This is a genomic window from Rathayibacter sp. VKM Ac-2835, assembly GCF_013266705.1.
GTDB lineage: Bacteria > Actinomycetota > Actinomycetes > Actinomycetales > Microbacteriaceae > Rathayibacter.
The window spans coordinates 453,870-509,438 of record NZ_JABSNQ010000003.1 but is presented as its reverse complement, the minus strand read 5'-3'; the positions used below and the strand labels follow the sequence as shown (position 1 = coordinate 509,438).

The window sequence follows — 55,569 nt, the reverse complement described above, 5'->3', positions numbered from 1 at the left end:
GCTCGGCCAACCTCGACCAGTTCGCGACCGGCCTGGTCGGCACCCGCTCCCCGTACGGCGCGGTGCGGCACGCGGTCGACCCAGCGCGCATCTCGGGCGGCTCGTCCTCCGGGTCCGCGGTCGCGGTGGCGCTCGGCGGCGCGGACTTCGCGCTCGGGACGGACACCGCGGGCTCCGGCCGGGTGCCGGCCGCGTTCCACGGGCTGGTCGGGCTCAAGCCGACCAAGGGCTGGGTCAGCGCCGCCGGGGTGGTGCCGGCCTGCCGGAGCCTGGACGTGGTGACGGTGATGGCGGAGGATCCGGCGATCGCCCGGCGCGCCCTCGACGTGATGGCGGGGCCGGACGGTCGCGACCCGCTCAGCCGCAGCGGAGTCGCCGCTCCGTTCGCCTCGACCGCGCGAATCGGCGTCCCCCGGCCCGGGCAGCTCGGCGAGCTGGCGCCCAACTGGGCCGAGGCGTTCGACGCCGAGGTCGCCCGCTGGAGCGAGGCGGGGGCGACGCTGGTCGAGCTCGACATCGAGGTGTTCCTCGAGACCGCGCGGATGCTCTACGACGGCGCGTTCGTGGCCGAGCGCTACGCGGCGGTCGGCGAGTTCGTCGACGCGCATCCGGACGAGGTGGATCCGGTCGTCGGCGGCATCGTGTCGCGGTCGCGGGAGCTGCCGGCCTGGAGGCTCTTCCAGGACCAGGAGCGGCTCGACCGCGCGCGGGTCGCCTCCGACGCCGTGTTCGAGCGGATCGACGCGCTGCTGCTGCCGACGACGACCGAGCACCCGACGCTCGCGGCCGTCGAGGCCGACCCGATCGGCGTCAACTCGCGGCTCGGGCGCTTCACCAACTTCGCGAACCTGCTCGACCTGGCGGCCGTCGCCTACCCCGCGGGAGTCGTCGACGGGCTGCCGTTCGGCGTGCAGCTGATCGGGCCCGCCTTCTCCGACCACCAGCTCGCCGATCTCGTCTGGAGCCGTTCATGAGCACCGCCGCGAACACCGTTCTTCTCGCCGTCGCCGGCGCGCACCTGCGCGACCAGCCGCTGCACCACCAGCTCGCGGATCGCGACGCGGAGTTCGTCGAGGCGACGACGACGAGCGCCGACTACCGGCTGTTCGCGCTGGCGACCGTGCCGCCCAAGCCCGGCGTCGTGCGCGTCGCCGAGGGCGGCGCGGCGCTCGAGGTGGAGGTGTACCGGCTGACCGAGGCGGCGTTCGGCTCGTTCGTCGCGGCGCTCCCGCAGCCGATGGCCATCGGCTCGGTGTCGCTCGCCGACGGCTCGCTCGTCAGCGGCTTCCTCGTCGAGCCGATCGCCCTCGCCGGCGCGGACGACATCACCGCCTTCGGCGGCTGGCGCGCCCACCTCGCCCGCTGACCGGCGCCGGATCTCGATACGCCCTCTGCGAGGGCTACTCGATCAGCAGGAACGCGCGCATCGGCACGCAGCGGCTAGATCGTCGGGAGGAGGATCTCGCGGACGAGGGCGTCGAGGCGGGCGTCGGCGTCGAGGAACTGGCGGAGGGTGCGGCGGGTGGCGCCGAACGAGCCGAACTCGTCGACGGTCATGCCGTCCTCGAGGTAGGCGCGGCGGAACTCGGGGAGCTCCAGCAGCGCGGCGAGGATCTCGGCGGGGACCGGGACGTCGATCTGCGCCGGGTCGACCTCGATGCGGTTCTCGTGGATCAGCAGCTGCCACTCGAACGGCGGCGAGACGACGAGGTCGCCGCCCACCAGCTCCGACCACTGCAGGTGGTTGCGGAAGGCGGCCGAGAGGATGCGAGAGCGGTAGCCGCGCTCGCGGAAGATCCGGTACGCCTCCTTGAGCGCCGCGACGCCCGCCCAGTCGAGGTGGCCGGGCTGCACGAGGCGGCGGTCGGCCGCGACCGACGCCTTGATCCAGTCGTCGAGCCGCCCGCCCATGATGGTGACGACGGAGCCGAACTCGTGGTCCGGCAGCCCCTCGGCCGCGCGGCGGTCGAAGCCGCGCTCGATCGCCTCGGCGACGGCCACGGCCTGGGCGACCGTGAACGACACGGTCGCGTTGATGCTGACGCCGCGGTAGGTCGCCTCCTCGATCGCGCGGATGCCGATCGCGGTGGCGGGGATCTTCACGATGATGTTCTCGGCCAGCTCCGAGAAGTGCACGGCCTGGGCGACGAGCGCGTCGGCGTCGCGGTGCAGGCGCGGGTCGGTCTGCACCGAGAGCCGCCCGTCGCGCCCGCCGCTCGCGCGGAACGCGGGGAGCAGGAGCTCGGCCGCCTCGATCGACATCTGCTCGATGGCCAGCCAGCCGAGCTCGCTCTCGCCCGCGGTGGGGTGCTGCTCGGCGAGCGCCGCGATCCGCGGACCCCAGACGTCGAGGTGCTTCTCGATCGTGGTGAGCGCGATGACCGGGTTGCAGGTCGCGCCGACCGCGCCGAAGGCGATCGACCGGCCGAGCTCCTCGAGGTCCGCGGAGTCGTTCCAGAGGCTGGTCGCCGTCGCAGCGCCGGCCCGCAGCGGCTCGTACGGGGCGGTCGCCGCGTCGGCGGTCACGGTGTCGGCGGTGACGGTGGCGCTCATGGTCTTCTCCAGAGGATCGGGCGCGACGGCGCCGGTGGCGGATGTGCTCATCCTAGACGTTTTCTGTGCAAATGTCCTGACATTAGCCGGTCGCTCTCGGTCGTCGCGCTCAGCCGAGCAGCGGCTTCTGCGCCGCCCGCTGCTCCATGTACTCCGCGTACGCGCGCTGCGTGCTCGGCAGCTCCGACACCTCGGCGACGGGCACGTCCCACCAGCCCTCGCCGCTCGGCGCGTAGAGCAGCGGGTCGCTGTTGATGTGGATCAGCGTCGTGCGGTCCGACGCCTTCGCGGCGGCCATCGCGGCGCGCAGGTCCTCGATCGAGGACCCGCCCGGTGCCACCTCGATCACGTCGACGCCGTAGCTGCGCGCGTTCGCGGCGAGATCGAGCGGGATCTCGCGGTCGTCGAGCCCGCGGTACTTCGTGCCGTAGCGGCCGGAGCCGACCGTCTCGGAGAGGTGCCCGATCGAGGCGTAGCCGTGGTTCTGGATCAGCACCACGATGATCTTCAGCCCCTCGGCCACCGCGGTGACGAGCTCGGTGTGCAGCATCAGGTAGGAGCCGTCGCCGACCATCACGACGACGTCGCGGTCCGAGCCCGACGCCTCCGCCCCGCGCTTGACGCCCAGGCCGCCGGCGATCTCGTAGCCCATGCAGGAGAAGGCGTACTCGACGTGGTACCCGAGGCTGTCGCGCACCCGCCACAGCTTGTGCAGGTCGCCGGGCAGCGAGCCGGCCGCCTGCACGACGACGTCCTCGGGCGCGGTCGAGGACTGCACGGCGCCGATGATCTCGGCCTGGCCGGGCAGCGCGAGGCCGGAGGGGGCGAACGCGGCGTCGACCGTCGCGTCCCACTCCGCCTTCTCGCGGCGGATCCGCTCCGCGAGCTCCTCGGACACGTGGAACCGGCTCAGCTGCTCGCGGAGCGCCTCCAGCGCCTCGCGGGCGTCGGCGACGACGGGCAGCTGCGAGCCGTGCTTGTAGGCGTCGAAGGCGGCGATGTTGACGTTCACGAACACGACGTCCTCGTTCTGGAAGACGGTGCGGCTCGCGGTGGTGAAGTCGCTGTAGCGGGTGCCGATGCCGATGACGACGTCCGCGTCGGCCGCGAGGCGGTTCGCCGCGGTGGAGCCGGTGGCGCCGATGCCGCCGAGGTACTGCGGGTGGTCCCAGGCGAGGGCGCCGCCGCCGGCCTGGGTGGTGGCGACGGGGACGCCGGTGGCCTCGGCGAGCGCGCGCAGGGCCTCCTCCGCGCCGGAGTAGATCACGCCGCCGCCCGCGACGACGATCGGATTCCGCGCGCCGGCGATCGCGGCGACGGCGCGCTCGAGCGCACCGCGCTCCGGGACCGGGCGGCGCAGGTGCCACTCGCGCTCCTGGAGGAAGGCGACCGGGACGTCGAGCACCTCGGCCTGGACGTCCTCGGGCAGGGCGATGGTGACCGCGCCGGTCTCGGCCGGGTCGGTCAGCACGCGCAGCGCGGCGAGGGCGATCGAGTAGAGCTGCTCGGGTCGCTGCACGCGGTCGAAGAAGCGCGAGAGCGGCCGGAACGCGTCGTTCACGGTGATGCCGATGTCGTGCGGCAGCTCGAGCTGCTGCAGGACCGGATCGGCGACGCGGGTCGCGAAGGTGTCGCTCGGGAGCAGCAGCGCCGGGAGCCGGTTGGCGGTCGCGAGGGCGGCGCCGGTGAGCATGTTGGCCGCGCCCGGGCCGACGGAGGCGGCGCTGGCGTAGGTGCCGAGCCGGCGGTGCATCCGCGCGTAGCCGACGGCCTGGTGCACCATCGCCTGCTCGTTGCGCGCCTGGTGGTACGGCATCAGGGTCGGATCGAGGGCGTTCGACTGCGCGAGCGCCTGGCCGATGCCGGCGACGTTGCCGTGCCCGAAGATGCCGAACATCCCCGGGATCGTGCGCTCGCGGTGGTCGCCGTCCACGGTCCACTGCCGGGCGAGGAACTCGACGAGCGCCTGGCTCACGGTCATCCGCTGGGTCTTGTCGGCCATCAGTGCTGTCCTCCGGTGGTGCTGGTCGTGCTGTCGGTCGTGTCGGGTGTGTCGCTCGTGTACGGGAGTCGGGGGTCGATGTCCTGGTCGTCCCAGGTGCTGCGGATCCAGCCGTGCGCCGGGTGGTCGCTGATCAGCCAGGCGCGCTCCTCGCCCGGGCCCGCCATCACGTTGAGGTAGTAGAGGTCGTAGCCCGGCGCCGCGACGGCGGGGCCGTGATAGCCGAACGGGACGAGCGCGATGTCGCCGGTGCGCACGGTCGCGTCGATCGCGATCTCGCCGGCGGGCGAGGAGGAGGTGCTGAACATCCCGAACGGCTCGGCGCTCGCGGGCGCTGCGACCCCGCGGCTGACGGCGGTCTCGAAGTAGTAGATCTCCTCGAGCCGCGACTCGTGGCCGGGGACGTCCTCGTCGTGCTTGTGCGCGGGGTAGCTCGACCAGTTCTCGGCCGGAGTGATCACCTCGCAGACGATGAAGCGGTCGGCCTCGAGCGCGGCCGGGGTGCCGAAGTTGTGCACCTGCCGGCTGGAGCGGCCGGCGCCGCGGAGCTCGACGGGGACCTCGGCGCGCGGGACGTAGCGGCTCGGGTGCGCGGTCGCGGCGGGCGCCTCCGCGATCGCGACGCGGCCCTCCCCCGACACCGTCGCGGAGGACAGCGTCGAGAGGTAGAGCACGTCGCTCGGGCCGTCGAAGACCGAGGCCCGGCCCGCGAGGACGGTGGTCTCGGCCGGGCCGGTCGCCCCGTGGCGGACCGTGAAGGAGCCGGAGAGCGGGACGACGAGGCGCTCGACGCCCGCCGCGGGGAGCGCGAGCTCGTCGCCGGGGGCGAGGTCCGCGACGCGGAGGCCCGTGTGCCGCCAGCCGGGCAGGCCGGCGTCGACGACGGACTCCCAGCCGTCGCGGGCGAGCGCGCCCCTTGGGAACAGCCACTCGTTCTGCGTGGTCATCTCAGGCCTTCCGTGTCTCGGTGCGGGGGTGCTGGCGGGGCGGGTCTCGATACGCCGCTGCGCGGCTACTCGACCAGCATGAAAGGGCCCCATGCTGATCGAGTAGGACGCGGAGCGGCCGTATCGAGATCCACCCTCCCGGTGAAGGGCCTCAGTTCTGAGGGAAGCCCAGGTTGATGCCGCCGTGCGACGGGTCGAGCCAGCGCGACGTGATCGCCTTCTGCTGCGTGAAGAACCGCACGCCCTCCGCGCCGTGGGCCTTCGTGTCGCCGAAGAGCGAGGACTTCCAGCCGCCGAACGAGAACGTCGCCACCGGCACGGGGATCGGCACGTTGATGCCGATCATCCCGACCTCGACCTCGTTCTGGAAGCGCCGCGCGGCTCCGCCGTCGTTCGTGAAGATCGCCGTGCCGTTGCCGAAGGCGCCGTTGTTGATCAGCTCGACGCCCTCCTCGTAGGAGGCGACGCGGACGATCGAGAGCACCGGTCCGAAGATCTCCTCCGTGTAGGCGCGCGAGGTGGTCGGCACCTTGTCGAGCAGGGTGGGTCCCAGCCAGAAGCCGTTCTCGTCGCCGTCGACCTCGATCCCGCGGCCGTCGATGACGACCTCGGCGCCGTCCTGCTCGGCGATGCCGATGTAGGAGGCGACCTTGTCGCGGTGCGCCTCGGTCACCAGCGGGCCCATGTCGCAGCCGCGACGGCCGTCGCCGATGCGCAGCTGCGACGCGCGCTCCTGGATCTTGCCGATCAGCTCGTCCGCGACGGGCTCGACGGCGACGACGACCGAGATCGCCATGCAGCGCTCGCCGGCCGAGCCGAAGCCCGCGTTGATCGCCGAGTCGGCGACCAGGTCGAGGTCCGCATCCGGCAGCACCAGCATGTGGTTCTTCGCCCCGCCGAGGGCCTGCACGCGCTTGCCGTGCTTCGTCCCGGTCTCGTAGACGTACTGCGCGATCGGAGTCGAGCCCACGAACGAGATCGAGCGGACATCCGGCGAGGTCAGCAGCCCGTCGACGGCCTGCTTGTCGCCGTTCAGCACGGTGAAGACGCCGTCGGGCAGCCCGGCCTCCTTCCACAGCTTCGCCAGCCAGATCGCCGCGGTCGGGTCCTTCTCGGACGGCTTGAGGATCACGGTGTTGCCGGCCGCGATCGCGATCGGGAAGAACCACATCGGCACCATCGCGGGGAAGTTGAACGGCGAGATGATCCCGACCACGCCCAGCGGCTGCTTCGTCGAGTACACGTCGACGCCGGTCGAGACCTGCTCCGAGTACTCGCCCTTCAGGTGGTGCGCGAGGCCGGTCGCGAACTCCACGACCTCCTGGCCGCGGGTGATCTCGCCGAGTGCGTCGGAGATCACCTTGCCGTGCTCCGAGGTGATGATCTCGGCCAGCTCGCCCTTCTTCGCCTCCAGCAGCTCGCGGAAGGAGAAGAGGATCTGCTGCCGCTTGGCCAGCGAGAGGTCGCGCCAGGCCGGGAACGCGGCCTTGGCCGAGGCGATCGCCGCGGCGATCTCGGCCTCGTCGGCCAGCGCGACCTCCTTGGTCGCGACGCCCAAGGCGGGGTCGTAGACCGGTGCGGTGCGGCCCGAGGTCGACGGCGACTCGCGCCCGTCGATCCAGTGCGGGACGACGGCGAGCTGGTGCAGCGGGGTGGTTCCGATGGTCTCGGACATGGTTCCTGTCTCTGTTCGTGGGAGAGGGGGTTCGTGGGAGAGGGGCTTGTCGGGAAGGGAAGCGGTCAGCCGTGCACGAGCGCGGCGGCGGTGTCGACCGCTGCCGCGACGTCGCCGTCGGCCGGGTAGAGGAGGGTGCGCCCGACGACGAGGCCGCGGACGCCGGGCAGCGCGAGGGCAGCGCCCCACGCCGCGTAGGTCTCGTCGGGGCTCCCCGTCGGGTCGCCGCCGAGCAGCAGGGTCGGCAGCGTGGTGGCGGCCATCACCCGCTCCATCTCGCCGACGACGGGCAGCTTCATCCAGGTGTAGGCCGAGGACGAGCCGAGCCCGGAGGCGATCGCGATCGAGGTGATCACGGCGTCGGCGGAGAGGTCGTTGACGACGGCGCCGTCGACCCATTCGCTGAGGAACGGCTCGAGCATGATCGGCACCCGCGCGGCCGCCGCCGCGGTCACGGCCGCCGCGTTGGCCTCGAGCGTCGCGACCGAGCCGGCGTCGGCGAGGTTGATCCGCAGCAGCGTCTTCGCGAAGTCGAGGCCGTCGCGGACGATCCCGTCGATGTCGTAGCCGGTGAAGCGGTCGTCCATCTCGAAGGACGCGCCGCGCAGGCCGCCGCGGTTCATCGATCCGACGACGACCTTGTCGTCGAGCAGCCCGAGGAGGGCGAGGTCGTCGATGATGTCGGGCGTGCCGAGCACCCCGTCCACTCCCGGCCGCGAGAGCGCGGTCGCGAGGCGGTCGAGCAGGTCGTAGCGGTCGGCCATCGCCATGCCGTCGCGGCGCACGCCGAGCGCGCCGCGGGCGGGGTGGTCGGCGGCCACGAGCAGCAGCCGGCCGTTCCCGCCGAGCAGCGGACGGCGGCGGCGCCCGGCGAGCGCCCGTGCGACGGCGGCCGGGTCCTCGGCGCGGAGCCGGCGCAGCTCCGCGACATCGCGGTCAGAGAGTGACATCGGTGCGCTCCTCCAGGAAGGCCTCGACCTCGGCCGTGCTGGGCATCGCCGTCGAGCACTCGCGCCGTGAGGCGACGATCGCGCCGGCGACGTTCGCGAAGCGGAGGATGCGCTCGAGGTCCCAGCCCTCGACGAGGCCGTGGAGGAGCGCGCCGCCGAAGCTGTCCCCGGCGCCGAGGCCGTTGACGACCTGGACCGGGAAGGGTGCGACCTCGACCGTCTCGGAGCGGGTCTTCGCGAGCACGCCGCGCGGCCCCTGCTTGACGATCGCGAGCTCGACGCCCCGGTCGAGGAGCGCGTCGGCCGCGCGCGACGGGTCGGTCTCGCCGACGGCGACCTCGCACTCCTCGCGGTTGCCGACCGCGACGGTGACCCACTCGAGGGCCTTGGCGACCTCCTGCGACGCCCGCTCGGGCGACGGCCAGAACATCGGCCGGTAGTCGAGATCGAGCACGGTGAACGGCCGGCGGTCGCGCGCCTGCCAGGCGACGAAGTGCGCGGACCGGCTGGGCTCCTCCGTGAGCCCGGTGACGGTCGACCAGTAGACCTTCGCCCGGACGATCGCGTCGAGGTCGAGCGACTGCGCCGTGATCGCCAGGTCGGGCGCCTTGGGCTTGCGGTAGAAGTACAGCGGGAAGTCGTCCGGCGGGAAGATCTCGCAGAACGTGACCGGCGTGGCCAGGTCCGGCTCGGTGCCGACGAACTCGTCGGAGACGCCGAGCCGGACCAGCTCGCGCTTCACGTACCGGCCGAACGGGTCGTCGCCGGCCCGCGAGATCAGCGCGGCGGAGTGCCCGTGCCGGGCGGCGGCGATCGCGACGTTCGCGGCGCTCCCGCCGAGGTACTTGCCGAAGGTCTCGACGTCCTCGAGCCCGAGGCCGTCCTGCAGCGGGTAGATGTCGACCCCGACCCGGCCGATGGTCAGGACGTCGTAGGGCGCCGGCGCGTCCGTCACTCCGGCCTCGCGGCGGCCTCGTGCGCGAGCTCCGCGGTGACCGCGGAGTCCGGCATCGAGCGCTCGAGCTCGTGCGCGAGGGAGGCGAGCTCGGCGCCGCCGGCCATCAGGCTGGTCAGCTCGCCGAGGGTGATCTCGCTCTTCTCGAAGTTGCCGAGGCTGGTGCCGCGGTTGAGGAGCAGGAAGCGGTCGCCCACCGGGTAGGCGTGGTGCGGGTTGTGGGTGATGAAGACCACGCCGAGCCCGGCGTCGCGGGAGCGGGCGATGTACTTGAGCACCACGCCCGACTGCTTCACGCCCAGCGCCGCGGTCGGCTCGTCGAGGATCAGCACGCGGGCACCGAAGTAGACCGCGCGGGCGATGGCGACGCACTGGCGCTCGCCTCCGGAGAGGGTGCCGATCGGCTGGTCGACGTCGCGCAGGTCGATGCCCATGTTCGCCAGCTCGCTCTGCGTGATCTCCTTCATCCGCTTCACGTCCAGGCGGCGCAGCGGCCCGCGCCCCTTGGTGATCTCGGAGCCGAGGAAGAAGTTGCGCCAGACCGGCATCAGCGGCACGACGGCGAGGTCCTGGTAGACGGTCGCGATCCCCGCCTGCAGCGCGGCGCGCGGCGACGAGAAGGTGACCGGCGACCCGTCGAGGAGCAGCTCGCCCTCGGAGGGGGTGTGCGCGCCGGCGAGCATCTTGATGAACGTCGACTTGCCGGCGCCGTTGTCGCCGAGGACGCAGGTGACCTGGCCGGCGTTGACCGTGGTCGAGACTCCGGCGAGCGCGTTGACGGCGCCGTAGCTCTTGCCGATGTCGCGGACCTCGACGATCGTCGTGCCCACCGGGGTGCGGGGCGCGGCCGGCTGTCCGGTCGAGGGGCCGCTCGTCGTGTCGGCGCTCATCGTCCGCCTCCTGCTCGTGTCCGGACGAAGTTGTTCAGGAGCACCGCGGCGAGCAGCATGCCGCCGAGGACGGTGCGCAGCCAGTTGGTGTCCCACTGGGCGAAGGTGATGCCCTGGAAGACCATCCCGTAGATCAGCGCGCCGAGGGCGGCGCCGATCGCCGAGCCGTAGCCGCCGGTCATCAGGCAGCCGCCGACGACGGCGCAGATGATGTAGATGAACTCCTGGCCGACGCCGGTGTTCGCCTGCACCGTCGAGGTGCGGAAGAGCGAGATCATGCCGACGAGCCAGGCGGCACCGGCGGTCCCCATGAAGAGGCCGATCTTGGTCTTCAGCACGGGGACGCCGACCTGGCGCGACGCGGTCTGCGCCCCGCCGACGGCGAAGATCCAGTTGCCGGCGCGGGTGCGCAGCAGGATCCAGGTCGCGACGGCCGCCACCACGAACCACCAGAGCACCGAGACGTAGAAGGTGCCGCCGCCGATGCCGGCCGACGAGCCGAACAGCGGCTGGATGCCGTCGTAGCCCGGGACCTTGGTCATCCCCTGGATCGCGACCTGGCCGGTGATGATCTTCGTCACCGCCAGGTCGATGCCGGCGAGGGCGAAGAAGGTGCCGAGCGTCACGATGAAGCTCGGCAGCCCCGTCTTCATCACCAGGATGCCGTTGAGGGCGCCCACGCCGAGGCAGACGACCAGCGAGACGAAGACCGCCACCCAGATGCTGAGCCCGTAGTGGGTGGTCAGGATCCCGACGATGAGGGCGGAGAAGCCCGTCATCACGCCGGCGGAGAGGTCGAACTCGCCGCCGATCATCAGCAGCGCGACGGCGACGGCCATGATCCCGAAGGTCGAGGCCGACTCCAGCCAGACCCCGGCGCCGGCGAAGCTCAGGAACTGCGGGGTGTAGAGGGAGAAGAACACGAGCACGGCGAGGGCGGCGACGAACGCGCCGGTCTCGGGCCGGGCCAGGATCTTGCGGAGCGGACGGCGCTCGAGGCGGGGCCTCGTCGCGATCGTCACGATGTCTGTCGTCGTCACTGCTGACTCCTGTCGGGGGACGGGCGGGGCCGCTAGCGGGTGCCGTTCGCGGCGAACTCGGCGACCGCGGCCGCGTTCTCCTTGGTGACGAAGGCGGGGCCGGAGTAGACCGGCTGGCCGCCGCCGATGACGTTGCCGTTGGTCGTGTAGAGCTGGAGCGCCGTGACGCCGAGGAAGCCCTGGACGTAGGGCTGCTGGTCGACGGCGAAGGCGATCGTGCCGTCCTCGACCGCGGTGACGACGTCCTCGGAGAGGTCGAAGGTGCCGACCTGGGCCGAGCTGCCCGACTCCGAGACGGCGCCGACGGCGTCGATCGCGTACTGGCCGCCGAGGGTGAGCACGCCGTCGATGGACGGGTCGGCCTGCAGCTTGGACTTGATGGTCGCCTTGACGTCGGCGTCGTTGGTGCCGTCCACCTGCAGGTTGCTCATGCTGCCCCCGAAGGTCGACGCGGCCGCCTTGCAGCGCTCCTCGAGACCGACGTTGCCCGCCTCCTGGATGACGCAGAGCGCGTTGGTGGCGCCGGCCTCGGCGAGCTTCGTGCCGACCGCCTCGCCGGCGACCGTCTCGCTCTGGCCGATGTGGGTGAGGGCGCCGAACTCGGCGGAGCGCTCGATGCCGGAGTTGATGGTGACGACGGGGATGCCGGCCGCGACGGCCTTCTCGACGCTGTCCTTGACGCCGTCGGGGTTGGCCATCGAGACGACGATGCCGTCGACCTGCTGGGCGACCGCGTTGTCGATCAGCTGCGACTGCTTCGCCGGGTCGGGGTCCGCGTTGTAGGTGATGGTCGCGCCGTAGTCGCCGCCGGCCGCCTCGGCGCCGGACTTCACGCGGTCCCAGAAGGCGTCGCCGGGGCCGGAGTGGGTGACGACCGCGTAGGTGTAGTCGCCGCCGCCGCCCGCGCCGCCGCCGCCGCCAGCGGTCGCGGCGGGCTCCTGACCGGTGCCCGTGCACCCGCTGAGCAGCAGGGCCGCCGAGGCCGCGAGGCCCAGGCCTGCGAGGAATCGCTTCTTCATGGAGAGCTCCTTCTCTGCGGACGGCGTCGTCTCTGACGGTCCGGAACGTCGTTGTCGGGTCGAGTATGAAATCGCGCGTTGCAAATGTCAATACATATTGTCATTGCGCTACGCTCGGAGCGGCTCGTCGGTGAGTGGCACCGGGTCGTGAGCCGCTGTCAAGAGCATGGAGGAGCGCGCAATGGTGCACCGTTTCGGAGTGGGTCTGGTGTCGGTCGGCTGGATGGGGCGCCTGCACACGCGGGCGTACCGCGCGGTCCCGGAGCACTACCCGGACCTCGGCGTCGCCGTGGACCTCGTGTCGGCGGCCGACACCGATCCTGGCACGCGCTCGCTGGCGGAGGACGTCCTCGGCTACCGCCGGACGACGGCGGACTACCGGGAGGTGCTCGAGGACCCGGAGGTCGACATCGTCTCGATCTGCGCGCCGAACTTCCTGCACCGCGAGGTCGCGCTCGCCGCGGCGGCGGCCGGCAAGCCGTTCTGGATCGAGAAGCCGATGGGCCGCTCCGCCGCCGAGTCGTCCGAGATCGCGCGCGCGGCCGCCGACGCCGGCGTCGTCACCTCGGTCGGCTTCAACTACCGGCACGCACCGGCCCTGGCGCAGGCCCGCTCCCTGATCCGCGACGGAGCGATCGGCCGGGTCACCAACGTCAGCGTGCGCCTGCTCGCCGACTACTCCGCGGATCCGCTCGGCGCCCTCACCTGGCGCTTCCTGCAGGCGCGGGCCGGCTCGGGCGTGCTCGGCGATCTGCTCTCGCACGGCGCCGACCTGGCGCAGTACCTGGTCGGGCGGATCGACTCGGTCTCCGCGCTCACCGAGACCTTCGTGCGCGAGCGCCCGCTGCCCGGCTCGGCCGCGGCGGGCCACTTCAGCAAGGGCACCGAGGGCGGCGAGCGCGGCGCGGTCGAGAACGAGGACTACGCGGCGGTGCTCGGCCGCTTCGAGTCCGGCGCGGTCGCGGTGCTGGAGGCGAGCCGGGTCGCGGTCGGGCCCCGCGCCGAGTACACGCTCGAGGTCTACGGCACGAAGGGCTCGCTGCGCTGGGACTTCCAGCGGCTGAACGAGCTGCAGCTCGCCGACGACCCGAGCGGCTACCGCACGATCATGGCGCAGCCGGGCTTCGGCGACTTCTCCCGCTTCCAGCCGGGCGCCGGGACGAGCATGGGCTTCGACGACCTCAAGACGATCGAGGCGTCGCTCTTCCTGACCTCGGTGCTGGAGGGGCGCCAGCTCGCGCCGTCGGCCGCGGACGCCTGGTCGGCCGCCGAGATCGTCGAGGCGGCGCTCCGCAGCGACCGCTCGCGGGCGTGGGAGAGCGTCGGGACGGTCAGCGGAGACGTCACCTACGACGCCTGAGCCGTCCGACGCCCCCGTCCGACGCCCCGCCGCGGGGCGGCCTTCAGAGCGCGAAGGCCGCCTCGAAGGCGTCGAGCGCCGCCTCGGAGTCGGTCGACGGCCACGCCTCGAGGCCGACGACCCCGTCGTAGCCGAGGGCGCGCAGCTCCTGGGCGACGGCCGGGTAGCGGATCTCCCCGGTCCCGGGCTCGCAGCGGCCGGGCACGTCCGCGACCTGGATCTCACCGATCCAGGGCAGGCACCGGCGCACGAGCTCGAGCAGGTTCCCCTCGCCGATCTGCGCGTGGTACAGGTCGAGGTTCAGCCGCAGACCCGGGCGGTCGACCGCGCTGACCAGCGCGAGGGTGTCCTCGGCGCGGGCGAACGGCGTGCCCGGGTGGTCGACGACCGTGTTGAGGTTCTCCAGGGTGAAGACCCGGCCGCGGTCCTCGCCGAGCGCGGCGAGCCGGCGGAGCGTGTCCTCGGCGCGATCGCGCTCCTCGGGCGTCACCTCGGTGCCGGGCCGGACGGGCAGCCCGCCCGGCGCGAGACCGGTGCCGTGCAGGTTCAGCCGCGGGCTGTCGATGATCTCGGCCGCCGCGAGCGAGAGCTCGGCCGTCCGGAGCGTCTCGGCGATGCCGTCGGGCGTGATCAGGTCGCCGGTGAGGTAGCCGGTCATCGACGAGAACGTCGCGCCGGTCGCCGCGAGCGCGGGCAGGTCCTTGGTGGACCAGTCCCAGATCTCGACCTCGAAGCCGCGCTCGTGCAGGCGGCGGACGCGGTCGACGAACTCCAGCTCCGGGAAGAGCATCTCCGCGGAGGCGGCGAGACGAACGGTCACGGCCGGTGCCCTACAGCTCGACGCTCACCGAGACGCGCTCGACCGCGGAGCGGGCGGCGGCATCGGCGAGGACGAGGGCGGCGCGGCCGTCGGCGAACGTGGGGCTCGTCGACTCCTCGCCGCGGGCGAGCCTGATGAACTCGGTCAGCTCGGCCCGGTAGGCCACGGCGTAGCGCTCGAGGAAGAAGTCCTGGTACGGCGGCTTCGCCTGCACGCTGGTGCCGTTCGAGACGCTGACCAGGCTGGTGAGGGCGTTCGCGACCTCGATCGAGCCGTCGGCGCCGAAGGCCTCGAGGCGCTGGTCGTAGCCGACCGAGCTGTGCCGCGAGTTGGTGATCGAGACGAGCGCACCGGAGGCGGAGCGGAGGGTGACGACGGCGGTGTCGAAGTCGCCGTGCGCGCGCGCGCCGGGGTCGAACGTGGTGGTGCCGGTCGCGGTGACCTCGACGATGTCGGGGAGGAAGAAGCGCGCCATGTCGAAGTCGTGGATCGTCATGTCGCGGAAGATGCCGCCGGAGACGCCGATGTAGGCCGCGGGCGGAGCGGCGGGGTCGCGGCTGATGATCGAGAGCTGCTCCAGCGCGCCGATCTCGCCGGCGGCGACGCGGGCGCGCGCCTCGGCGAAGGCCGGGTCGAAGCGGCGGTTGAAGCCGAGGGCGATCGGCACTCCCGACGACGTGACGCGGGGCAGCAGGGCGTCGACGCGCGCGATGTCGAGGTCGATCGGCTTCTCGCAGAGCGCGGGGATCCCGGCCGAGATCGCGGCCTCGAGGAGGTCGATGTGGGTCGCGGTCGGCGAGGCGATCAGCACTGCGTCGATCTCGCCGGACGCGAACATCTCGGCGGCGTCGGTCGTCACGGTGCCGCCGTAGCGGGCCGAGACGGCGTTCGCGCCGTCGACGAACGGGTCGCAGACCCAGGCGAGCGTCGCCTCGGGGTCGGCGGCGATGTTCGCCGCGTGCACCTGGCCGATGCGGCCGGTGCCGATGAGTCCGAAGCGGAGAGGGGTGTCGGTCACGGCGATGTCCTTGCTGCCCGGGGGCGGTCTGAGGGGTGGGGTTCGGGAGGGGCGCGGTCAGGCCCAGGCGCGCAGGGCCTCGCGGTTGACGGCCTGGTCGTCGCGGCGCTCGTCGCGGAACGCGGTGATGTCGGCGTCGGGCGCGTTGAGGACGTCCTGCTCGACGACGACCCAGCCGTCGTAGCCCTGGGCGTCGATCGCGGTCATCACGGCGTCGAGGTCGATGTCGCCGCGGCCGAAGGCGACGAACGATCCGGAGGACCAGACCTCGCGCATCCCGCCGCCGGCCGCGAGGACCCGGCGCAGCTCGGCGACGTCGACGTCCTTGAGGTGCAGGTGGTTGATCCGGGAGCCCCAGCGCTCGACGGCCGCGACCGGGTCGCCGCCGCCGATCAGCAGGTGACCGGTGTCGAGGGTGAGGCCGATGTCGACGGCGCCGAGGAAGCGGTCGATCTCCTCGGGCGACTCGATGTACGTGCCGGCGTGGTGGTGGAAGGTCGGCTCGAAGCCGGCTCCGCGGACGACGGCGGTCGCGCGCTCGACGTTGGCGACGAGCCGCGACCAGCGCGCGTCGTCCAGCGGATCGGCCTCGGCGCCGCGCCCGGGCGAGGAGCGCCGGGCCGCGGAGCCGTCGTCGGCGAGGGTCGGCAGCGGGAGCCGCGCGGGGCCGTGCTCGGACGCCTCGGCGAAGAGGCGGAGCGCGGCGTCGAGCTCGGGGAGTGAGGCCGCGAAAGCCTCGTCGTCAGAGAAGGGCAGCTGGATCCAGCCGCCGGCGATGTCGAGTCCCGAGCGCTCGAGGCGGTTCCGCAGCTCGGCGCCGCGGCCGAGGTAGCCGGCCGGACCGAGGTCGACGCCGGTGTAGCCCGCCTCGGCGAGCACATCGACCAGATCGTCGGGCGAGACGACGTCGGCGCCCTCCGGGGTGAGCTCGAAGACGCCGAAGCTGACGGGGGCGCCGGCGACCGCGGCCTTCATCGGGCCGCTCCGGGGGCGGCGTGCTCGGGGGCGGCGCTCGCGGGGGCGCGGAGGATCATCTGGACCATACGACGGTGTACAACTCCTCGAGAGGGCGGTCTGTAATGTCGTTACAATAGCACAATGGGACGGTCTGCCGTGCTGCTGACCTGCGCTGCATAATGGGGTGACGCCGACGGGTGTCGATCATTCCCGGCGGAGAGCCGGCGGGCGGAGGGGGACGACATGGCGCTGCAGGAGGAGCACGCCCTGCCGATGGACCTCTTCATGGACCTCGACCGCTCCGGGCCGATCCCGCTCTACCACCAGATCGCGACGCGACTCGAGCGGGCCATCCTCGACGAGACGCTCCCGGCCGGCTCGCGGCTCGAGAACGAGGTGTCGCTGGGCAACCGCCTGGGCATGTCGCGGCCGACCATCCGCCGCGCGATCCAGGACCTCGTCGACAAGGGCCTCCTCGTGCGCCGCCGCGGCATCGGCACCCAGGTCGTGCACGGCAGGGTCACCCGCAACGTCGAGCTCACCAGCCTCTTCGAGGACCTGCAGCGCTCGGGCCAGAGCCCGACGACGAGCACCCTCTCCTCCACGGTCGGCACGGCCGACGAGAAGACCGCCGAGGCGCTCGGCGTCGAGGTCGGCTCGCCCGTCCTGCACCTCGTACGGCTGCGGTCGGCGGACGGGGTCCCGCTCGCCGTGCTCGACAACACCCTGCCGGCCGACTTCGTCGACCTCGACCTCGGCGCCCTCGAGACGCACGGCCTCTACCAGCTGCTCCGCGCCCGCGGAGTGGCGATGCGCGTCGCGAAGCAGCGGATCGGCGCCCGCGCCACGACCCCCCGCGAGGCGCAGCTGCTCGACCTGCGCAAGGGCGCCGCGGTCCTGACGATGACCCGCACCGCCTTCGACAACTCCGGCCGCGCCGTCGAGTACGGCCAGCACTGCTACCGCCCCGACCTCTACTCCTTCGAGATCACCCTCGTCGACCGCTGACCCGCCGCACAGCACGGGTCGGGCCGAGCGCGCTCCTTGCCTGCTGGTCGAGCAGCGCGCAGCGCGTATCGAGACCCGGCCCCTGCACTCGGTGGATCTCGATACGCCCTCTCAGAGGGCTACTCGATCAGCATGAAGGCGTCAGTTCCCGTCGCGGCGGAGCCGGGCCTCGCGGCCGGCGATGTGCACGCCCAGGCCGATGATGCCGGCGGCGAACGCGACGATCACGCCGAGCATCCCGTGGACGCTGCCCGCGCCGGCGGCGAACGCGCCGACCAGGAGCGCGATCGAGGCCAGCACGACCAGGACCGCGCCGGCGATCTCGCCGGCGCTGAATCTCCTCAGCACGTCTCGCATGCCTCCAGACTGCGGCGCGCGGCACGCCCGCCGCAAGGCTTCCGAGATGAACGGAGCACGAGAGCCCGCCGCCCGCTAGACGGCCACCCGCCCCGCCGCAAGCCCGAGAGACGCCGAGCCTCCGCGACCAGACTGGAGGCATGCAGCAGCTGACCTACGCCTCCAAGAGCATCGTCACCACCGACGCCGTCACCGAGGCCCTCCTCGACCTCGTGACCGCGATCGACCGGCAGGAGCACTCGGAGGCCGTCAGCGTCCCCGCCTTCACCGACGACGGCGTGCTGATCGAGGCGAAGATGACGCTCGACGCGAGCAGCGAGCTCGTCGCGGTGCCGGTCGAGCGGTCCGTGCACGACGAGGCCGCGACCGAGGAGGCCGTCGCGAAGGCCGTCGAGGACATCCGCTCGCGCATCAAGGACAACCGGCGCACCGTCGCCCGCCCCGTCATCGAGCCGGACCCGGAGCCCTACAACTACGAGGAGTACTAGGCCCGCCTAGCCCAGGCGCCCGTCGAGGTCCTTGACCACGCGGCCGGACTGCAGCACCACCCGCACCGCCGACGGGTCGGCGAGTGCGGCGACGTCCGCCAGCGGATCCGCGTCGGTCAGCACGAGGTCGGCGAGCTTGCCCGGCTCGACCGAGCCGAGCTGCGCGTCCAGGCCCAGCAGGCGCGCGCCGCCGAGCGTTCCGGCGCTCAGCGCCTCCAGCGGCGTGAGCCCGACGGCGACCAGCTGCGCCAGCTCGGCGAGGTTGCGGCCGTGCGGGTGCACTCCGGCGTCGGTGCCGAGCGCGAGAGGGATCCCCGCCGCGACGGCCCGGCGCACCGAGTCGAGACCGCGCTCGCGCAGGAGCTCGCGCTGCCGGAGCCGCTCGGCGGTGGTCGTCGCGGGATCGAACGCGCGGACCAGGATGCTCAGGGTCGGCACGAGCGTCGTCCCGCGCTCGCGCATCAGCGCGATGGTCTCGTCGGAGAGGTCGTAGCCGTGCTCGATGCTCGTGGCGCCGCCCAGCACCGCGGCCCGCGCGGCGTCGTCGGAGAGAGCGTGCGCCGTGATCGGCCGGCCGCCGCGCTCGGCGAGCAGCTCCGCGATCAGGGCGACCTGCTTCTCGGTGATGCCGACGTCGCGCGCGTCGTCGTTGGGTGAGCCGAGCCCGCCCGAGGTCGCGACCTTGATCACGTCGGCACCCGTGCGCACGAGCGTGCGGACCATGCGGACGACGTCCTCGTCGGTGTCGACGAGCCCGGGTGCGGGCATGCCCGGGCGCACGGCCCAGGCCGGCAGGCTGCCGTTGCGGTGGTGCGGATCGGCGTGGCCGCCGGTCGGTGAGAGCATGGCGATCGCGAGGTGCAGGCGCGGGCCCGCCACCGCGCCGCGTGCGACGGCCTCGCGGTAGCCCGGGGAGAGCCCGTCGAGGTCGCGCGCGGTGGTGACGCCGGCGTCGAGCGTGCGGCGGAGCAGCCCGGCGATCTCGAGGACGTCCTCCTCCGGGAAGCGCTCGCGCGCCGCCTCCGGGGCGACCGGCACCATCGCGAGGTGCACGTGCACGTCGACGAAGCCCGGCAGCAGGAACGCGCCGGAGACGTCGACCGTGCGCCCCTCGGGACCGGTGCCGGAACGCCGCGGCCCGGCGTACGCGATCACGCCGTCGCGGATCTCCACCTCGGAGTCCTCGAGCGGCGCCGCGCCTGTGCCGTCGACGAGCGTCGCGCCGACGAGGCGGAGCACGCCCTCGCCGACGGGTGTGGCGGGCAGTCGGGCCGTCATGCGCTCTCCTTCGCGGGGACCGCCGCCGGGCCCGAGAGGCTGAAGCCCGGCGAGCCGGGGTCGGCGTCGAGCAGGCGGCGGGTGTACCAGTGCTGGGGGTCGGCGTAGATCCGCTCGACCGGGCCTGCCTCGACGACCTCGCCGCGGTAGAGCACCACGACCTCGTCGCTGACGCGCTGGACGACGGCGAGGTTGTGCGAGATGAACATCATCGTCAGGCCGAGCGACTCCTTGATGCCGGCGAGCAGATCGAGGATCTGCCCCTGCACCGAGACGTCGAGGGCGGAGGTGATCTCGTCGGCGATCACGAAGGTCGGGTCGATGATCAGCCCGCGGGCGATCGCGACGCGCTGGCGCTGCCCGCCGGAGAACTCGTGCGGGAACCGGTGCCGCATGTCGGCGCTGAGACCGACGCGCTCCAGCCAGGCGACGATCAGCTCCTCGTTCCGGCCGACGCGGGCGCGGACCGGGTCGATCGCCTCGGCGAGGGTCTGCGCGATGGTGCGCCGCGGCGAGAGCGAGGAGTACGGGTCCTGCGGGATCATCTGCGTGCGCCGGCGGTAGGCGTGCATCGCCGAGCGGTTGGCGGCGACGATGTCGACGCCGTCGACGCTCGCCGTGCCGGCCGCCGCGCGGACCGAGCCGACGAGCACCTTGGCGAGGGTCGACTTGCCGGAGCCGGACTCGCCGACCACGCCGACGGTGCGGCCGCGCTCGACCCTCAGGTCGACGCCGTGCAGGACCTTCGCGTGGCCGAAGACGACGTCGAGACCGCGGACGTCGACCATCGCGGAGGACGCGGCGGCGGACGACGCGGCGGCGGGCGAACCCGTGGCGGGCGAAGCGGCGGCGCCGCTCACGAGCGCACCTCCGGCGGCGTCGGCACGGTCACGACCGGCGTCGCGGCGAGCAGCTGCCTCGTGTACGGATGCGTCACGGTCTCCTCCGAGAGGTGGGCGATGTCGTCGATCCGCTCGACGATGCGGCCGTCCTTCATCACGAGGACGCGGTCGCAGAGCGCCCGGACGACGCCGAGGTCGTGCGAGATGAAGAGCACGGCGGTGCCGGAGTCCTCGTTCATGCGCTTCAGGACGCTGAGCACCTCGCGCTGCACGGTGACGTCGAGCGCGGTGGTCGGCTCGTCGGCGATCAGCAGGTCGGGCTTCGCGCTCATCGCCGAGGCGATCATCGCGCGCTGCTTCATGCCGCCCGAGAGCTGGTGCGGGTACTGCCGCAGGCGCCCCTCCGGATCGGAGAGCATCACCGAGCGGAAGCCGCGCAGCAGCAGGTCGAGCGCGTCGCGGCGGGAGTGGCGCAGGCGGATCCGCAGCACGTCGGAGAGCTGCGTGCCGAGGACCATCGCCGGGTTCAGCGCGGTGCCCGGGTCCTGGTAGATCAGGCCGATCTTCGCGGCGAGCACCCTGTCCGGGACGGGGCCGAGCAGGTCGGTGCCGCCGAGCTCGAGCCGGCGCGCGGACGCCTCGAGGCCCTCGCCGAGCAGCTTCGCGACCACCGAGGCGGTCAGCGACTTGCCCGAGCCGGACTCGCCGACGATGCCGAGCACCTCGCCGCGGCGGATGGTGAAGGAGAGGTCGGAGACGAGCTCGCGGCCGGTCGCGCCGTGGCGGACAGTGATGCCGTCGGCGACGAGCACGGCGTCGGCCGGGGCGGGCGCGGCGGTCGAGGAGCCGGTGGCCCTCGTCATCCGGGCCCGCGTCGTGTTCGAGCGCGGGTTCGCCGCCGCCGCCAGGCCGTCGCCGACCAGCAGCGCCGCGAAGGAGGCGACCGTGAGCGCGAGCGCCGGGCCGAGGATGACGACCGGGTTCACCGAGATCCGGCTCAGCCCGTCGTTGAGCAGCGTGCCCCAGTCGAAGGCGGGCGTCTGCGCGCCGAGGCCGATGAAGGAGAGGCCCGAGATCTCGACGAGCGCGCCGGAGAAGGCGCCGGCGACGAGGATCAGCGTCGGCTCGGCCATGTTCGGCAGCACGTGCCGCAGCGCGACGAGGTGCGTCGGCACGCCGGTCAGCCGGGCGGTCGTGACGTACTCGCTCGCCGCGATCTTGGAGGCGAGGTTCGCCGTGAGCCGCGCGAAGCCGGCGATGTTGGCGACCGCGATGGCGACCACCACCTGGACGACGCCCTGGCCGAGGATCGCGGCGACGATGATCGCGACGAGCATCGTCGGGTAGCTGACGGCCAGCTCGATCGCGCGCAGCCCGAGCTCGCGGACCCGGCGCGGGGCGAGCCAGACGCCGATGCCGACCGCGATGCCGACGATCGCGGAGAGCACGGTCGCGGCGAGCGCCATCAGCACGGTCGAGCGGGTGGCGACGAGGGTGCGGGCGAGCATGTCGCGGCCGAGGGTGTCGGTGCCGAGCGGGTGCTCGGGGGTCGAGCCGAGGCTGGGGCTGCCGCCGAGGCCGGTGGCCTGGCCCTCGAGCGCGATCGGGGCGATCAGCGCGGTGAGCGCGATCACGCCGAGCAGGCCGAGCCCGATCACGAGCCCGGGGTTCCAGGCGAAGGTGCGCGCGCCGGCGGGCTTCAGGCCGCGGACGGCGGTGAGGGACTCAGCCACGCTGCTCTCCGAGGGTGCGCGGGTCGATCAGACCCAGGATGACGTCGATCACGAGGGTGATCACGAGGGAGATGAGCCCGATCACGAAGACGGCCGCGCGGATCACCGGGTAGTCCTTGTCGATCGCGATCGCCTGGACGATCACGCCGCCGAGGCCGGGCCAGGCGAAGACCGCCTCGGTGATCAGCGCCGAGCCGAGCAGGGCGGTGAGGATGATGCCCGAGAGCGTCAGCGCCGTGGTCAGCAGGTTGGGCAGCATGTGCTTGGCGTAGAGCGTCAGCGCGGGCAGCCGCCAGCCGCGGGCGGTGCGCATGTAGTCCTGCTCGAGGATCACCGCGGTCTCGCGGCGGACGATCCTCGCGACGGAGCAGGTGCCGCCGACGGTGAGCGAGGCGATCGGCAGGATCGCGGCGGTGCCGAAGTCGTAGGCCGGCGAGTAGGCGGGCGGCAGCACCTTCAGCAGCACCGCGAAGACGACGACGAAGCCGGTCGCGAGCACGTAGGTGGGCACCGAGGAGATCAGGCCGGTGACGGTGCTGAACACCGCGTCGAGCCAGCGGCGGCGGTCGCCGCGGGTCGCGACTCCGACCGCCATTCCCAGCGCGATGCCGAGCACGAGCAGGAGCAGCACCGCGGAGATCGTGATGGTCAGCGTGTACGGCACGGCCGTCATCACGAGGTCCATCGCCGGGATGGAGTAGCGGTAGGAGGCGCCGAAGTCGCCCTGCAGCACGCCGACCAGGTAGGTCCAGAGCTGCGCGGGCAGCGGCTGGTCGAGCCCGAGCTGGGTGCGCACCAGCTCGACCTGGTCGAGCGAGGCCGCCTCCCCCGCGATGGCGATCGCCGGGTCGCCGGGGATGAGCTGCACGATCAGGAAGGTGACCAGCACGAGCAGCGCGAGGTTGACGAGCAGGCCGAGGGCCCGGCGGAGGAGGAACCTCCGCCAGGCCCCGCCGAGGGTGCCGGCGCGGACGGCGCCCGGGCCGGGCGCCCCCGCGCCGGACGACCCGAGGCCCAACGATGCAGCGGTGGTGGCGGTCGTGGTGCTCATCGCGTCGTCTCCTCGTGTCGTCCGGCTCGGGTGGGCTGCTCAGGTGTTCAGGGCGTCAGCGGATCAGGACAGGATCCGCATGGCCGAGATGTCCCAGTAGCCCGAGAACACCGAGGTGGCGAAGCCGGAGCGGGCCACGTAGCGGTGCGTGTCGGTGATCAGCGGCGTCATGTCGACGCGCTCGAGGATCGTCTTCTGGGCGGCGAGCAGGTTCTCGCACTGCGTCTCGGTGTCCGAGGCGGCCATGGCGGCCTCGTAGTACGCGACGCCCTCGGGGTTGTCGCTGGAGGAGACGTTGGTACCGCCGTCGGCGTAGGTCGGGCCGAGGTAGCGGGCGATCGTGGTGTGGATGAGGCCGGGGCCGGCGTTCTCCGCCGCGATCGCGACGTCCCAGGTGGCGGGCTCGGTGCGCATGGCCTTCGACCAGTCGGCCGGGTCGAGCGCCGAGACGGTGACCGTGGCGCCCGCGGCGCGGAGCGACTCGGCCAGGTAGTCGGCGGCCGGGTCCCAGTTCGACATCATCAGCAGGCGGATCGACTGACCGGTGAGCTCGGGCGTCGCGGCGGCGGGGTCGTACGTCTGCACGAGCGACTCGTCGTCCAGGGCGCAGCGGTAGCTGGCCGCGTTGACGGTGTACTGCGGCACGCCGAGGCCGTCGAGGCCGGCGGAGTTGAAGCCCTGCGTGTCGATCGCCTGGGCGACCGCGGCGCGGAGGTCCTGCTTGCCCTCGAAGATCGAGCCGGAGCCGGGGGCCTCGTTGAAGACCAGGTTGTAGGCCGAGCTGGCGAAGGTGACGGTCGTGTAGGCCGGGTCGTCCTCGAAGCGCAGCGCGTTGGAGTCGTAGAAGCGGGCGAGGTCGACGCCGCCGGACTCGAGCAGGTTGGCGCTCGTGTTGGAGTCGGACTGCACGGTCAGGTTGATCGTCTTCGCGGGCTCGCCCTCGACGTCCTGCCAGTCGGGCCAGGCGTCGTAGTCGTCGCGCAGCGTGTAGGCGGCGCTGACGCCGGCGGAGAGGTCCGACAGCGTGTACGGGCCGGACCAGGCGCCGTCGACGGTGCCCGCGGCGAGACCCTCGGGGTCGGCGAGACCGGCGGGGCAGATGATGCCGGTGCCGGGGCGGGTGACGCCGCCGAGCAGCTGCGAGTAGGGCTGGCTGAGCGAGATCGTCAGCGTGCCGGCCGCGTCGTCGGGGGTGAAGGTCGGCTCGCCGGAGCCGAAGGCCTGGTTCTTCCAGGTCACCGCGCCCGAGTCCTCGAGACCGGTGAGGTAGCTGAAGGAGTCGGCGACGACGGTCGGCGTGATCGCGGTGCCGTCGGCGCAGGTGGCGCTGTCGCGGAGGGTGAACGTGTACTCGGAGGCCGAGACGGCGTTCCACTCGGAGGCGAGGCCGCCGATGTAGCCCTCGGTCTCGCCCTGGCGGAGCAGGGTGTCGAAGCCGAGGCGCGCGACGGTCACGTCGGCGTCGGCGGAGGCCTTCGCGGGGTCGAAGGTGGACGGCGCGTACCAGAGCTCCGCGTTGATGGTGTCGGTGGTGCCGGCGGTGCCGGTGGCGCTCTGCGGGGCGCTGGTGGTCCCGCAGGCGGTGAGCGCGAGGCTCGCGACGGCCGCCAGTGCGACGCCGGCGAGCAAGCTCTTCCTGACCATGGTGCTGTCCTCCAAGGGGTACGGGTGGTGCATCGGGGCGGGGCGGAGTTGCTCGGGGGGCCGCTCAACTTGGATCCAATCTAAGGCAATGCGGATCCCATTGTGTTTCGTCGGGATTACATCTCCCGGGCGTCCCCCGCGGGCCGGTCGTGGACCGTCCGCCCGCCGACCACGGTGCGCAGCACGCGCGCCTCGGCGAACTCCTCCGCCGAGCACTCCCCCGGGTCGACCGAGAGCAGCACCAGATCGGCGAGGAACCCGGCCCGGAGCATCCCGCGGCGGTCCTCCGCGAAGGCCGCGTGCGCCGCTCCCCGCGTGTAGCCCTCGACGGCCTCGAGCACCGTCAGCGCCTGCTCGGCGCCGAGCGGGTCGGGCAGGCGGCGCATCCGACGGCTCACCGCGGTCGCGACCACCCGGCGCGGGTCGAACGGGAAGTAGGGGGCGTCGGAGCCGAGCGCGATCACAGCGCCGGAGTCGCGCCAGTCGCGCATCGGGTTCACCGGGTCGGCCCGCGCGCCGAGCCGGGCCGTCAGTCCCGCCGCGTTGCTCCAGGCGATCGAGGGCTGCAGCGAGGCGACGACGCCGAGCCGGGTCGCGCGCTCGCGGCTCTCGGCGGAGGGCTCGAGGTAGGCGTGGATCAGCTGGCAGCGCAGGGCGGCGATCCGCTCGGGCGAACCCGCCGCCTCGAGCGCGTCGAGCACCTCGGCGACCGCACGGCTGCCGACCGCGTGCACACCCAGGCCCCAGCCGCGCTGGACGCATTCCGCGGCGAGCCGCGCGAACTCGGCCGTCTCGATCCGCTGCACGCCGTGACCGCCGTCGGGCCAGGGCTGCTCGAGGAGCGCCTGGCCCTTCATCCCCTCGCCGTCGTAGTAGACCTTGATCGGACCGAGGCGGAGCAGCTCGTCGCCGTCGCCGGTGGTGCCGTCGATCGAGTCGAGCACGGCCAGCGCCTCGTCGATGCCGGGGACCGCTTCCGTGCCGAGCTCGGGGTACGGCATCGCGACGACGCGCAGCGACAGCTCGCCGCGCGCGTGCGCCGCGCGGTAGGCGACGAGCTCGTCGAGCGTGACGGCCGGGTCGACGACACCGGTGAAGCCCAGCTCGTGCAGCAGCGGCTGGATGCGGAGGAGGGCCGCGCGGCGGTCCTCGGGGGTGGGCAGGGTGTCGCCGAGCCAGTCCGGGGCGTCCGGATCGGCGTCGGCGTCGGCGAGCATCGCGGCCGAGAACGCGTCGGCGCCGGCGTCCGCGTCGAGCAGTTGCAGGGCCTTCAGGCCCGCGCGCTGGGCGTGCGAGTGCGCGTCGATGAAGCCGGGGAGGAGGGTGCCGTCGAGGTGCTCCTCGGGGGTGCCGGCCGGGGCGGCGGCGCGGACCTCCTGCAGGGTGCCGACCGCGGCGATCCGGTCGCCCCCGATCAGGAGCGCCTCGGCGAGCGGGTTCGCCGGGTCCATCGTGCGGACGCCGGCGACGAGGAGGCGCGCGGCCGGGGCCGCGTGGACGTCAGGCATCGGGCGGGGGTCAGGCATCGATCGTCTCGCGGCGGTCGAGCCAGTCGTGCACGTCGGCCGCGGTGACGAGGGCGTCGCGCTGGAGGTACTCGATCGCCTCCAGCGTGGCGGCGTGCGCGCGCTCGCTCGAGCCGGCGACGCAGTCGGCGAGCACCCGGACGGCGTAGTCGTGCTGGTGCGCGTCCGCGGCCGTGTAGTGGATGCAGACGTCGGTGAGGCCGCCGACCAGCAGCAGCGTGCCCGCGCGGTACGCCTTCAGCACGATCTCGAGCTCGGTGCCGAAGAAGGCGGAGTAGCGGCGCTTGCGGATCACGAACTCCTCCGGCCGCGGCTCCAGCCAGGACGCCAGCTCCGTGCCCGGGTCGCCCTCGAGGCAGTGCGGGCCCTCGGCGCCGTCGAGCTCGCGGCCGATGTCGATCAGGTCGCGCTTGTGCACCTCCTGCACGAAGACGACCGGCACGCCGGCACTGCGGCAGTGCGCGATCAGGTCGCGCACCCGGGGCGCGCGCTCCGCCCGGCCGCTCATCACGGGGATGCCGGGGGTCGGCAGGCCCGAGGCGGCCCCGCCCTGGATGTCGACGACGAGGAGGACGGGAGTGCCGGAGACGGCGAGCATGCGGGTGGATCCTTCCGGGTGGTGCGCGGGTCGGGTGAGGTGCCCCCACGACCCCGGCGGCGCGAGGGCCGGGGCCCGTCGTCCGCCCGGCAAGTCTGGCCAGGCGATCGTTCGGGCGGGGGTCGGCCGTGTTTCCCCGGGGTAAAACCTCGGGATGCTCGGCTTGTGGAGGAGAGTCGGGCGCGGGCCACTCCATCTGCGCCCCCTGATTCCTCAAAAGTTGCGGTAGTCGCGCTCGACTACCGCAACTTCTGGAGATTCAGCGAGCGGCGGAGGCGGAGCGCGGCGGGCCTGTGGAGAACGCCGCACTCCCCCGCGTGTGGAGGAGCGCGGCCGGACGTCATTCCTCAGAAGTTGCGGTAGTCGCGCGCCACGACCGCAACTTTTGGAGAGTCGGGGGTCGGGCGCGGGTCGGGTGGGGCGCGCGGGGCGGGGCGGCCGTCAGACCGGGCGGGCGGCGCGGCGGCGGCGGTGCGGGAGCAGGGTGGCGACGTCGACCGGGGCGAAGGCGTCGGCGACGGCTACCCAGACGGAGGCGTCGGGGGCGTGGTCGCCGAGCAGCTCGGCGCAGACTCCGCAGGGCTCGATGAGGTGGCGGGAGCCGGCCGGGCGCTGCAGCACTCCGACGATCGAGACGACCGGGGAGCCGGCGACGACCGCGGCGCTGAGGGCTGCCGACTCGGCGCAGACGGAGGCCCGGCCGGCGCTCGCCTCGACGTGCAGGCCGGTCACGATCCGGCCGTCCGCGAGCCGGAGCGCGGCCGCGACCTCGTGCACGCCGGTCCGGTAGCGCGCGTCGAGGATCGCCGACGCGGTCTCGAGCAGCTCGCGGTCCGGCGCGGACATCCCGGCCGGAGGCCCGTCGAGCACCGGCCGATCGAGCACCGGGCTCTCCGGCACCGACGGCTCCGACGCCGCCCGCTCGGTCACGACCAGCCCAGGATCCGCGCCATGTTGCCGCCCTCGACCAGCGCGCGGTCGGCCTCGTCCGGGATGGCCTTGGCGATCTTCATCCGCTCGAGGTCGAAGTCGCTGCCCGGCCACTCCGAGCCGAGCAGGATCTTCTCGGCGCCGAGCCGGGCGTAGGCGCGCTTGACGTCGGACATCAGCGTCGCCGAGGTCTCGAGGTAGACGTGCGGGTTGCGCTCGGCGACGATGATCGCCTCGGGCACGTTCCAGACCGCGCCCATGTGGGCGATGATCGTCGGCACCCCGGGGAAGCCCTTGGCGATCTCCTCGATGGCGAACGGCGCGCAGAACGCGTCGTCGAGCGCGTTGATCAGCACGGGCAGCCCGAGCTCGTCGCAGACCGCGAACAGCGGGTCGAGCAGCCCGTGATCGGCGACGTGGTAGCCGTGCAGGCTGGGGTGCAGCTTGAGCCCGACCAGGCCCGCGTCGGCGAAGCGGCGGATCTCGTCGGTCGCGTTCTCCCACTGCGGCATGACCTGGCCGAAGCCGAAGAGACGGTCGGGGTGCGCCTTCACGAGGTCGATCAGGAAGTCGTTCTCGATGCCCTGCGCGAGGGAGCAGACCATCGCGCGGTCGACGCCGGCGGCGTCCATCCGGTCGAGGATGCGCTTCGGGTCGAACGGGGTGTAGGCCGGGGGCTGCTCGCCGGGGCGGACCCCGCTGAGGTAGTCGCTGCGGCCTCGGCGGTCCTGCGTGGTGTTGTACGCGTCGATGATCATGCGGCGTCTCCTTCTTCCGGTGTGGTGCGGGGGTGTCGTGCGCGGGTGGGGTGTCGTTCGAGGGCTGGGATGCTCAGCCGACCGCGGCCATCGCGCCCATGGCGACGAGCGCGGCGAGGGAGGCGAGCCTCCGGGTGGTGTCGAGGCGGCCGGGGCGACCGGCGAGGGCGACGCGGAGCGTGCACGCCGCGTAGACGGCGACGGCGGCGCCGAGCGGCAGGGCGAGTCCGCCGCCGTGCGCGTGCCCGGCGCCCGCGAGAGCACCCGCGGCGGGCGCGGCCTCGGCGAGGAGCACGAGGACGGCGGCGAGCAGCATCCCGACGGCGTGCAGCGCGTCGGCGCCGTGGCGTCGGACTCCGCGGCCGCGGCGCACCCGGTCGACGAGGGCGGCGACGAGCGCGCAGCCCGCGAGCAGAGCGGACCAGAGCGGCGCCGGCAGGAGGTGCAGGGCGGGCAGGTGCACGTCGAGCATCGCAGCGAGCATGGCGCCCTCGGCGACGAGCCAGCCGCGGCCGACTCCCCGCCAGCCGGCGAGACCGAGCGCGAGGGAGGCGGCGGCGCCCGCCACCATCACGACCAGCAGCACGTCCACGCCGGCCTCCAGACCTCGATCGGTCGCCATGGCGGGCAACATTGGATCCAATGTATGGCCGGGCGGATCCAAGGTCAAGCTCGGTCTGGTCCCGCACGCCCGTCGATCGACGCCCCGGCCGCCGCGTGGGATCCAATCCCTGCCATGATTGGATCCCGGCCCGCGTGCGGCCGCTGATCGGAGGGGATCATCGCGTGACGACCCAGGGCGACAACGCACTCGTGGACGATCTGGCCGCCCGGATCCGGGCGAAGATCATGTCCGGTGAGATCCCGATCGGCGCCCCGCTGCGCCAGGCCGAGCTCGCGACCCAGTTCGGCATCAGCCGCACCCCGGTCCGCGAGGCGCTGCGGCAGCTGCAGACCGGCGGGCTGATCGAGGTCGTCCCGAACCGCGGCGCCGTCGTCCGCGTGCCGGTGCCGTGGGAGGTGCGCGAGGCCTACGAGGTGCGCGCCGAGCTCGAGTCGCTGGCCGCCCGCCGCGCGGTGGACCGCCTGGACGACGCGACGATCGCCGAGCTCCGCTCCGTCAACACGGCCATGTACGAGCGCTCGCTCGCCGTCGCCGCCGGCACCGCGGCCGAGCGCGACGGCAGCGCCAACGACCAGTTCCACGGCCTGATCTACCAGGCCTCCGGGAACACCCGCCTCAGCCGGATGCTGATCGAGATCAACGACGCCTTCCCGCGCAACGTCTCGGGCCTGGTCCTCCGCGAGAACTCGCGTCACCGCGAGGAGAACTTCCGCGAGCACGAGCAGATCGTCGAGGCCTTCGTCGCCGGCGACCGCGATCGCGCCGCCGGCATCATGCGCGAGCACGTCCTCCGCGCCGGCGAGCACCTCGCGCACTGGTACGAGCGCCGCTCCTCGACGGTGTTCACGGGCTGAGGCGCGCCGGCCCGCGCACGACGTCAGCCAGGAGTCGCCGTCATCGCCCATCGGCGATGAACACGGCTCTCAGCTGATGTCGTGCGGCGGTGTCAGCTCCGCGGCGCCGTCGACCCGCGGATCAGCAGCTCCGTCGGCAGCAGGGTCGCGCGCGCGACGTCCTCGCCGGCCAGCAGCCGCACCAGGACCTCGGCCATCGCGTCGCCGAGGCCGGCGGCCGGCTGCCGGACGGTCGTGATCGGCGGCTCGGCCGCCTCGGAGGAGTAGTCGCCGTCGAAGCCGGCCAGCGCCACGTCGCCCGGCACGGACAGCCCGCGCTCGCGCAGCACCGCCAGGGCGCCGGAGGCCATCTGGTCGTTGGAGGCGAAGACCGCGTCGATCGGGCGGCCGGAGTCGAGGAGGCGCCGCATCGCCTCGGCGCCGTCGCGCGGCGAGTAGTCGCCGATCTCGACGAGCGAGGCGTCCAGGCCCGCCGCCTCGACGGTCGCGCGCCAGCCCGCCAGCCGGTCGATGGCGCCGGGCATGTCCTGGCGGCTGGCGATCATCGCCGGGGCGCGCCTCCCGAGGCCCAGCAGATGCTCGGTGACCTGCCGCGCCGCACCGACGTTGTCGACGTCGACGAAGTGGCTGTCGTGGTCGTCGAGGCTGAGCGGGCGGCCGCCGAAGACGAGGGGGACGCTCGCGCCGATCCGAGCGTAGGAGTGGTCGCCGCTGTGGTGCGAGACCACGAGGGCGCCGTCGACGTTGCCGCCGAGGAGGTAGCGGCGGGTCTTGTCGGGCGTGGCCTCGGAGGCGATCACGATGTTGAGCATGTAGTCGGTCGCGGCGAGGCGGGTCGCCGCGCCCTGCACGACGGCGGCGAGGAACGGGTCGCCGAAGACCTTGCCGATCGACTCGGGCACCAGCAGGGCGAGGACCTGGGTCCGCCGGCTGGCGAGCGAGCGCGCCGCCCGGTTGGGCACGTAGCCGAGCTGCTCGATCGCGAGGCGGACGGCGGCCTGCGCCTCGGCCTTGACCTTCGGCGAGTCGTTGACGACGCGGCTGACCGTCGCGCGCGACACTCCGGCGAGCGCGGCGACCGCCTCGAGCGTGGGTGCGGCCGGTGCGGTGTCGTGACTCATGCGTGCCTCTCGAGCGGTGGTCCCCGGGCCCGAGAGTAGCCGAGCGGGCGCGCGGGGCTCGAGACGCTCCCGGGGGTCCGCTCGCACTGCGGCCACAGCGGGCTTCCCCTGCCGATCGAGTAGCCCGCGCGGTCGGCTCCTCATGCTGATCGAGCAGGTCGCGCAGCGGGTTTCCCTGCTGATCGAGTAGCCCGCGCAGCGGGCGTATCGAGATCCGCCGGCAGGAGGAGCGCCCGGGGGTCAGCCCTTGACCGCGCCGCCCATGATGCCGGCGATCAGCTGCTTGCCCGCCAGCACGAAGAGCACCAGCAGCGGGACGATCGACAGCACCGCACCGGCCAGCACGATCGAGTAGTCGACGTAGTAGCCGGACTGAAGCTGCGACAGCGCGGTCTGCAGCGTCGGGTTGGTCGGGCTCAGCACGATCAGCGGCCAGAGGAAGTCGGTCCACGCCATCATGAAGGTGAACAGCGCGAGGATCGCCATCGCGGGGCGCGCGGCCGGCACCGCGACGGTCAGGAACGTCCGGAACTGGTTCGCTCCGTCCACCCGCGCCGCCTCGATCAGCTCGTCCGGGATCACGTCGACGAGGTACTGCCGCATGAAGAACACGCCGAACGCGGTGACCAGCGTCGGCACGATCACGGCGCCCAGGGTGCCGGTCCAGCCGAGCTGCCGCATCAGGATGAACAGCGGGATGATGCCCAGCTGGGTCGGGATCGCCATCGTCGCGATCACGGTGATCATCAGCCCGTCCCGCCCGCGGAAGCGCAGCTTCGCGAAGGCGTAGCCGGCCAGGGTCGAGAACGAGACGACCGAGAGCGTGATGATCCCCGAGACGATCACGCTGTTCAGCAGCGCCGTCCAGAACGGGATCGCCGTGAACACCTGCGCCGCGTTGGCCAGGAAGTTGCCGCCCGGAATCAGCGGCAGCGTCTCGCCGCGGGTCGCGTTGCTCCCGCTGGCCACCACGAACGACCACCAGAGCGGGTAGGTCGAACCGAGGATGAACGCGCTGAGCAGCCCGTAGGTGAGGAAGCCGGGGCGGTCGACGCGGCCGGCCCCGGAGGAGCGCGGGCGCCTGGTGCGACGCTCGGGCTCGGCCGCGACAGGGGCGGCGGCGGGAACGGTGGGGATCGTCGCGGTCATCGGTCGCTCGCTTTCTGCGCCGGTCGGCGCGTGCGCGTTCTCACGCGGTTCTCGACGGACGCGATCCTCCGCGAGATCGCGAAGTTCACCAGTCCGATCAGCACGATCAGCAGGAACAGCAGCCAGGCGACCGCCGCCGCCTCGCCGAAGTTCTGCCGGAAGAACGCCATCTCCCAGAGGTAGAGGACGGTCGTCTGGAACTGGCGGTCCGAGCCGCCGATGCCGCCGGCGTTCGAGACGTCGAACAGGCGCGGCTCGGCGAAGATCTGCAGGCCGCCGATGGTGGCGGTGATGATCACGAAGATCAGGGTCGGCCGGATGCTCGGGATCGTGATCGAGGTGAAGCGGCGGAACGAGCCCGCCCCGTCGAGCGCGGCCGACTCGTGCAGATCGCGCGGCACGGCCTGCATCGCGGCGAGCAGGATGAGCGCGTTGTAGCCGGTCCAGCGCCAGTTGACCATCGAGGCGATCGCGATGTGGCTGGCGAGGCGGTCGTTGGTCCAGTCGATCGGGGCGATGCCGACCAGGCCGAGCAGATTGTTCGCCAGGCCCTCCTGGTCGCCGAAGATGCTCGAGAAGATCAGCGCCACCGCGACGGGCGAGACGACGTAGGGCAGCAGAACGCTCATCCGCCAGAAGGTGCGGGCGCGCAGCGACTGGTCGAGCACCGCCGCGAGCACCAGGGCGACGGCGAGCTGCGGGATCGTGGAGAGCAGGAAGATGCTCAGCGTGTTGCCGATCGAGTTCCAGAAGAAGCGGTCGCCGAGCACCGCGGCGAAGTTGCCGAGGCCGACGAAGTCGCCCTGGCCCTGCAGCAGCTGCCAGTCGTAGAGCGAGACCACCAGCGTGTAGACGAGCGGGAAGGCTCCCGTGATCGCGAACAGCAGGAAGAACGGCGAGATGTAGAGGTAGGGCGACGCCTTGACGTCGAAGCGGCTCATCCGCTGCTTGGCCGTCAGCGGCAGGCGGGGCGCGGGGCGGCGGCCGGGAGGCGGCGCGGCCGACGCGGTCGGCGGGGTCAGGGTGCTCGTCATGGGTCGCTCTCGTCGGTCGCTCTCGTGGGGGACTCGTTCGTGGGACGCGTCGTCGGACGCGTCACGGACGCGTCGTCGGACGCGTCATCGGGAGGGGAGGGAGGGCCCCCGCCCGGCCTGCTACCGGACGGGGGCCCTGTCTGAGGGGAGCGGGTCAGTCGACCAGCTCGTCGAGGAGCGAGAGCGCCTCGTCCCAGCCCTTGTCGCCGTCGAGCTCGCCGCGGTCGACCTTCTGCAGGACCGGGCCGAAGACGTTCTCCTGGATCAGCGAGTCGTCCGGACCCTTGTACTGGGCGACGACGCCCTGGGCGCGCTCGGCGAGGATCGCGCCGGTCGGCGAGCCGTTCAGCGCCGGGTCGGGCGCGGCGGCGGAGGCGAGCTCCTCCTGGGCGGAGACGGTGCTCGGGAACGGACCGGTCGCGTCGAACGCGGCGATCTGCTGCTCCGGCTCGCTCAGCCACGAGGCGAGCTCCGCGGCCTCGGCGGGGTGCTTCGACTGCATCGGGACGGAGAGGAACGAGCCGCCCCAGTTGGCCGCGCCGCCGGGGAAGACGTCCGCGAAGTCCCAGCCGGTGGCCTCGGGGTCGCCGCCGCCGGCCTCGACCTGCGCCTTCACCTGGCCGAGCATCCAGCCCGGGCAGACGAAGGTCGCGAAGGTGCCGTCGGTGAACGACTTGCCCTTGTTCCAGTCCCAGGCCTTCTGCGCGGCCGAGAGCCCGGAGGCGGCGCCGTCGGTGATCCAACCCCAGCGCTCCTGCAGCTCGGCGTTGCCGTCGATGTTCAGCTCGCCGTCGGCGGTGTAGTAGCCCTCGGGGAGCTGGTTGACCATGGCGTTCCAGACGAAGCCGGACTGGTCGTACCAGGCCTTGCCGGTCGCGTCGTGGTACTGCTTGCCGGCCGCGAAGTAGTCCTCCCAGGTCGCGTCCGCGCCGCCGAGCAGCTCCGCGACGGCGGCGCGATCGGTGGGCAGGCCCGCGGCCTCGAAGGCGGCGGTGCTGTAGCAGAGGCCCTCGGGGCCGATGTCGGTGCCGTAGCCGATGACGCGGCCGTCGGGGTCGACGGCCTGCTCGTACTTCCAGTCGACCCAGTCGGCCTTGCGGTCCTCGATGCCGTGGTCGCGCAGGTCGACGAACTGGTCGGAGACCTCCATGATCGAGCCGAGCCAGCCCTCCTCGATCGCGACGACGTCGGCGAGGCCGGAGCCCGCGGCGAGCTTGGTGAACGCGTCGGTCCGCGCGTTGCCGCCGGTGTCGATGTTGTTCGGGACGATCGTGACGCCCGGGTGGGCCTCCTCGTACTCGGCGTAGAGGTCGTCGAACCCCATGGCGCCGAATGTGGTCACGGTCAGTTCGATGTCCCCGCCCTCGGCCGCGCCGGATCCGGACGAACATCCGGAGACGAGCAGGGCGAGGGTGGCGGCGCCGGCGATCGCCGAGGCGATTCTGGCGCGTCGTGATTCGAGCACGGTCACTCCTTCGTGATGGGTGTCAGGGCACCCCTGGGGGCGCTCTCACGTGCTGTGCTGCCGTGTGTGAGAGCGCTCTCACGAGGTGTGAGGCGAGCATACGGAGCGGGTCGCGGGGAGGTCAAGGGTTTTGTGAGAGCGCTCTCTTCGAGCGGGTCCGGGAGGAGGTCCGGCGCGCGGGATCGGTCTCGGCTCGCGGAATCGGGCCGGAATCGCGAGCCGGCACACGCCCGGCACGGTTCCGACACGCGGAACGGCCCTCGGCACGCGGAAACCCGGCAGAACTGCGAGCCGGAGGTGATCCGACGAGCCGGAGTCGGCCCAAGGCGCCTCCAGCACGCGGAATCACCCTCGGCACGGAGAAACCCGCGGAAACGACGAGCCGGAGCCGACCTGGCGAGCCGCAGGTGACTCCGGAGCGACTCCGGCTCGTGGAAGCCGGGTGGGACAGCGAGCCGGAGGTCGGCTCACGAGCCGGGGGCGGCTCCCGCGTCGATCGCGGCGTCTCGGGTCCGCCTCTTGACGTGGAACTTGTTTTTCACAAGCATGAGCGCAGACGCCGCAATCCGCAGCATCGCCTCGAAGGAGAGACCGCCATGACCTCGATGTTCGTCAACCTGCCCGTCACCGACCTCGAGCGCGCGAAGGCGTTCTACGTCGCGCTCGGCTTCTCGATCAATCCGGCGTTCTCCGACCACAACGCGGCCTGCGTCGTGGTGGAGGAGGACCACAACTACTTCATGATCCTGGTGCGCGAGTACTTCCAGACCTTCAGCGATCTGCCGATCGGCGACCCGGCCGTGAACCCCTCCGTCTCGACCGCGATCTTCCTCGACACCCGCGAGGCCGTCGACGCCACCGTGACCGCGGGGCTCGCCGCGGGCGGCTCCGAGTCGCGGCCCGCCTCCGACTACGGCTTCATGTACCAGCGCCAGGTCTCCGACCCCGACGGCAACCTGCTCGAGTTCGGCTGGATGGACCCGGTCGCCGCGGCGCAGGGCCCGGAGGCGTTCACCGGCGAGCAGGCCTGAGGGCGATGGCCGCACGCGACTACGGGCAGTACTCGGCGCTCACCCGCGCGGTCGAGCTGGTCGGCGAGCGCTGGGCGCTGCTGATCGTCCGGGATCTCCTGGTCGGGCCGCGCCGCTACAGCGAGCTCGCGCAGGGGCTCGCGCGGATCCCGAGCAACGTGCTGGCCGGCCGGCTGAAGGAGCTGCAGGCGGCCGGGATCATCCGGCGGGCGCCGCGCTCGCGCATCATCGTCTACGAGCTGACGCCCTACGGCCGCGAGCTCGAGCCGATCGTGCTCGCGCTCGGCGCGTGGGGGTTCAAGGCGCTGGGCGATCCGCGCGAGGAGCAGGTGATCACCCCCGACTCGATGACGGTGGACCTGCGGACCGCGTTCCGGCCGCAGGTCGCGGCCGAGCTGCCGGCGACGGTGTACGCGGCGCAGGTCGGGCCGGCCGGGCTGCTGATCCGGGTCGACGGCGCGGCGCTGGACGTGTCGCGCGGAGAGGTGCCGGGCGGCGAGGCTCCGGTGGATCTCGCGTTCTCGACCGGCGCGGACATCCGGCTGCTGCTGTCGGGCGAGCTCGCGCCGGAGCGGGCGATCGCGACCGGCGCGGTCACGGTGCTGCGCGGGCGGGACGCGCTGCTCGGGCGCTTCGCGAGCACGTTCCACCTGGCGGCGTGAGGGAGCGGTGCCGCGGTCGCGCACCCGCGGAGCGGGCCCCCTGCATGCTGATCGAGTAGTCCGCGCAGCGGACGTATCGAGATCCGCCGTGTTGCGAGCGGTGGGTCTCGATACGCCCCTCCGGGGCTACTCGACCAGCATGCAGGGGCCCCTCCGGGCCTGCTCGACCAGCATGGAGGGGCTGCTCGACCGGCATGCAGCGCTGGCCGCTGAGCGAGGGGCGGCTGGCCGCGCAGGGCGCCTCCGGGGGCGTGCGGCCGGGAGCCGACTGGGCGCGCGGCTCCCGCGGCGCCCGCGGGTGCTGGAGTGGCCGTTGCCCTCGCGCGCCGCGGGGCCGTCCACGACCCGCGGAGGAACTCCCATGCCGTCATCCAAGCCCGCCAGCCGCACCACGAGTGAGCAGCGGAAGGAGCACGCCGAGCAGTACTCCGCCGCGGCGCGCTACGCGTCCGAGGCGTTCGGCACCTTCCTGCTCGTCGCGGGCGGCGTGGGCACGGCGATCTTCGCCTCCGCCTTCCCGGACAGCGGCAACGCACTCGGCGTCGGATTCCTCGGCGTCGCGCTCGCCTTCGGGCTCACGCTGGTCGCCGGGATCTACGCCGTCGGCCACATCTCGGGCGGGCACTTCAACCCGGCCGTCTCGATCGGCTTCGCCCTCGCGGGGCGGACGGAGTGGCGGCACATCCCCGGCTACATCGTCGCCCAGCTGATCGGCGGCATCGCCGGCGCCGGAGTCGTCGCGCTGATCGCGGCCGACGGGCCGGCCGGCTACTTCGACGCCGCCCGCGACTCCGGCTTCGCCTCGAACGGCTTCGGCGCCGCCTCCCCCGGTGGTTTCGGGCTCGGCGCGGTGATCCTGGCCGAGGTCGTGCTGACGGCCGTCTTCGTCGGCGTGATCCTCTCCGTCACCTCGAAGAGCGAGTACAAGTCCGTCGCCCCGCTCGCGATCGGCCTCACGCTGACCCTCGTGCACCTGATCAGCATCCCGATCAGCAACACCTCGGTGAACCCGGCGCGCTCTATCGCCGCGGCGGTCTTCGCCGGCCCCGACGCGCTCGGCCAGGTCTGGGTGTTCGTGCTGGCGCCGGTGCTCGGCGCGGCGATCGCCGGCCTCGCCTCGAAGACGCTGCACCGCAGCCGCTGACGCGCGGGGCCCGCCGGTCGCCGCGTCGACGACGCAGAAGTTGCGGTAGTCGAGCACGACTACCGCAACTCTGGAGGAATGGGGGCCGCCCGGCGGGCGGGATCTCGAGACGCCCGCGAGCGGCTGCTCGATCAGCATGGTCGGGGGCGGCGGTCGTGAGAGACATGCTGGTCGAGTAGTCCCGCAGGGACGTATCGAGACCCACCCTCTGCAGGACGGTGGATCTCGATACGCCCGCGAGCGGGCTACTCGATCAGCATGCTGCTGCGAGCAGCACCGCTGGGGCGAGCGGGCTGCTCGATCAGCAGGGGCGTCAGCCGACGAGCATCGCGAAGCCCTGGGCGGGGAGGGTGACCGGGGTCGGGCCCGTGGCGGGGGACTCGCTGACGAGGGCGCCGTCCTGCGTGTAGACGCGGAGGGTGCCGGTGCCGTCGACCGTGGTCGGCTGGGGCGACGCGGTCGAGTTGCGGACCAGCTCGGTGCGGCCGGTGTCGCCGACGAGGACGAGGCGCGAGACGACGGGGCGGACCAGCAGGGCGTCGAGCTTCGTCTCGCCGGAGAGGGCGCGGACCTCGACGGTGGTCGCGCTCGCGGGGAGGGTGCGGCGGAGCTTCTGCGGCAGCAGGATGCCGGACGCCTCGGTGACGCCCTGCGCGCCGACGGTGCTGGTGAGCACGTCGAGCGGGCGGCGGCCGGAGTTCCAGAGGCTGATCGGGGTCTTCTCGGTGCCGCGCTCGGCGGCGAAGATCACGGCCTCGACCAGGCGGTCCTGGGTCGCGGAGCCGACGGGGATCGTCGCGGACCGGCGCCAGTTCGAGAGCGACAGGTAGGAGCCGCTCCAGCCGGACTCGCCGGTCCACGCCGACTCCGGGGTGACGACCGTGCCGCCGCGGGCCGATTCGGCCTCGACGAGGCGGAGGCCGTCGCGGCTCGCCTGGGTCGTGACCGCGGTCGCGCGGGCAGCAACCGACGGGTGCGCGTCGAGCGCGAGCATCGACAGCAGTCCGTGGATGGTGCTCTCGGCGCCGCTGTTGCGGTTGACGCTGCCGTCGGCCTGGACGCCGTCGTAGGTGACTCCGGTCGCCGGGTCGTAGACGGGGGCACCGCTGAGGTTGAGGCCGAAGAACCACGCGCCCTGCACGCCGGCGAGGTCGGTGTAGGCGCTGGATCCGGTCGCGTCGGCGAGGGCGAGCGAGTTCTGCAGCCGCGAGTCCGCGCCGTAGGCGATCTGCACGCGGTCGGTCGGCGTCGGGTTCCAGCCGTTGTCCGGGCCGCCGGCGGTCAGCAGCTCGGGGGCGAAGCGGGCGGCGTCGACGACGGCCGGCTCGAGGAGCGACGCGTCGCCGAGCGCGACGGACGAGGCGGCCAGGCCGCCCGCCATCTGCGAGGACCAGGAGTGCCAGAGCGAGCGCGACTTCGTCCAGGGCAGGATCGCGCCGTACGGCCAGGAGGTGGTGTCCGCTTCCGTCGTGGTGCGGGCGTAGGCGGCGACGCCCTCGGCGAGCTTCGCGGTGCTGGCGCGCACGGCGGCGTCGTCGGGCGCGGCCACGACGTAGGCGGAGAGGCCGAGCAGCGCCTCCGCGGTGGCGTCGGCTCCGTCGACGATCAGCCAGGCGGGCACGTCGACGCCGTCGGCGACCGCGTACTCGCCGTAGCGGGTGAGCACCTCGCGGTCGACGGCGGAGACGCCGAGGCGCAGGCGATCCTGCAGGAAGGCGGCGAAGTCGGGGTCCTCGTCCTGGAACGCCGCGTAGCCCTCGCCGAGCGCCCAGAGGGTGCGGGCGAGCCAGTAGCTGTCCTCGGAGTCGCTCGGGTCGGGCAGCTCCACGGGTTCGGCGCTGGGGTTCAGGTCGCCGTCGGGCTGCATCCAGAGGACGACATTGCCGGCGTCGTCGCCGTCGGTGGTCTGGAAGTAGGCGAGGGAGCGGAGGGTCTCGTAGGCCTTGTCGCGGCTCGCCGTCGAGCCGGTCTGCTGCCAGTGCCGCAGGTAGACGACCGCCGCGCGCGAGACGTCGTCGGTGTTGTAGGCGCCCTGCGCCCAGTCGCCGGTCGCCGGGTCGAGGGGGCCGCCGCCGACGCGCTCGAAGGTGCCGCCGTCGCGGGCGTCGGCGTAGGTCCACGGGAGCACGAGGTCCGGCTCCTCGGCGAGGCGGTAGGTGCTGTGGCCGACCTGGGGCTCCGGAGTGGCGGTGTCGAGCAGGAAGTCGAGGTGCGCGGTGTTCGTCAGCGGCTCGGCGGCCTGGGCGGGGGCCGCGCCGACGGCGAGGCCTCCGGCGGCGAGGGCGGTCGCGGCCAGGACGGCGGCGGCGCGGGGTCTGAAGTTCGTCATTGAACTCTCTCCTTGAAGGGGGGGGTGGTGGCTGGGGGTGGGGGATCTCGATACGCCCGCTGCGCGGCCTACTCGATCAGCATGAAAAGGCTGGCTCGGGGGGAGTGATCGCATGCTGGTCGAGCAGCCCCGGAGGGGCGTATCGAGACCCGGCGCCTGCAGAACGGCGGATCTCGATACGCCCGCTGAGCGGGCTACTCGATCAGCATGAAAAGGCGCCCGCGGCGCGGGCTCGGTGGGGCGCCCGCAGCGCGGGCTCGGAGGCGCTACTCGTCCGTGCGGACCAGGCGGGCCGCGCCGATCTTGGAGTCGGCCATGCCGTAGAAGACGTAGTGCCGGCCGTCGATCTCCTCGATGGCGGTGGGGAAGACGACGTTGGGGACGATGCCGCTGCGCTCCTCCTCGGTCTCGGCCTCGAGCAGGGGCTCGGAGGTGCGGGCGATCACCTTCGAGGGGTCGTCGGCGTCGAGGAGGATCGCGCCGGCCGCGTAGTTGACGTGCTGCTGCTGCGAGAAGGCGCTGTCGATCGTGCCGGTGACGCCGTGATGCAGCAGCAGCCAGCCCTCGGGCACCCGCAGCGGCACGGGGCCGCCGCCGACCTTCAGCTCCTCGAACGGGAACTCGGGACCCGCGACGAAGCGGTGCCGGGTCCAGCGCGTGAGGTTCGCCAGGTCGCGGTCGACGTCCTCGACCGGCACGTAGCTGATCCAGATGCTCTGCCGCGGGTCGTCGACGCCGGCGGGCAGGCGCACGCCCTCCCCCGGCTTCGTCTCGCCGAGGTCCCACATCGGCCGGTGCAGCACCGCGAAGCAGCGCGTGCCGTCGGGCGCCGCGACGATCTCGGGGAAGAACACCGTGTCCTTGTTGTGGAAGAGCCCGAGGTCGATGTCGAGGGCGTCGTCGTAGGCGAAGGTCACCGGGCCCAGGCGCCGCCACTCGCGCAGGTCCTTCGAGACGGCGAGCGCCGTCCGCGGCCCGAGCGGCCCGTAGGCGACGTAGGTCATCACGTGCAGCCCGAGCGCCTCGACGAAGGTGACCCGCGGATCCTCGACGCCCGAGTTCACCGCCCCGCGCTCGAAGCCGCGGTCGGGCGCCAGCACGACGCCCTGGCGCACGACGCCGACGGGGACGCCGCCCTCGACGAGCACGCGGGCCAGGCCGATCCGCGAGACGTTGCCGGCGGCGACCATCCGGGGCAGGAGGTAGAGCTCGCCGTCGGGTCCGCGCCCGCTGCCGGGGTTGAGCACCCCCTCGGCCTCGAGCGGCTCGCCCGCGAGCGGCTCCATCACGACGCCGACGCGCTCGAGGCGGTAGGGGACGGAGGTGCGGGTGGTGGTGGCGGTGGTACCGGGGGTGGGAGTCATGGTCATCCTTTCACTCCGGATCCGAGATCCGTCGAGACGAAGTAGCGCTGGAACACGATGAAGAGCACGACGACGGGGGCGGCCAGCACGACGGCGCCCGCGAGGATCGCGCCGAACGGGTTGTCGGTCGACGACGCGACGTTGGAGATGTAGTTGGCGAGGGACACGGCGAGCGGCTGCAGCGACGCGTCCTTGGTGATCAGGAACGGCCAGAGGAACTCGTTCCAGGGGCCGATGAAGGTGAGCAGCACGGCCGTCACCAGCGCGGGGCGCACGAGCGGCAGCGCGATGTTCCAGAGCAGCTTGATCTCGCCGGCCCCGTCGATCCGCGCGGCCTCGAACAGCTCCTTGGGCAGCTGCAGGAAGTACTGCCGGAAGATGATCACCGCCGTCGAGTTGATCGCGAACGGCAGGATCATGCCCAGGTGGCTGTCCGCGAGGCCGTAGTCGCGGGCGATCAGCACGTAGAGCGGGATCTGCAGCAGCTGGAACGGGATGACCTGCACCAGCAGCGCGAGCGCGAAGACGGCGTTGCGGCCGCGCCACTCCAGCATGGCCAGCGCGTAGCCCGCCAGCACGCCGAAGACGACCGTGCACAGCAGCACGCCGCCGGTGAAGATCCCGGAGTTGACCAGGCCGGTGAGCAGGCTGATCCGCTCGTTGACGTTCACGTAGTTGTCGAGGGTGAGGTTCCCCGCCTCGGGGATCGCCCCGGCCAGGGTGGGGTCGGGGTCGGTCTGCAGCGAGCCGATCACCATGTAGTAGAAGGGGAACAGGAAGACGATCGCGCCGAGCGCGAGCACCACGCCGCGGAGGATCACGGCCGATCGGCTCGAGGCCGGGCGCTTCCGCCGGGAGGTGACGGGTGCCGGCACGGCCGAGGTCGCGCCTCCGGCACTGGCGAGCGTGCTCATGAGTTCCTCTCCCCGGCGAAGCGGTTCTGCAGGTAGGCGATGACGAGCACGAGCAGCACCAGCACGACGCCGATGGCCGAGGCCACGTCGGGCTGCCCCTGCTGGATGCCCAGCTGGTACATCAGCAGCACGGGTGAGGCGGAGGCGCCGTTGGGCCCGCCGCCGCCGGTGAGCAGGTAGGGCTCGGTGAAGAGGTTCGCGCCGGTCACGGTGGAGACGAGCAGCACCAGCAGCGTCGCCGGCCGCACGCTCGGCACGGTCACCGACCAGAACTGCCGGATGCGGCCCGCGCCGTCGGTCGACGCCGACTCGTAGAGCTCCTTCGGCACGTTCTGCAGCGCCGCCAGGTACAGCAGGATGTAGAAGCCGAGCTGCTTCCAGGTGACGTAGAGCGCGATGATCGGCATCGCGAGCCTGTCGTTGATCAGCCAGGACGGGTCCGGCGCGAGCGGCCCGAGCAGGCTGTTCACGAGGCCGTTCCCGTTGAAGAGGAACAGCCAGACGCCGACGACCGCGACGCTCGCCGTGACGTAGGGCACGTAGAAGCTGACCCGGAGGAACGTGCGCAGGTGCACGACCTTGTCCAGCGCCGAGGCGAGCAGCAGCGAGAGCACCACCGTCAGCGGCACGTTGATCACCAGGAAGATCCCGATGTTGCCGAAGGAGCGGATGACCTGCGGGCTCGAGAACGCGGTGACGAAGTTGCCGAGGCCGACGAACGGGCGCTCGACCTGCACGCCGGGGGCCGCGAAGAAGAAGTCGTGGAAGGCGATGTAGACGGAGTAGCCGACCGGGAACGCGAAGACCGCGAGCACGAACAGCAGGTAGGGGCTGCCGAGCAGCAGCCCGAACGGCTGCGGGCCGAGGACGCGGCGGAGCAGGCTCCGCTTGTCCTGCGGCCGCGGGGCTCCGGCGCCCTGCGGCGCCGGAGCCTTCGGGGCGAGGGTCGTCATCTCACTGCCGTCCGGCGTCTCACTGCTGGCCGGCGAGCCCGGTGACGGTCTCCGCCGCCCCGTCGAGCGCCGACTGCACGTCGCCGTCGCCGAAGATCACGGTCTTGCCCCAGGCGTCGCGGATCGCCTGCAGCATCTGCACGGTGTTCGGGCCCGAGGGCACCTCGATGGTGCGGCTCGCCTGGTCGCCGAAGCGCTGGTAGGCGGGGTTGGCCTCGAAGTAGTCGGCGTAGGTGGTCTGCAGGTCTGTGCGCAGCGGCATCTGGCCGGTGGTCTCCAGCAGCGAGCGGTCCTGCTCCTCACTGGTGGCGAACTTCAGCACCTCCCAGGCGGTGCCCTTGTTCTCGCAGGCGGAGTAGAGGCCGACGTTCTTCGCGTCGCTGAAGGTCCAGGTGTCCTCGGCGGGCGTGCCGTCGGGGGTGGGCACCGAGACGGAGCCCCAGTTGAGGTCCTCGTAGACCGAGACCGCCCACGGTCCGACGATCGACATCGCGGCCTGGCCGTCGGCGAACGCGTCGCCCTGGTACTGCTCGCGGCCGGCGAGGCCCTGGTCGTAGAGGCTCTTCCAGAAGTCGGCGACCTGGTAGCCGGCGTCGTCGGCGAAGGTGGCCTTGCCGTCCTCGACCAGCCCTGTACCTCCGGTCGCCGCGGCGTAGAGCGGCATGAAGTCGAACTGGGTCTGGAAGAACTCGCTGGTCGGCGCGGGCTGGATCGCGGCGGGCGCGGCTCCGGACTCGACGAGGGTCTTCGCGGTGGCGGTGAACTCGTCGTAGGTGGCGAGCGAGGGATTCTCCGGGTCGAGACCGGCCGCGGTGAAGACGTCCTTGTTGTAGAAGATGACGACCGGGTTGCTCTTCCACGGCATCTGGAAGTAGTCGCCGTCGGCGTTCTGGTACTGCTCGGCGAGGTCGCCGCTGCGGGTCTCGATGTAGTCGACGCCGTCCTCGAACTCGGACAGGTTCACGAGGCCGCCCTGGCGCTCGAACTGGCCGACCGCGCTGGGCGCCGTGTTGAAGACGAGGCAGGGCGCGTTTCCTGCGGTGATCGCGGCGCCGATGACCTCCTCGCTGCTCTTGCCGGCCGGGATCTCCTGGCCGGTGATCTGCTCGTCGGGGTGGTCGGCGTTCCAGGCGTCGACCATCGACTTCCCCCACTGCACCTCCTGCTCGTTGTTCGAGTACCAGATGGTGATCGGGCCGGTCGCGGTCAGGTCGGTGGAGGCGCCTCCCCCGCCGCCACTGCAGGCGGTCAGTCCGAGGGTCGCGAGCGAGGCGATGCCCACTCCGGTCAGCCAGCGTCTCTTCATCGAGGCCATGGTGTTCTCCTTGTTCTGCGCGTGCGCGGCGGTGCGCAGGCGCGTCAGTGGATCGGGTTCAGGGGGTCGGGGTCAGTGGAGTCAGGATTCGGGACCGCGGCGCGGCGGTCGAACGGCGGACCACGAGTCCTGCGGGCTCGAGGTCGACGTCGGGGGCGGTGCCGTTCTCGATCAGGTCGAGGAGGGTCCGCGCGGCCGCCTCGCCCCAGCGCGCGGGGCGCGTGCGGGCCGAGGTGAGCGACGGGTAGACGTGCGCGGCGATCTCGGAGTCGTCGAAGCCGGTGATCGAGAGGTCGTCCGGCAGGCGCAGCCCGCGGGTGTGCGCGACGCCGAGGCCGGCGATGGCCATCGGGTCGTTGGCGAAGACGATCGCGGTGGGCGGCACGGCGGAGTCGAGCAGGGTCTCGGTGGCGCTCGCGCCCTGGCCGGCGCTGAAGTCGGTGGCGACGACAGGGCCGGGCTCGAGGCCGGCGTCGGCGCAGGCGCGCTCGAACGCCTCGCGGCGGCGGAGGGAGTGCAGCAGGTGCCCGGAGCCGGCGACGTGAGCGATCCGGCGGTGGCCGAGCGCGGCGAGGTGCTGCACGGCGCCGGTGATGCCGGCGGTGTCGTCCATCACGACCGCGGGCGAGGTCGAGCCGTCGAGGCGACCGAGAGTGACCGCGGGCAGCCCGAGCTCGGCGAGCAGCGCCGGGCGGGCGTCGGCCTCGCGGAGGTCGCTGAGGAAGACGCCGTCGACGCGGCGATCGGCCGCGAGCGTGCGGTAGACCGCCTCCTCCGAGGCGCCCGGGTCGACGACACTGAGCACCAGCACCCGGCCGTGCTCGGCGAGCACCCGCTCGACCCCGGAGATGAAGGCGGGGAAGAACGGGTCGGCCGCGATGACCTCGGGGTCGCGGGCCACGACGAGCCCGACCGCGAACGAGACGCTCGTCGAGAGCGAGCGGGCGGTGAGGCTGGGGCGGTAGCCGAGCTCGGCGGCGACGCGGAGGATCCGCTCGCGCGACTCCGGCGAGACGCCCGGCCGGTCGTTGAGCGCGAAGGAGACGAGCGCCTTGCTGACGCCGGCCACGCGGGCGACGTCGAGGATCGTCGGTCGTGCCGCCATGGCCGCGCCTCCTGCTCGTCGTCGAGTGGTCTGAACCGGTTTACTTAACCGGTTCAGGCACCGTAGCAGGCGTGGGCGGGCGGGCGGAAGTGCCGGCGTCGCACTGATCCCCGGATCGAGACCTGCGCCCGCCCGAACATGCTGGTCGAGTAGCCCCGAAGGGGCGTATCGAGACCGAACATCGCCAGCAGGGCGGGTCTGCAGACTCGCGTTCTGACGTCGATGGATCTCGAGACGCCCACTCCGCGGGCTGCTCGATCAGCATGGGGGCCCGCTGCGCGGGCACCTCGATCGGCATGCTTTCGCCAGCGGACCCGCGATGGGGCTCGCGCCGCGAGCAGGCCCCCGCCCGCGTCCACTCACGAGCGCCGACCTACGCGAGTGGACGCCTACTGGGCCCTGCGCTCCAGCAGGACCCCGTTCCGGGTCCACTCGCCGTACATGCTGGTCGAGTAGCCCCGCAGGGGCGTACATGCTGGTCGAGTAGCCCCGCAGGGGCGTATCGAGACCCGACGTCGCCGGCAGGGCGGGACTGCGGACTCGCCTTCGGGCGGTGGTGGATCTCGATACGCCCGCTGCGCGCGCTACTCGATCAGCATGGGCCCGTCCCCGCGGGCACGCCGATCGGCGTGGAGGCCCGCTGCGCGGGCTACCCATCAGCCGGGAGGCTCGCTCCGTGGGCTGCTCGATCAGCATGCAGGGGGCCCGAGCCGTCGGCACGTCGAAACCCGACAGTTGCCGGAGAAGGTCTATGCATACGCATGCACGATGTGAGAGGGTCGGTTGTCGCGACAGGCAACCCGAAACTGCCGTCGTGACGAAGACCTGAGCGGCACGGGCATCCCGAGCGGCGCACCTCGCGTGCGGCGCTGCCCCGCCGCTCTCACGCCCGCCGCCGGCCCGCCTCCTTCCGGAGCGCCCGGGCCCGCGCTCCTCACCCCCAAGGACACCCTGATGAACGACACCCGCCTGCGCTCCACCCTGCCCACCTCGCCCACCCTGCCCCGCCGCAACGTCCTCTCCGGCGCCGCCTGGTCGGTCCCCGTGATCGCCGTCGCGATCGCCACGCCGGCCGCCGCCGCCTCGACCGCCCCCGAGGCGGACAAGGGCCCGATCACCGGCACCATCGCCTTCACGCCGGTCCAGTACCACGGCACGCGCGCCGGCGACCGGGTCGACTTCCCGGTCCTGACCGGCGTCGTCACGATCTCCCGCGGACCGCTGCCGACGAAGGTCTTCCTCAACTTCTCCGAGGTCAGCGAAGGACGCGTCGACCTCCGCCGCGACGCCGGCCGGTACGTCGCGGTCGACCCGGCGACGGGCCGCTTCGAGGTCCACGGCGTCTACAACGCGATCGTCGGCGGCGACAACCCGTTCGGCTTCGTCTACGCGGGCGTCGAGGCGGAGGACGCCGACGGCGCCGTCTTCGGCTACACGGTGGCCGAGCTGATCGGCTGATCGGCTGACCGGCCGGGCCCGTCGCCGACCCGCGGGCCCGCCTGGACTACTTTGAACCGACGGTGCTCCCGAGGCACGCGTCGAGGAGGAGCAGCCCATGCCGCCCGAGGGCCAAGGATTCTCGCCCGAGCCGCTCCAGAACATCGTCGAGCGCCTCGCCGGCGTGCTGGGACGCTCGGTCGCCGTCGACGACGCGGAGCTCCAGCTCCTCGCGCACAGCGCGCACTTCGGCGACGAGGACCAGGGCCGGGTCGAGTCCCTGGTCGGCCGCTCCGTCTCGCCGGAGCGCGCCGAGTGGGCGCGGCGGGCCGGCGTGCTCCGCGCGACCACCGCGTTCTTCACCGATGCGGCGCCGGAGCTGGGGCTTCGGCGCCGCTACGTCGCCCCTGTGCGCGTGGACCGCGAGCTCGCCGCGGTGATCTGGATCATCGACGACGAGACGCTCACCGAGGCCGACTTCGCCGCGGTCGACCGGGCCGTCGACGACATGCGCACCGTGCTCGTCCGCCGCGCGATGACCTTCGACGACGGCCTCCAGCAGGTCGAGGCGCAGGTGCTCGCCCTGCTCTCCGATCGCTCCGACGACCGGATCGACGCGGCCGAGGAGATCGCCGCGGGCGGCCTCTTCCGCGGCTGCGTCGCCTATCAGGTGCTCGGCCTCGTGCTCGGGACGGGCGAGGGCGACCGCCCGATCGGCGCCCCGGTCCGGGTGATCGCGCGAGCCGTCGCCCCGCACAGCTCCGGGGTCGCCGTCGCCCGCACCGATCAGGGGGTCGTCGTCCTGGTCGGCTACTCGGTCGCCCCCGCCGACGACCGGATCGACGCGCTCGTCGACGCGCTGCGGCGCGGGCTCGAGAGCGCCGGCATCGCAGCCACGCTCGGCGTCGGCGCGCTCGTCTCGGAGCTGGGCGACGTGCTGCTCTCGCACGAGCAGGCCGAGTGCGCGGCCCGCGTCGCCGGGGTGACCGGTGTCGGCGGGACCCGCTGGGACCGATCGGGCCTGGACGGCATGCTCGCGGCGCTGCTGCCGGCCGGGCTGCCCGCGCACCTGGTGCCGCCCGAGCTCGGGCGCGCGATGCAGGACCAGTCCGAGGACAACATCCTCGCCGTGCGCACCTTCCTGGCGAACGCGGGCAACGTCGTGCAGACCGGCGCGGACCTGCATCTGCACCGCACCACCGTCTACTACCGCCTCAGCCGCTTCGCCGAGACGACCGGGCTCGACCTCGCCGACGGCGACACCCGGCTGATGCTGCAGCTCTGGTTCCGGATGGCGCCGTACGTCCGGATCGACGAGGCCTGACTCGCCGAGGGGGCTGACGGGCCGAGGGCTGACTGGCCGCGGGAGGCAGGCGACACCGGCGCTCCGACAGCCGTCGAGCCGGATCCGCCGACCCTTCGACAGCAGCACGTGACCCCGCGGCGCGCCCTCTGCCTACCATCGGGCATGCCTTCGAATCCTGGACCCGTCTGCGTCGTCGGCGCGGGCATCATCGGCGCCTCCGCCGCCCTGCACCTGATCGAGCTCGGCGCCCGCGACGTCACCGTGATCGACGCCGGCTCGCCGCTCAGCGGCACCACACCGGCCGGTGCCGGCTTCGTCGCCCGCTACGGCGCCGACAGCAACCGCCGCATCGGCACGCACGCGATCCCGCTCGAGGAGTACGGCCTCTCCTTCTACCGGGGCCTGCACGACGACGGCGTCGAGATCGAGTACTCGGCCAACGGCAACATCGCGATCGCCCGCACCGAGCGCACCCTGACCACCCTCGTCGAGGGCATCGTCCGCCACCCGCTGGCGTCCCCGGGCACCCGCGCGCTGAGCGCGGACGAGGTCGCGGCGATGACCTTCGGCGCGGTCGACCCGGCGAGCGTCGTCGGCGGCGTGCTGCTGCCCGACGCGATCCAGGTCACCACCGGCCTCGCGCTGCAGGAGGTCCTCCGCCGGGCCGAGGCGCTGGGCGTCCGCTTCTCCTGGGGGACCGAGGCGACCGGGATCCGGCGCGACGGCGACCGGGTGACCGGCGTCGAGACGACGGCGGGCGTCGTCGACGCCGCGACCGTCGTGCTCGCCGCGGGAGCCTGGACCCCCTCGCTCCTGGGCACCGTCGGCCGGGCGCTGCCGCTCATCCCCACCGTCGCGACCCGCTTCGTCTCCGAGCAGGCCGGCCTCTCACCGTTGATGCCGACCGTGCAGAGCCTCGACCTGGGCCTCTGGCTGCGCGAGCTGCGCGGCGCCTTCTCCTGGGGCGGCGGGTTCGCCTACCGCCGCGTCTCGGTGCTCGAGCGCGAGGAGGGCCTGGAGCGCGCCTTCGACCGCCCCGTCTCGCCGCAGCTGATCGAGGCGCAGCGCGAGTACCAGGCGGCCGTCGCCGAGGTGTTCCCCGCGCTCGCGGGGCTCGGCACCGCCGAGATCATCCAGGGCATGCCGGTCTACTCCGTCGACGGCGGACTGTACGTCGGGCCCGTGCCCGAGTGCGACGGCCTCTGGGTGCTCGCGGGCGACAACGAGTCCGGAGTCACGCACGGGCCCGGCATGGGCCGCCTCGCCGCCGAGATGATCACCGGGACGGAGCCGTTCGCCGATCCCGACCCGTTCCGCCTCGATCGCGTCGACCCCGCGCTCTACCCGGACGAGGCGTCGATGATCGCGGCGATGGCCGGCGACCGCGTGCTGAAGGCGATGCGCTGACACGCGGACCGCGCTGACGTCCTCTCCGCGCCAGGATCCCCTCCGCACCGGCCGGCCGCCCTCCCGCTCCGCGGCGGGGGCGGCCGCTCGTCGTCGTCAGCTCCGCGGCAGAGCGAGGGCGGTGAGGATCGCCGTCTCGGCCGCGACGGCCCGGTCGAGCTCCCGCAGGTCGACGTTCTCGTCCGGTCCGTGCACGCGCGAGTCGGCGTCGGCGATCGCGGTGATGCAGACGACGGACGCCGGGAACGCCGCGGCGAGCGCGCTGACGACGGGGATCCCGCCGCCGCCGCCGAGCAGGTCGGGCGCCCGCCCCCACGCCTCGCGGAGGGCGTCGACCACGACGGCCGAGATCCGGGCGTCGCTCCACGGCTCGCTCCGGCTGACCTCGTCGACGCGGACCTGCGCGCCGAACGGCCGCTGCGCGAGCAGGTGCGCCCGGAGCGCGTCCGCCGCGTCGGCGGTCGGCAGCCCCGGCGGCACCCGCAGCGACAGGCGCGCGCGCACCCACGGGAGGAGCACGTTGGCCGACTCCGCGACGGCGGGCGCGTCGATCCCGAGCACGGAGAGAGCGGGCGACGCCCAGAGCGCGGTCGCGAGGTCGTCCGCGACGTGCACGCTGTCGAGCAGCCCGAGGCGCACCCGGAACGCGGCGGGATCGACCCGGGCGGTCGCGGGGCCGGCGATGCGCAGCCCCGGCACGGCCACCTCGCCGCGCTCGTCGTGGAGGGAGGAGACGAGCCGGCAGAGCGCGGTCAGGGCGTCGAGCACCCCGCCGCCGTTGATGCCGCTGTGCGCGGGCTCGGTCATCACCGCGACCTGGACGTCGACCGCGAGAAGCCCCCGCAGCGACGTGGTCAGGGAGGGGGTGCCGCGGGTCGCGTTCACGCCGTCGTTGACGAGGACGAGCGCGGGCGGCTCGTCGAGCGCGAGGCCCGCGAGCAGCGCGGGAGCCCCGGGCGAGCCGACCTCCTCGCCGCCGTCGAGGAGCACGATCAGACCGAGCGCGCGGTCGGCGTCTGCGTTGGAGTCCAAGGCGTCGAGCGCGTCGATCGCCGCGAGGTGCGCGACCACGCCCGCCTTGTTGTCGGCGCTGCCCCGGCCGGCGAGGACGTCGCCGCGGCGGACCGGGACGAACGGATCCGTCGTCCAGCCGGCGCCCGCGGGCTGCACGTCGTGGTGCGCGTAGAGCAGAGCGGAGGGGACTCCCGGGCGCAGCCCCCGGGTCGCCGCGACGGACGGGCGGCCGGTGCCGTCCTCGACGAGCCGGACCTCGAAGCCGCGCTCCCGCAGCATCCCGGCCAGCAGCGCGGCGCTGCGGTGCAGGTCGGGCAGGCGCGCGGGGTCGGCCGAGACGGTCGGCAGCGCGACCAGCTCGCCCAGCAGCCGGGCCCGCTCCTCGCGGTCCAGGAGACTCCAGCGCGCCGGCTCGCCGACCATCAGGCCACCGCCCGCACGTCGTCCTCGGTCGCGACCTCGGCCAGGGCCGCGGCGAGCCGGTCGACCGCGGTCCGCGGGACGCCGGCGAGGTTGATCCGCCCCGAGGGGAGGCCGTAGGCGCCGAACTCGCTCCGGAGCCGGTGCATGGCCGCCGCCGACAGCGGGAGGGAGAGGAACAGACCGCGCTGCTCGCGCAGAGCGGCGAACCGCGAGGGCGCGCCCGCCGCGAGCGCGCCGGCGACCAGGCCGTCCCGGAGCCGGGCGACCCGGTGCCGCATCCGCTCGAGCTCGTCCCGCCACGACCGCTCGAGCTCCTCGTCGCCGAGGATCGTGGCGACGATCGCCGCTCCGTGGTGCGGGGGCTGGGAGTACGCGGCGCGTGCGATGCCCTCGAGGGTGCTCATCGCGCCCGGTGTCCCGCTCGGGTCCAGGAGCAGGAGGGCGCAGCCGACCCGCTCGCTGTAGAGGCTGAACGCCTTCGAGCAGCTGACCGAGACCACGGCCTCGGGGACGCGGGCGAGCAGGCGGCGCATCCCGGCGAGGTCCTCCTCGAGACCGTCGCCGAGGCCGTAGTAGGCCTGGTCGACGAAGGGGATCACGCCGGCGCGGACGATCTCGTCGGTCAGCCGGTCCCACATCGCGGTGGTCAGTGAGGCGCCGGTCGGGTTGTGGCAGTTGCCCTGCAGCAGCACCGCGTCGCCCGGGCGGGCCGAGCGGAGTGCCTCGATCGTGGGCTCGAGCCAGGGCAGCCCGGACTCGTCCACGAACGGCACCGCCTGGACGGCGAGGCCCGCGGCCCGGAGCACGGGCGCGTGGTTCACGTAGGAGGGCGCGCCCAGGATCACCCGGCGCCCCGGCTCGAAGTGCGCGAGGAACTCGGCCAGCAGCCGCAGCGCCCCGGTGCCCGCGACGGTCTGCACGCTGATCGCCCTCTGCGCGAGCTCGTCGCCGAGCAGGAGGGCGCTCATCCGCGCGGTGAACTCGGGGTGGCCGCTCGGACCCCGGTACTGCTTCGACTCGCGGCGCTCGAGCAGCCGGCGCTCGGCGGCGTGCACGGCGTCCATCACCGGGGCCCGCAGGCTCTCGTCGCGGTAGACGCCGAGGGTGAGATCGAGGCGATCGGGCCGCGGGTCGGCGGCGTAGCGGCGGGTGAGCTCCCAGACGGGGTCCGGAGCGAGGCTGTGCGCGGTGACGATCATCGGGGACTCCTGGTCGGGGACGGGCGGGACGGGGTGCGTGACGGGGTGCGGGACGGGGACGGGCGGACCGGGGACGGGCTGCGAGGAGGAAGGGCGGCGCCCGCGGGGACGGCGCGCGGCGCCGCGTTCGCGACGATCACGCCGAGCACGATCACGGCGAGTCCGATCAGCTCGCTCACCGGCGGCACCTCGCCGAGCAGCGGCAGGGCGAGCAGAGCGGTGACCACCGGGCTCAGCGAGCCGAAGGCCGCCGCGCGCCCCGCCCCGAGCGAGCGGACGGCGACCGTGTAGGCGAGCGCCGCGACGACGCCGACCCCGATCCCCTGGACGAGGCCGAAGACGGCGACGGCGCCCGGATCCGCCGAGCCGGAGAGCAGGGTGGTCGGCAGGGCGCCCGTGACGGCGGCGAGCAGGCTCAGCAGGAACGACGGCAGGCAGACCGCGACCACCACGGAGACCGGCGTCAGCCGCGTCCGCCGCAGCCCGAGCGTGTACACGGCCCAGAGGACGCCCGCGCCGAGCAGGATCGCGATCCCCAGGGTGACCGAGGCTTCCGAGGTGAGCAGCACGATGACGACGACGCCGACCACGATCGCGCCGAGGCCCGCGAGCCGGGTGCGACTCGGGCGCTCGCTCAGCAGCAGCAGTCCGAGCACGGCGACGAAGACCGGCACCGAGCCGGGGATCACCAGGCCGACGAGGGCGGCGCTCGTCAGGCTCCCGCCCGCGGCCGCCGTCAGGAAGTAGGGCAGCCCCGCACCGAGCGCGAGGCAGGCGACCGTGAGCGGCGACTCGCGCCGGATCGCCCGCAGGGCGCCGGGGATCGCCGGCGCCAGCACCAGCAGCGGCACGCCGAAGCGCAGGAGGGCGACGTCGCCCGTGCCCAGCCCCGATCCGCCGATGCCGCGGATGCTCAGGGCGAAGCCGGCCCAGGTGGCCACGGTCGCGATCATCGCGAGGCTCCCGACGAGCGCGGAGCGCGGGGGCGGGGTCATGACGGTCCTCTCGGCGGGCCGGCGGATCCCGGCTCCTCCGAGGCTAGATCGCGGGCCCCGGCGCACGATTGCGGATTCGAGCGCAGAAGTGGCCTGCAGGAGCAGGATCTGCCACAGTCAGCGACATGGACGACATCGACGTGCGCATTCTCGAGGAGCTCCAGCGGGACGGGCGCCTCAGCAACCAGGACCTCGCCGACAGGGTGGGCCTCTCCCCCTCGCCGTGCCTGCGCCGGGTCCGCCGGCTCGAGGAGGACGGCGTGCTGATCGGCTACCGCGCCGTCGTCGACCCCCGCGCGGTGGGCCTGGCGATCACCGCCTTCGTGCGGCTGCGCCTCGAGAGCCACAGCCCCGAGATCGTCGAGCAGGTCGAGGCCGCCATCCGCGGGATCCCGCACGTGACCGAGGCGTACCTGATGGCAGGCGACAGCGATTTCCTGCTCAAGATCGCCGTCGAGGACCTCGAGGGCTACGAGACGCTGGTACGCACGAGGATCCGGATGATCCCCGCACTGGCGTCGATCGAGACCTCCTTCGCCTACGGAGTGACCAAGCCGCAGTCCCCTCTTCCCGCGCGCCGGTGAGCGCGCGAGGCGCCGTCCGGCCGTTCAGACAGCTGTCGGAACGGCCGCCCCGAGAACGCGAATCCTGACGGGGAGGGGCGCGGGACGCACTGCCTAGCGTGAGACGGGCCGGATCGACCGGCGCTGCCGGAAGGAGCCCCGTGTCCGTCTCCCTGCCCCTCGTCCTCCCCGGGCGTCGCGGCGTGAAGAGCGCCTCGAACCCCCTCCTGCGCTATCTCTTCCTCCGATTCCTGCTGATCGTGCCGACGGTGCTCATCCTCGTCACGATGGTCTTCTTCCTGATGCGCCTGACCGGCGACCCGATCACGGCCGCCCTCGGCGGTCGCCTCTCGGCCGCCGAGCTGGCCACCCGGGTGGCGGCGGCCGGCTACGACCGCCCCGTGATCGTCCAGTACGTCGAGTACCTCGGCGGCGTCCTGCGGGGTGACTTCGGCACCACCCTCAGCGACAACCGCCCGGTCACCGAGGTCCTCGCCGTCTACGGCGCCGCGACCTTCGAGCTGGCCGGCTACGCGCTCCTGGTGGCCCTGATCGTCGGGGTGCCGCTCGGCGCCCTCGCCGCCCGCCGGCGCGACCGGATGCCCGACATCGTCCTGCGCGTCCTCGCGATCCTCAGCTACGCGACCCCGGTCTTCTTCGCCGGGCTGCTGCTCAAGCTGGTCTTCGGCGTCGTCCTCGACCTGGTGCCCACCGCGGGCCGCTCGAGCACCGGGACGGAGCTCCTGCTCTCGACGATGCCGCAGCCGACCGGGCTCTTCCTGGTCGACGCGCTGCGCACCGGCGACACCTCCGCGGTGACGGACGTCCTCGCCCACGCCGTCCTGCCGGGGCTGACGCTCGGCCTGCTCACCGCCGGCACGTTCCTCCGCCTCGTGCGCACCAACATGATCGGCACCCTGCAGGCCGGCTACGTCGAGGCGGGCCGCTCCCGCGGCGTCTCCGAGGGGCGGCTCGTCTCCCGGCACGCCTTCCGACCCGCCCTGATCCCGATCATCACCGTCATCGGCATGCAGATCGCGATGCTCCTGGGCGGCGCGGTCCTCACCGAGACGACCTTCGAGTGGCGCGGCCTGGGCTTCATGCTCGGCCAGTACCTCGCCGCCCGCGACTTCGTCGCCGTGCAGGGCATCGTCGCCGTGCTCGCGATCATCGTCGCCGTCACCAACTTCGTCGTCGACGTCCTCGCCGCCCTGATCGATCCCCGAGTGAGGTTCTGAGATGACCACCGCCGTCGCCCCGCCGCGCCTCCTGCGCGACCGCCTCCCCCTCGTCGCGCAGGTGCGCAGCAGCGCCGGGTCCCAGCGCGCGATGCTCCTGATCGGGCTCGCGCTGGTCGCCGCCCTCGTGATCGTCGCCGCGTGCGCGTCACTCCTGGCGCCGTTCGGCTACGACCAGCTGTCCGAAGGCGGCCGCAACTTCGGCGCGCAGCAGCCGCCCGGTGGTCAGCACCTGCTGGGCACCACGGTCGGCGGCTACGACGTCCTCTCCCGCACCCTGTGGGGCGCGCGGACGGCGGTCCAGGTGATCGCCCTGTCGCTGCTGACCTCGGTCGCGGCGGGCGTGCTGCTCGGCGCCGTCTCGGGCTACGTCGGCGGCTGGCTCGACAAGATCCTCGTGGTGCTCGCCGACGCCGTCTACGCGTTCCCGAGCCTGCTGCTCGCGATCGTCCTGTCGATCGTGATCTCCGGCGGCCAGTCGAGTCTCTGGGGCGGAGTCGTCGCCGCGGCGATGTCCATCACC

The 55,569-nt window shown here is 73.0% G+C and carries 51 protein-coding genes (2 of these 51 running past the window's edge); 15 read left to right on the top strand and 36 right to left on the bottom strand.

The features are described 5' to 3' along the window. A protein-coding gene (atzF, locus tag HRK28_RS16115) for an allophanate hydrolase (protein ID WP_217274811.1) crosses the window boundary here: on the top strand, positions 1-974 show its 3' portion. The gene continues 292 nt to the left of window position 1, outside the view; 974 of the gene's 1,266 nt are visible here — the last part of the coding sequence; its start codon lies beyond the left edge, outside the window; its stop codon occupies positions 972-974. Next, positions 971-1,366, top strand: a complete 396-nt coding sequence (locus HRK28_RS19810; RefSeq protein WP_217274810.1) for a hypothetical protein — start codon at positions 971-973, stop codon at positions 1,364-1,366. The genes atzF and HRK28_RS19810 overlap by 4 nt, the downstream gene beginning before the upstream one ends. Positions 1,367-1,440: 74 nt before the next feature. On the opposite strand, the gene HRK28_RS16110 is transcribed toward HRK28_RS19810, so the two are convergent. From HRK28_RS16110 to HRK28_RS16070, 9 genes are all read right to left on the bottom strand, one after another. After that, a complete protein-coding gene (locus tag HRK28_RS16110; RefSeq protein ID WP_254304938.1) occupies positions 1,441-2,604 on the bottom strand; it encodes a transaldolase family protein in 1,164 nt (387 codons plus the stop codon). 58 nt (positions 2,605-2,662) lie between these two features. Continuing rightward, a complete protein-coding gene (gene iolD / locus HRK28_RS16105; protein WP_173252337.1) occupies positions 2,663-4,555 on the bottom strand; it encodes a 3D-(3,5/4)-trihydroxycyclohexane-1,2-dione acylhydrolase (decyclizing) in 1,893 nt (630 codons plus the stop codon). Further along, on the bottom strand, positions 4,555-5,502 hold the full coding sequence (gene iolB, locus HRK28_RS16100) for a 5-deoxy-glucuronate isomerase (protein ID WP_173252336.1): 948 nt from the start codon (positions 5,500-5,502) through the stop codon (positions 4,555-4,557). The genes iolD and iolB overlap by 1 nt, the downstream gene beginning before the upstream one ends. Positions 5,503-5,653: 151 nt before the next feature. Next, entirely contained in the window at positions 5,654-7,177 is a 1,524-nt protein-coding gene (locus HRK28_RS16095) for a CoA-acylating methylmalonate-semialdehyde dehydrogenase (protein WP_173252335.1), read from the bottom strand. Positions 7,178-7,242: 65 nt separating this feature from the next. After that, on the bottom strand, positions 7,243-8,127 hold the full coding sequence (locus HRK28_RS16090) for a deoxyribose-phosphate aldolase (RefSeq protein ID WP_173252334.1): 885 nt from the start codon (positions 8,125-8,127) through the stop codon (positions 7,243-7,245). Beyond that, entirely contained in the window at positions 8,114-9,082 is a 969-nt protein-coding gene (gene iolC, locus HRK28_RS16085) for a 5-dehydro-2-deoxygluconokinase (RefSeq protein ID WP_160086545.1), read from the bottom strand. Before iolC ends, HRK28_RS16090 begins: the two co-directional genes overlap by 14 nt. Beyond that, positions 9,079-9,972, bottom strand: a complete 894-nt coding sequence (locus HRK28_RS16080; RefSeq protein WP_173252333.1) for an ATP-binding cassette domain-containing protein — start codon at positions 9,970-9,972, stop codon at positions 9,079-9,081. Before HRK28_RS16080 ends, iolC begins: the two co-directional genes overlap by 4 nt. Next, a complete protein-coding gene (locus HRK28_RS16075; protein WP_160086541.1) occupies positions 9,969-11,012 on the bottom strand; it encodes an ABC transporter permease in 1,044 nt (347 codons plus the stop codon). The genes HRK28_RS16080 and HRK28_RS16075 overlap by 4 nt, the downstream gene beginning before the upstream one ends. A gap of 32 nt (positions 11,013-11,044) precedes the next feature. Further along, positions 11,045-12,031 carry a sugar ABC transporter substrate-binding protein gene (locus HRK28_RS16070; protein ID WP_160086539.1) on the bottom strand — a complete coding sequence of 329 codons (987 nt, stop codon included), beginning with the start codon at positions 12,029-12,031 and terminating at the stop codon, positions 11,045-11,047. Positions 12,032-12,212: 181 nt separating this feature from the next. Here HRK28_RS16070 and HRK28_RS16065 point away from each other — a divergent pair, with 181 nt between their 5' ends. Next, positions 12,213-13,391 (top strand): Gfo/Idh/MocA family protein, encoded by a 1,179-nt coding sequence (locus tag HRK28_RS16065; protein WP_254304937.1) that lies wholly within the window; start codon positions 12,213-12,215, stop codon positions 13,389-13,391. Positions 13,392-13,434: 43 nt separating this feature from the next. Here HRK28_RS16065 and HRK28_RS16060 read toward each other — a convergent pair whose 3' ends face one another. Genes HRK28_RS16060 through HRK28_RS16050 form a run of 3 tightly spaced genes read right to left on the bottom strand, consistent with a single transcriptional unit; the run spans position 13,435 to position 16,204 of the window. Beyond that, positions 13,435-14,181, bottom strand: a complete 747-nt coding sequence (locus HRK28_RS16060) for a TIM barrel protein (RefSeq protein ID WP_173252410.1) — start codon at positions 14,179-14,181, stop codon at positions 13,435-13,437. A gap of 40 nt (positions 14,182-14,221) precedes the next feature. After that, positions 14,222-15,229 carry an inositol 2-dehydrogenase gene (gene iolG / locus HRK28_RS16055; protein WP_173252331.1) on the bottom strand — a complete coding sequence of 336 codons (1,008 nt, stop codon included), beginning with the start codon at positions 15,227-15,229 and terminating at the stop codon, positions 14,222-14,224. Positions 15,230-15,286: 57 nt separating this feature from the next. Further along, positions 15,287-16,204, bottom strand: coding sequence for a sugar phosphate isomerase/epimerase (locus HRK28_RS16050; RefSeq protein ID WP_160086533.1), 918 nt, complete (start codon positions 16,202-16,204; stop codon positions 15,287-15,289). 225 nt (positions 16,205-16,429) lie between these two features. On the opposite strand from HRK28_RS16050, the gene HRK28_RS16045 reads away from it, so the two are divergent. Next, on the top strand, positions 16,430-17,194 hold the full coding sequence (locus tag HRK28_RS16045) for a GntR family transcriptional regulator (RefSeq protein WP_123705876.1): 765 nt from the start codon (positions 16,430-16,432) through the stop codon (positions 17,192-17,194). A gap of 141 nt (positions 17,195-17,335) precedes the next feature. Here the strand turns inward: HRK28_RS16045 and HRK28_RS16040 are convergent, their stop codons facing one another. Beyond that, positions 17,336-17,551 carry a hypothetical protein gene (locus HRK28_RS16040; RefSeq protein ID WP_173252330.1) on the bottom strand — a complete coding sequence of 72 codons (216 nt, stop codon included), beginning with the start codon at positions 17,549-17,551 and terminating at the stop codon, positions 17,336-17,338. A gap of 140 nt (positions 17,552-17,691) precedes the next feature. Here HRK28_RS16040 and HRK28_RS16035 point away from each other — a divergent pair, with 140 nt between their 5' ends. After that, positions 17,692-18,039 (top strand): hypothetical protein, encoded by a 348-nt coding sequence (locus tag HRK28_RS16035; RefSeq protein ID WP_160086529.1) that lies wholly within the window; start codon positions 17,692-17,694, stop codon positions 18,037-18,039. A 6-nt stretch (positions 18,040-18,045) separates the two neighbouring features. Here HRK28_RS16035 and HRK28_RS16030 read toward each other — a convergent pair whose 3' ends face one another. The 10 genes from HRK28_RS16030 to HRK28_RS15985 form a co-directional block, all read right to left on the bottom strand. Beyond that, complete coding sequence (locus tag HRK28_RS16030; RefSeq protein WP_173252329.1) at positions 18,046-19,317, bottom strand: amidohydrolase family protein; 1,272 nt, start codon at positions 19,315-19,317, stop codon at positions 18,046-18,048. After that, entirely contained in the window at positions 19,314-20,177 is an 864-nt protein-coding gene (locus HRK28_RS16025; protein ID WP_367948448.1) for an ABC transporter ATP-binding protein, read from the bottom strand. Before HRK28_RS16025 ends, HRK28_RS16030 begins: the two co-directional genes overlap by 4 nt. Continuing rightward, positions 20,174-21,892: a dipeptide/oligopeptide/nickel ABC transporter permease/ATP-binding protein gene (locus HRK28_RS16020; protein ID WP_367948447.1), complete on the bottom strand. Its 1,719-nt coding sequence runs from the start codon at positions 21,890-21,892 to the stop codon at positions 20,174-20,176. Before HRK28_RS16020 ends, HRK28_RS16025 begins: the two co-directional genes overlap by 4 nt. After that, positions 21,885-22,943 (bottom strand): ABC transporter permease, encoded by a 1,059-nt coding sequence (locus tag HRK28_RS16015; protein WP_160086525.1) that lies wholly within the window; start codon positions 22,941-22,943, stop codon positions 21,885-21,887. The genes HRK28_RS16020 and HRK28_RS16015 overlap by 8 nt, the downstream gene beginning before the upstream one ends. A 63-nt stretch (positions 22,944-23,006) precedes the next feature. Next, the gene (locus tag HRK28_RS16010) at positions 23,007-24,587 is read right to left on the bottom strand and encodes an ABC transporter substrate-binding protein (protein ID WP_173252328.1); all 1,581 of its coding nucleotides are present in this window, start codon (positions 24,585-24,587) and stop codon (positions 23,007-23,009) included. Positions 24,588-24,703: 116 nt separating this feature from the next. Then, on the bottom strand, positions 24,704-26,095 hold the full coding sequence (locus HRK28_RS16005; protein WP_173252327.1) for an amidohydrolase: 1,392 nt from the start codon (positions 26,093-26,095) through the stop codon (positions 24,704-24,706). Positions 26,096-26,105: 10 nt separating this feature from the next. After that, on the bottom strand, positions 26,106-26,711 hold the full coding sequence (locus HRK28_RS16000; protein WP_173252326.1) for a cysteine hydrolase family protein: 606 nt from the start codon (positions 26,709-26,711) through the stop codon (positions 26,106-26,108). A 441-nt stretch (positions 26,712-27,152) separates the two neighbouring features. Further along, positions 27,153-27,611: a hypothetical protein gene (locus HRK28_RS15995; protein ID WP_217274809.1), complete on the bottom strand. Its 459-nt coding sequence runs from the start codon at positions 27,609-27,611 to the stop codon at positions 27,153-27,155. A gap of 26 nt (positions 27,612-27,637) precedes the next feature. Further along, complete coding sequence (locus tag HRK28_RS15990) at positions 27,638-28,399, bottom strand: amidohydrolase family protein (protein ID WP_123447441.1); 762 nt, start codon at positions 28,397-28,399, stop codon at positions 27,638-27,640. A 73-nt stretch (positions 28,400-28,472) separates the two neighbouring features. Then, positions 28,473-29,021 (bottom strand): hypothetical protein, encoded by a 549-nt coding sequence (locus HRK28_RS15985; protein WP_160086519.1) that lies wholly within the window; start codon positions 29,019-29,021, stop codon positions 28,473-28,475. 164 nt (positions 29,022-29,185) lie between these two features. Between HRK28_RS15985 and HRK28_RS15980 the strand changes: the two genes are divergently transcribed. Beyond that, positions 29,186-29,878 (top strand): GntR family transcriptional regulator, encoded by a 693-nt coding sequence (locus HRK28_RS15980; RefSeq protein WP_217274808.1) that lies wholly within the window; start codon positions 29,186-29,188, stop codon positions 29,876-29,878. Positions 29,879-29,970: 92 nt separating this feature from the next. On the opposite strand, the gene HRK28_RS15975 is transcribed toward HRK28_RS15980, so the two are convergent. From HRK28_RS15975 to HRK28_RS15960, 4 genes are all read right to left on the bottom strand, one after another. Next, the gene (locus HRK28_RS15975) at positions 29,971-30,999 is read right to left on the bottom strand and encodes a LacI family DNA-binding transcriptional regulator (RefSeq protein WP_173252323.1); all 1,029 of its coding nucleotides are present in this window, start codon (positions 30,997-30,999) and stop codon (positions 29,971-29,973) included. 240 nt (positions 31,000-31,239) lie between these two features. Next, the gene (locus HRK28_RS15970; protein WP_160086515.1) at positions 31,240-32,148 is read right to left on the bottom strand and encodes a carbohydrate ABC transporter permease; all 909 of its coding nucleotides are present in this window, start codon (positions 32,146-32,148) and stop codon (positions 31,240-31,242) included. Continuing rightward, a complete protein-coding gene (locus HRK28_RS15965) occupies positions 32,145-33,182 on the bottom strand; it encodes a carbohydrate ABC transporter permease (RefSeq protein WP_160086513.1) in 1,038 nt (345 codons plus the stop codon). The genes HRK28_RS15970 and HRK28_RS15965 overlap by 4 nt, the downstream gene beginning before the upstream one ends. A 154-nt stretch (positions 33,183-33,336) precedes the next feature. After that, the gene (locus tag HRK28_RS15960; protein ID WP_173252322.1) at positions 33,337-34,647 is read right to left on the bottom strand and encodes an ABC transporter substrate-binding protein; all 1,311 of its coding nucleotides are present in this window, start codon (positions 34,645-34,647) and stop codon (positions 33,337-33,339) included. Positions 34,648-35,243: 596 nt separating this feature from the next. On the opposite strand from HRK28_RS15960, the gene HRK28_RS15955 reads away from it, so the two are divergent. The 3 genes from HRK28_RS15955 (at position 35,244) to aqpZ (ending at position 37,484) form a co-directional block, all read left to right on the top strand. Then, a complete protein-coding gene (locus HRK28_RS15955) occupies positions 35,244-35,678 on the top strand; it encodes a VOC family protein (RefSeq protein ID WP_173252321.1) in 435 nt (144 codons plus the stop codon). Positions 35,679-35,683: 5 nt separating this feature from the next. After that, positions 35,684-36,340, top strand: coding sequence for a helix-turn-helix domain-containing protein (locus tag HRK28_RS15950; protein ID WP_132435434.1), 657 nt, complete (start codon positions 35,684-35,686; stop codon positions 36,338-36,340). Between the two features lie 361 nt (positions 36,341-36,701). After that, positions 36,702-37,484 carry an aquaporin Z gene (gene aqpZ / locus HRK28_RS15945; RefSeq protein ID WP_173252320.1) on the top strand — a complete coding sequence of 261 codons (783 nt, stop codon included), beginning with the start codon at positions 36,702-36,704 and terminating at the stop codon, positions 37,482-37,484. 313 nt (positions 37,485-37,797) lie between these two features. Here aqpZ and HRK28_RS15940 read toward each other — a convergent pair whose 3' ends face one another. The 6 genes from HRK28_RS15940 to HRK28_RS15915 all read right to left on the bottom strand — a co-directional run bounded on the left by HRK28_RS15940 (position 37,798) and on the right by HRK28_RS15915 (position 45,464). Then, entirely contained in the window at positions 37,798-39,813 is a 2,016-nt protein-coding gene (locus HRK28_RS15940) for a hypothetical protein (protein WP_173252319.1), read from the bottom strand. Positions 39,814-40,079: 266 nt separating this feature from the next. Next, positions 40,080-41,177 (bottom strand): glycosidase, encoded by a 1,098-nt coding sequence (locus HRK28_RS15935; protein ID WP_173252318.1) that lies wholly within the window; start codon positions 41,175-41,177, stop codon positions 40,080-40,082. A 2-nt stretch (positions 41,178-41,179) separates the two neighbouring features. Further along, positions 41,180-42,091 carry a carbohydrate ABC transporter permease gene (locus tag HRK28_RS15930; RefSeq protein ID WP_173252317.1) on the bottom strand — a complete coding sequence of 304 codons (912 nt, stop codon included), beginning with the start codon at positions 42,089-42,091 and terminating at the stop codon, positions 41,180-41,182. Then, positions 42,088-43,044 carry a carbohydrate ABC transporter permease gene (locus tag HRK28_RS15925; protein WP_173252316.1) on the bottom strand — a complete coding sequence of 319 codons (957 nt, stop codon included), beginning with the start codon at positions 43,042-43,044 and terminating at the stop codon, positions 42,088-42,090. Before HRK28_RS15925 ends, HRK28_RS15930 begins: the two co-directional genes overlap by 4 nt. A 19-nt stretch (positions 43,045-43,063) precedes the next feature. Next, positions 43,064-44,359, bottom strand: coding sequence for an extracellular solute-binding protein (locus HRK28_RS15920; RefSeq protein ID WP_244231736.1), 1,296 nt, complete (start codon positions 44,357-44,359; stop codon positions 43,064-43,066). Between the two features lie 58 nt (positions 44,360-44,417). Next, the gene (locus HRK28_RS15915) at positions 44,418-45,464 is read right to left on the bottom strand and encodes a LacI family DNA-binding transcriptional regulator (protein WP_173252315.1); all 1,047 of its coding nucleotides are present in this window, start codon (positions 45,462-45,464) and stop codon (positions 44,418-44,420) included. A 954-nt stretch (positions 45,465-46,418) separates the two neighbouring features. Here HRK28_RS15915 and HRK28_RS15910 point away from each other — a divergent pair. The 3 genes from HRK28_RS15910 (at position 46,419) to HRK28_RS15900 (ending at position 49,614) form a co-directional block, all read left to right on the top strand. Further along, positions 46,419-46,922: a hypothetical protein gene (locus HRK28_RS15910; protein ID WP_173252314.1), complete on the top strand. Its 504-nt coding sequence runs from the start codon at positions 46,419-46,421 to the stop codon at positions 46,920-46,922. 97 nt (positions 46,923-47,019) lie between these two features. After that, positions 47,020-48,225 (top strand): CdaR family transcriptional regulator, encoded by a 1,206-nt coding sequence (locus tag HRK28_RS15905; protein ID WP_173252313.1) that lies wholly within the window; start codon positions 47,020-47,022, stop codon positions 48,223-48,225. A gap of 144 nt (positions 48,226-48,369) precedes the next feature. Next, a complete protein-coding gene (locus HRK28_RS15900) occupies positions 48,370-49,614 on the top strand; it encodes an FAD-binding oxidoreductase (protein WP_173252312.1) in 1,245 nt (414 codons plus the stop codon). Positions 49,615-49,710: 96 nt separating this feature from the next. On the opposite strand, the gene HRK28_RS15895 is transcribed toward HRK28_RS15900, so the two are convergent. The 3 genes from HRK28_RS15895 to HRK28_RS15885 are packed head-to-tail and all read right to left on the bottom strand — an operon-like array spanning position 49,711 to position 53,245. Further along, on the bottom strand, positions 49,711-51,051 hold the full coding sequence (locus tag HRK28_RS15895; protein ID WP_173252311.1) for a M20/M25/M40 family metallo-hydrolase: 1,341 nt from the start codon (positions 51,049-51,051) through the stop codon (positions 49,711-49,713). Beyond that, the gene (locus HRK28_RS15890) at positions 51,051-52,250 is read right to left on the bottom strand and encodes an aromatic amino acid transaminase (RefSeq protein ID WP_173252310.1); all 1,200 of its coding nucleotides are present in this window, start codon (positions 52,248-52,250) and stop codon (positions 51,051-51,053) included. The genes HRK28_RS15895 and HRK28_RS15890 overlap by 1 nt, the downstream gene beginning before the upstream one ends. Then, positions 52,247-53,245, bottom strand: a complete 999-nt coding sequence (locus tag HRK28_RS15885; RefSeq protein ID WP_173252309.1) for a DMT family transporter — start codon at positions 53,243-53,245, stop codon at positions 52,247-52,249. The genes HRK28_RS15890 and HRK28_RS15885 overlap by 4 nt, the downstream gene beginning before the upstream one ends. A 125-nt stretch (positions 53,246-53,370) precedes the next feature. Here HRK28_RS15885 and HRK28_RS15880 point away from each other — a divergent pair, with 125 nt between their 5' ends. The 3 genes from HRK28_RS15880 to HRK28_RS15870 form a co-directional block, all read left to right on the top strand. Beyond that, a complete protein-coding gene (locus tag HRK28_RS15880) occupies positions 53,371-53,829 on the top strand; it encodes an Lrp/AsnC family transcriptional regulator (protein WP_173252308.1) in 459 nt (152 codons plus the stop codon). Positions 53,830-53,981: 152 nt separating this feature from the next. Further along, a complete protein-coding gene (locus tag HRK28_RS15875; RefSeq protein ID WP_254304975.1) occupies positions 53,982-55,046 on the top strand; it encodes an ABC transporter permease in 1,065 nt (354 codons plus the stop codon). 1 nt (position 55,047) lies between these two features. Next, positions 55,048-55,569: the 5' portion of an ABC transporter permease gene (locus HRK28_RS15870; RefSeq protein WP_173252307.1), read on the top strand. The gene runs 432 nt beyond the window's last position; the window shows 522 of its 954 coding nt (coding positions 1-522); the start codon lies at positions 55,048-55,050; the stop codon falls past the right edge of the window.

Coding starts and splice junctions, on each gene's coding strand:
- HRK28_RS15925 (WP_173252316.1), bottom strand. CDS start 43,044: ATGACGACCCTCGCCCCGAAGGCTCCGGCGCCGCAGGGCGCCGGAGCC.
- HRK28_RS15920 (WP_244231736.1), bottom strand. CDS start 44,359: ATGGCCTCGATGAAGAGACGCTGGCTGACCGGAGTGGGCATCGCCTCG.
- HRK28_RS16015 (WP_160086525.1), bottom strand. CDS start 22,943: ATGAGCACCACGACCGCCACCACCGCTGCATCGTTGGGCCTCGGGTCG.
- iolD (WP_173252337.1), bottom strand. CDS start 4,555: ATGGCCGACAAGACCCAGCGGATGACCGTGAGCCAGGCGCTCGTCGAG.
- HRK28_RS15940 (WP_173252319.1), bottom strand. CDS start 39,813: ATGACGAACTTCAGACCCCGCGCCGCCGCCGTCCTGGCCGCGACCGCC.
- HRK28_RS15955 (WP_173252321.1), top strand. CDS start 35,244: ATGACCTCGATGTTCGTCAACCTGCCCGTCACCGACCTCGAGCGCGCG.
- HRK28_RS15890 (WP_173252310.1), bottom strand. CDS start 52,250: ATGATCGTCACCGCGCACAGCCTCGCTCCGGACCCCGTCTGGGAGCTC.
- HRK28_RS15915 (WP_173252315.1), bottom strand. CDS start 45,464: ATGGCGGCACGACCGACGATCCTCGACGTCGCCCGCGTGGCCGGCGTC.
- HRK28_RS15965 (WP_160086513.1), bottom strand. CDS start 33,182: ATGACGAGCACCCTGACCCCGCCGACCGCGTCGGCCGCGCCGCCTCCC.
- HRK28_RS15970 (WP_160086515.1), bottom strand. CDS start 32,148: ATGACCGCGACGATCCCCACCGTTCCCGCCGCCGCCCCTGTCGCGGCC.
- HRK28_RS15930 (WP_173252317.1), bottom strand. CDS start 42,091: ATGAGCACGCTCGCCAGTGCCGGAGGCGCGACCTCGGCCGTGCCGGCA.
- HRK28_RS16010 (WP_173252328.1), bottom strand. CDS start 24,587: ATGGTCAGGAAGAGCTTGCTCGCCGGCGTCGCACTGGCGGCCGTCGCG.
- aqpZ (WP_173252320.1), top strand. CDS start 36,702: ATGCCGTCATCCAAGCCCGCCAGCCGCACCACGAGTGAGCAGCGGAAG.
- HRK28_RS15900 (WP_173252312.1), top strand. CDS start 48,370: ATGCCTTCGAATCCTGGACCCGTCTGCGTCGTCGGCGCGGGCATCATC.
- HRK28_RS15985 (WP_160086519.1), bottom strand. CDS start 29,021: ATGGCGACCGATCGAGGTCTGGAGGCCGGCGTGGACGTGCTGCTGGTC.
- HRK28_RS16045 (WP_123705876.1), top strand. CDS start 16,430: ATGGCGCTGCAGGAGGAGCACGCCCTGCCGATGGACCTCTTCATGGAC.
- HRK28_RS15975 (WP_173252323.1), bottom strand. CDS start 30,999: ATGAGTCACGACACCGCACCGGCCGCACCCACGCTCGAGGCGGTCGCC.
- HRK28_RS15885 (WP_173252309.1), bottom strand. CDS start 53,245: ATGACCCCGCCCCCGCGCTCCGCGCTCGTCGGGAGCCTCGCGATGATC.
- HRK28_RS15935 (WP_173252318.1), bottom strand. CDS start 41,177: ATGACTCCCACCCCCGGTACCACCGCCACCACCACCCGCACCTCCGTC.
- HRK28_RS16050 (WP_160086533.1), bottom strand. CDS start 16,204: ATGAAGGCCGCGGTCGCCGGCGCCCCCGTCAGCTTCGGCGTCTTCGAG.
- HRK28_RS16090 (WP_173252334.1), bottom strand. CDS start 8,127: ATGTCACTCTCTGACCGCGATGTCGCGGAGCTGCGCCGGCTCCGCGCC.
- HRK28_RS16095 (WP_173252335.1), bottom strand. CDS start 7,177: ATGTCCGAGACCATCGGAACCACCCCGCTGCACCAGCTCGCCGTCGTC.
- HRK28_RS15905 (WP_173252313.1), top strand. CDS start 47,020: ATGCCGCCCGAGGGCCAAGGATTCTCGCCCGAGCCGCTCCAGAACATC.
- HRK28_RS15990 (WP_123447441.1), bottom strand. CDS start 28,399: ATGATCATCGACGCGTACAACACCACGCAGGACCGCCGAGGCCGCAGC.
- HRK28_RS16065 (WP_254304937.1), top strand. CDS start 12,213: ATGGTGCACCGTTTCGGAGTGGGTCTGGTGTCGGTCGGCTGGATGGGG.
- HRK28_RS16000 (WP_173252326.1), bottom strand. CDS start 26,711: ATGCTCGCCGTCTCCGGCACTCCCGTCCTCCTCGTCGTCGACATCCAG.
- HRK28_RS15910 (WP_173252314.1), top strand. CDS start 46,419: ATGAACGACACCCGCCTGCGCTCCACCCTGCCCACCTCGCCCACCCTG.
- HRK28_RS16035 (WP_160086529.1), top strand. CDS start 17,692: ATGCAGCAGCTGACCTACGCCTCCAAGAGCATCGTCACCACCGACGCC.
- HRK28_RS16080 (WP_173252333.1), bottom strand. CDS start 9,972: ATGAGCGCCGACACGACGAGCGGCCCCTCGACCGGACAGCCGGCCGCG.
- HRK28_RS16030 (WP_173252329.1), bottom strand. CDS start 19,317: ATGACGGCCCGACTGCCCGCCACACCCGTCGGCGAGGGCGTGCTCCGC.
- iolB (WP_173252336.1), bottom strand. CDS start 5,502: ATGACCACGCAGAACGAGTGGCTGTTCCCAAGGGGCGCGCTCGCCCGC.
- HRK28_RS15895 (WP_173252311.1), bottom strand. CDS start 51,051: ATGGTCGGCGAGCCGGCGCGCTGGAGTCTCCTGGACCGCGAGGAGCGG.
- HRK28_RS16110 (WP_254304938.1), bottom strand. CDS start 2,604: ATGAGCACATCCGCCACCGGCGCCGTCGCGCCCGATCCTCTGGAGAAG.
- HRK28_RS19810 (WP_217274810.1), top strand. CDS start 971: ATGAGCACCGCCGCGAACACCGTTCTTCTCGCCGTCGCCGGCGCGCAC.
- HRK28_RS15950 (WP_132435434.1), top strand. CDS start 35,684: ATGGCCGCACGCGACTACGGGCAGTACTCGGCGCTCACCCGCGCGGTC.
- HRK28_RS16070 (WP_160086539.1), bottom strand. CDS start 12,031: ATGAAGAAGCGATTCCTCGCAGGCCTGGGCCTCGCGGCCTCGGCGGCC.
- HRK28_RS16060 (WP_173252410.1), bottom strand. CDS start 14,181: ATGCTCTTCCCGGAGCTGGAGTTCGTCGACCGCGTCCGCCGCCTGCAC.
- HRK28_RS16005 (WP_173252327.1), bottom strand. CDS start 26,095: ATGCCTGACGTCCACGCGGCCCCGGCCGCGCGCCTCCTCGTCGCCGGC.
- HRK28_RS15880 (WP_173252308.1), top strand. CDS start 53,371: ATGGACGACATCGACGTGCGCATTCTCGAGGAGCTCCAGCGGGACGGG.
- HRK28_RS16040 (WP_173252330.1), bottom strand. CDS start 17,551: ATGCGAGACGTGCTGAGGAGATTCAGCGCCGGCGAGATCGCCGGCGCG.